The 57,671-nt window shown below is 61.3% G+C and carries 52 protein-coding genes (2 of these 52 cut by a window edge); 39 read left to right on the plus strand and 13 right to left on the minus strand.

Annotation, left to right across the window (positions count from 1 at the left end; translation table 11 throughout):
- The 5 genes in view from smc to def are tightly spaced (at most 25 nt apart) and all read left to right on the plus strand, a layout consistent with a single transcriptional unit that may run on beyond the window.
- On the plus strand, positions 1–1,512 hold the final stretch of the coding sequence (gene smc, locus CLU90_RS02810; protein WP_092715585.1) for a chromosome segregation protein SMC. It extends 2,016 nt beyond the left edge of the window; 1,512 of the gene's 3,528 nt are visible here — the last part of the coding sequence; the start codon falls outside the window, past its left edge; its stop codon occupies positions 1,510–1,512.
- Positions 1,509–2,672 (plus strand): cell division protein ZipA C-terminal FtsZ-binding domain-containing protein, encoded by a 1,164-nt coding sequence (locus tag CLU90_RS02815; protein WP_092715583.1) that lies wholly within the window; start codon positions 1,509–1,511, stop codon positions 2,670–2,672. Before smc ends, CLU90_RS02815 begins: the two co-directional genes overlap by 4 nt.
- 14 nt (positions 2,673–2,686) lie before the next feature.
- The gene (ligA, locus tag CLU90_RS02820) at positions 2,687–5,038 is read left to right on the plus strand and encodes an NAD-dependent DNA ligase LigA (RefSeq protein ID WP_092715581.1); all 2,352 of its coding nucleotides are present in this window, start codon (positions 2,687–2,689) and stop codon (positions 5,036–5,038) included.
- Between the two features lie 25 nt (positions 5,039–5,063).
- Positions 5,064–5,957, plus strand: coding sequence for a UTP--glucose-1-phosphate uridylyltransferase GalU (gene galU, locus CLU90_RS02825; protein WP_092715579.1), 894 nt, complete (start codon positions 5,064–5,066; stop codon positions 5,955–5,957).
- On the plus strand, positions 5,954–6,490 hold the full coding sequence (def, locus tag CLU90_RS02830) for a peptide deformylase (protein WP_034752265.1): 537 nt from the start codon (positions 5,954–5,956) through the stop codon (positions 6,488–6,490). The genes galU and def overlap by 4 nt, the downstream gene beginning before the upstream one ends.
- A gap of 107 nt (positions 6,491–6,597) precedes the next feature.
- Here the strand turns inward: def and CLU90_RS02835 are convergent, their stop codons facing one another.
- The 4 genes from CLU90_RS02835 to map all read right to left on the minus strand — a co-directional run bounded on the left by CLU90_RS02835 (position 6,598) and on the right by map (position 11,735).
- Positions 6,598–7,362: a flagellar brake protein gene (locus CLU90_RS02835; protein ID WP_092715577.1), complete on the minus strand. Its 765-nt coding sequence runs from the start codon at positions 7,360–7,362 to the stop codon at positions 6,598–6,600.
- A gap of 152 nt (positions 7,363–7,514) precedes the next feature.
- On the minus strand, positions 7,515–8,264 hold the full coding sequence (locus tag CLU90_RS02840; RefSeq protein WP_034752263.1) for a pseudouridine synthase: 750 nt from the start codon (positions 8,262–8,264) through the stop codon (positions 7,515–7,517).
- 43 nt (positions 8,265–8,307) lie between these two features.
- Positions 8,308–10,875: a [protein-PII] uridylyltransferase gene (locus CLU90_RS02845; protein WP_092715575.1), complete on the minus strand. Its 2,568-nt coding sequence runs from the start codon at positions 10,873–10,875 to the stop codon at positions 8,308–8,310.
- Between the two features lie 47 nt (positions 10,876–10,922).
- Positions 10,923–11,735 (minus strand): type I methionyl aminopeptidase, encoded by an 813-nt coding sequence (gene map, locus CLU90_RS02850; RefSeq protein ID WP_092715777.1) that lies wholly within the window; start codon positions 11,733–11,735, stop codon positions 10,923–10,925.
- A gap of 400 nt (positions 11,736–12,135) precedes the next feature.
- Here map and rpsB point away from each other — a divergent pair, with 400 nt between their 5' ends.
- The 17 genes from rpsB (at position 12,136) to CLU90_RS02935 (ending at position 29,152) form a co-directional block, all read left to right on the plus strand.
- On the plus strand, positions 12,136–12,888 hold the full coding sequence (rpsB, locus tag CLU90_RS02855; RefSeq protein ID WP_086145236.1) for a 30S ribosomal protein S2: 753 nt from the start codon (positions 12,136–12,138) through the stop codon (positions 12,886–12,888).
- A 158-nt stretch (positions 12,889–13,046) separates the two neighbouring features.
- Positions 13,047–13,958 carry a translation elongation factor Ts gene (gene tsf / locus CLU90_RS02860; RefSeq protein ID WP_092715573.1) on the plus strand — a complete coding sequence of 304 codons (912 nt, stop codon included), beginning with the start codon at positions 13,047–13,049 and terminating at the stop codon, positions 13,956–13,958.
- Positions 13,959–14,106: 148 nt separating this feature from the next.
- Entirely contained in the window at positions 14,107–14,823 is a 717-nt protein-coding gene (gene pyrH, locus CLU90_RS02865) for a UMP kinase (protein WP_092715775.1), read from the plus strand.
- Positions 14,824–14,999: 176 nt separating this feature from the next.
- Positions 15,000–15,560, plus strand: a complete 561-nt coding sequence (frr, locus tag CLU90_RS02870) for a ribosome recycling factor (protein WP_092715571.1) — start codon at positions 15,000–15,002, stop codon at positions 15,558–15,560.
- 99 nt (positions 15,561–15,659) lie between these two features.
- Positions 15,660–16,427 carry a polyprenyl diphosphate synthase gene (gene uppS / locus CLU90_RS02875; protein WP_092715569.1) on the plus strand — a complete coding sequence of 256 codons (768 nt, stop codon included), beginning with the start codon at positions 15,660–15,662 and terminating at the stop codon, positions 16,425–16,427.
- The gene (locus CLU90_RS02880) at positions 16,427–17,260 is read left to right on the plus strand and encodes a phosphatidate cytidylyltransferase (protein ID WP_092715567.1); all 834 of its coding nucleotides are present in this window, start codon (positions 16,427–16,429) and stop codon (positions 17,258–17,260) included. The genes uppS and CLU90_RS02880 overlap by 1 nt, the downstream gene beginning before the upstream one ends.
- 8 nt (positions 17,261–17,268) lie before the next feature.
- Positions 17,269–18,453, plus strand: a complete 1,185-nt coding sequence (gene ispC, locus CLU90_RS02885) for a 1-deoxy-D-xylulose-5-phosphate reductoisomerase (RefSeq protein ID WP_092715565.1) — start codon at positions 17,269–17,271, stop codon at positions 18,451–18,453.
- On the plus strand, positions 18,450–19,811 hold the full coding sequence (gene rseP, locus CLU90_RS02890; RefSeq protein ID WP_092715563.1) for an RIP metalloprotease RseP: 1,362 nt from the start codon (positions 18,450–18,452) through the stop codon (positions 19,809–19,811). Before ispC ends, rseP begins: the two co-directional genes overlap by 4 nt.
- Before the next feature lie 83 nt (positions 19,812–19,894).
- Positions 19,895–22,231, plus strand: a complete 2,337-nt coding sequence (bamA, locus tag CLU90_RS02895) for an outer membrane protein assembly factor BamA (RefSeq protein WP_092715561.1) — start codon at positions 19,895–19,897, stop codon at positions 22,229–22,231.
- A 52-nt stretch (positions 22,232–22,283) separates the two neighbouring features.
- Entirely contained in the window at positions 22,284–22,802 is a 519-nt protein-coding gene (locus CLU90_RS02900; protein WP_046684967.1) for an OmpH family outer membrane protein, read from the plus strand.
- A 164-nt stretch (positions 22,803–22,966) separates the two neighbouring features.
- Positions 22,967–24,022, plus strand: coding sequence for a UDP-3-O-(3-hydroxymyristoyl)glucosamine N-acyltransferase (lpxD, locus tag CLU90_RS02905; protein ID WP_092715559.1), 1,056 nt, complete (start codon positions 22,967–22,969; stop codon positions 24,020–24,022).
- Positions 24,019–24,513, plus strand: coding sequence for a 3-hydroxyacyl-ACP dehydratase FabZ (gene fabZ, locus CLU90_RS02910; protein ID WP_092715557.1), 495 nt, complete (start codon positions 24,019–24,021; stop codon positions 24,511–24,513). The genes lpxD and fabZ overlap by 4 nt, the downstream gene beginning before the upstream one ends.
- A 1-nt stretch (position 24,514) precedes the next feature.
- Complete coding sequence (gene lpxA / locus CLU90_RS02915) at positions 24,515–25,306, plus strand: acyl-ACP--UDP-N-acetylglucosamine O-acyltransferase (RefSeq protein WP_092715555.1); 792 nt, start codon at positions 24,515–24,517, stop codon at positions 25,304–25,306.
- Positions 25,290–26,465: a lipid-A-disaccharide synthase gene (gene lpxB / locus CLU90_RS02920; RefSeq protein ID WP_092715553.1), complete on the plus strand. Its 1,176-nt coding sequence runs from the start codon at positions 25,290–25,292 to the stop codon at positions 26,463–26,465. The genes lpxA and lpxB overlap by 17 nt, the downstream gene beginning before the upstream one ends.
- Before the next feature lie 37 nt (positions 26,466–26,502).
- Positions 26,503–27,141, plus strand: coding sequence for a ribonuclease HII (gene rnhB, locus CLU90_RS02925; RefSeq protein WP_070304017.1), 639 nt, complete (start codon positions 26,503–26,505; stop codon positions 27,139–27,141).
- Complete coding sequence (locus CLU90_RS02930) at positions 27,138–27,923, plus strand: TrmH family RNA methyltransferase (protein ID WP_092715551.1); 786 nt, start codon at positions 27,138–27,140, stop codon at positions 27,921–27,923. Before rnhB ends, CLU90_RS02930 begins: the two co-directional genes overlap by 4 nt.
- 11 nt (positions 27,924–27,934) lie before the next feature.
- The gene (locus tag CLU90_RS02935) at positions 27,935–29,152 is read left to right on the plus strand and encodes an aminotransferase class V-fold PLP-dependent enzyme (protein WP_092715548.1); all 1,218 of its coding nucleotides are present in this window, start codon (positions 27,935–27,937) and stop codon (positions 29,150–29,152) included.
- A 37-nt stretch (positions 29,153–29,189) separates the two neighbouring features.
- Here the strand turns inward: CLU90_RS02935 and ppsR are convergent, their stop codons facing one another.
- Positions 29,190–30,038 carry a posphoenolpyruvate synthetase regulatory kinase/phosphorylase PpsR gene (ppsR, locus tag CLU90_RS02940; protein WP_092715546.1) on the minus strand — a complete coding sequence of 283 codons (849 nt, stop codon included), beginning with the start codon at positions 30,036–30,038 and terminating at the stop codon, positions 29,190–29,192.
- A gap of 152 nt (positions 30,039–30,190) precedes the next feature.
- On the opposite strand from ppsR, the gene ppsA reads away from it, so the two are divergent.
- From ppsA to CLU90_RS02965, 5 genes are all read left to right on the plus strand, one after another.
- Positions 30,191–32,620, plus strand: coding sequence for a phosphoenolpyruvate synthase (gene ppsA, locus CLU90_RS02945; protein ID WP_092715773.1), 2,430 nt, complete (start codon positions 30,191–30,193; stop codon positions 32,618–32,620).
- 145 nt (positions 32,621–32,765) lie between these two features.
- Complete coding sequence (locus CLU90_RS02950; protein WP_046684974.1) at positions 32,766–33,263, plus strand: Dps family protein; 498 nt, start codon at positions 32,766–32,768, stop codon at positions 33,261–33,263.
- A gap of 176 nt (positions 33,264–33,439) precedes the next feature.
- Positions 33,440–33,856 carry an NfeD family protein gene (locus tag CLU90_RS02955; RefSeq protein WP_092715544.1) on the plus strand — a complete coding sequence of 139 codons (417 nt, stop codon included), beginning with the start codon at positions 33,440–33,442 and terminating at the stop codon, positions 33,854–33,856.
- Between the two features lie 15 nt (positions 33,857–33,871).
- Complete coding sequence (locus tag CLU90_RS02960; protein WP_092715542.1) at positions 33,872–34,816, plus strand: SPFH domain-containing protein; 945 nt, start codon at positions 33,872–33,874, stop codon at positions 34,814–34,816.
- A gap of 602 nt (positions 34,817–35,418) precedes the next feature.
- On the plus strand, positions 35,419–35,727 hold the full coding sequence (locus CLU90_RS02965) for an H-NS histone family protein (RefSeq protein WP_010397665.1): 309 nt from the start codon (positions 35,419–35,421) through the stop codon (positions 35,725–35,727).
- 307 nt (positions 35,728–36,034) lie between these two features.
- Here the strand turns inward: CLU90_RS02965 and smpB are convergent, their stop codons facing one another.
- Positions 36,035–36,484 carry an SsrA-binding protein SmpB gene (gene smpB, locus CLU90_RS02970; protein WP_034752217.1) on the minus strand — a complete coding sequence of 150 codons (450 nt, stop codon included), beginning with the start codon at positions 36,482–36,484 and terminating at the stop codon, positions 36,035–36,037.
- Between the two features lie 93 nt (positions 36,485–36,577).
- Between smpB and CLU90_RS02975 the strand changes: the two genes are divergently transcribed.
- The 4 genes from CLU90_RS02975 (at position 36,578) to guaA (ending at position 40,573) form a co-directional block, all read left to right on the plus strand.
- A complete protein-coding gene (locus CLU90_RS02975) occupies positions 36,578–37,009 on the plus strand; it encodes a type II toxin-antitoxin system RatA family toxin (protein WP_035818194.1) in 432 nt (143 codons plus the stop codon).
- Positions 37,002–37,307, plus strand: coding sequence for an RnfH family protein (locus CLU90_RS02980; RefSeq protein WP_092715540.1), 306 nt, complete (start codon positions 37,002–37,004; stop codon positions 37,305–37,307). The genes CLU90_RS02975 and CLU90_RS02980 overlap by 8 nt, the downstream gene beginning before the upstream one ends.
- A 124-nt stretch (positions 37,308–37,431) precedes the next feature.
- Positions 37,432–38,892: an IMP dehydrogenase gene (gene guaB / locus CLU90_RS02985; protein ID WP_092715538.1), complete on the plus strand. Its 1,461-nt coding sequence runs from the start codon at positions 37,432–37,434 to the stop codon at positions 38,890–38,892.
- 70 nt (positions 38,893–38,962) lie between these two features.
- Positions 38,963–40,573, plus strand: coding sequence for a glutamine-hydrolyzing GMP synthase (gene guaA / locus CLU90_RS02990; protein ID WP_092715535.1), 1,611 nt, complete (start codon positions 38,963–38,965; stop codon positions 40,571–40,573).
- 133 nt (positions 40,574–40,706) lie between these two features.
- Here guaA and CLU90_RS02995 read toward each other — a convergent pair whose 3' ends face one another.
- On the minus strand, positions 40,707–41,099 hold the full coding sequence (locus tag CLU90_RS02995) for a GtrA family protein (protein WP_100427133.1): 393 nt from the start codon (positions 41,097–41,099) through the stop codon (positions 40,707–40,709).
- Entirely contained in the window at positions 41,096–42,031 is a 936-nt protein-coding gene (locus CLU90_RS03000) for a glycosyltransferase family 2 protein (protein WP_092719318.1), read from the minus strand. Before CLU90_RS03000 ends, CLU90_RS02995 begins: the two co-directional genes overlap by 4 nt.
- Positions 42,032–42,211: 180 nt before the next feature.
- Between CLU90_RS03000 and CLU90_RS03005 the strand changes: the two genes are divergently transcribed.
- Complete coding sequence (locus tag CLU90_RS03005) at positions 42,212–44,017, plus strand: ArnT family glycosyltransferase (protein WP_157808717.1); 1,806 nt, start codon at positions 42,212–42,214, stop codon at positions 44,015–44,017.
- Between the two features lie 197 nt (positions 44,018–44,214).
- A complete protein-coding gene (locus CLU90_RS29625) occupies positions 44,215–44,598 on the plus strand; it encodes a hypothetical protein (protein WP_139178504.1) in 384 nt (127 codons plus the stop codon).
- Between the two features lie 287 nt (positions 44,599–44,885).
- Here CLU90_RS29625 and CLU90_RS03015 read toward each other — a convergent pair whose 3' ends face one another.
- On the minus strand, positions 44,886–45,419 hold the full coding sequence (locus tag CLU90_RS03015; RefSeq protein ID WP_092719328.1) for an ankyrin repeat domain-containing protein: 534 nt from the start codon (positions 45,417–45,419) through the stop codon (positions 44,886–44,888).
- Between the two features lie 218 nt (positions 45,420–45,637).
- On the opposite strand from CLU90_RS03015, the gene CLU90_RS03020 reads away from it, so the two are divergent.
- Complete coding sequence (locus CLU90_RS03020; protein ID WP_092719330.1) at positions 45,638–46,006, plus strand: cupin domain-containing protein; 369 nt, start codon at positions 45,638–45,640, stop codon at positions 46,004–46,006.
- 22 nt (positions 46,007–46,028) lie between these two features.
- On the opposite strand, the gene CLU90_RS03025 is transcribed toward CLU90_RS03020, so the two are convergent.
- Positions 46,029–47,228 (minus strand): YbfB/YjiJ family MFS transporter, encoded by a 1,200-nt coding sequence (locus CLU90_RS03025; RefSeq protein WP_100427135.1) that lies wholly within the window; start codon positions 47,226–47,228, stop codon positions 46,029–46,031.
- A 264-nt stretch (positions 47,229–47,492) separates the two neighbouring features.
- Between CLU90_RS03025 and CLU90_RS03030 the strand changes: the two genes are divergently transcribed.
- Genes CLU90_RS03030 through CLU90_RS03040 form a run of 3 tightly spaced genes read left to right on the plus strand, consistent with a single transcriptional unit; the run spans position 47,493 to position 49,203 of the window.
- Complete coding sequence (locus CLU90_RS03030; RefSeq protein WP_046684981.1) at positions 47,493–48,167, plus strand: CsgG/HfaB family protein; 675 nt, start codon at positions 47,493–47,495, stop codon at positions 48,165–48,167.
- Positions 48,168–48,184: 17 nt separating this feature from the next.
- Entirely contained in the window at positions 48,185–48,544 is a 360-nt protein-coding gene (locus CLU90_RS03035) for a DUF4810 domain-containing protein (protein WP_198511281.1), read from the plus strand.
- Positions 48,541–49,203, plus strand: coding sequence for a DUF799 domain-containing protein (locus CLU90_RS03040; protein ID WP_092719338.1), 663 nt, complete (start codon positions 48,541–48,543; stop codon positions 49,201–49,203). Before CLU90_RS03035 ends, CLU90_RS03040 begins: the two co-directional genes overlap by 4 nt.
- A gap of 24 nt (positions 49,204–49,227) precedes the next feature.
- Here the strand turns inward: CLU90_RS03040 and CLU90_RS03045 are convergent, their stop codons facing one another.
- Positions 49,228–50,328, minus strand: coding sequence for a tryptophan 7-halogenase (locus CLU90_RS03045; RefSeq protein WP_100427136.1), 1,101 nt, complete (start codon positions 50,326–50,328; stop codon positions 49,228–49,230).
- Entirely contained in the window at positions 50,325–52,190 is a 1,866-nt protein-coding gene (locus tag CLU90_RS03050) for a LodA/GoxA family CTQ-dependent oxidase (RefSeq protein WP_157808718.1), read from the minus strand. The genes CLU90_RS03045 and CLU90_RS03050 overlap by 4 nt, the downstream gene beginning before the upstream one ends.
- Positions 52,191–52,380: 190 nt before the next feature.
- On the opposite strand from CLU90_RS03050, the gene CLU90_RS03055 reads away from it, so the two are divergent.
- Positions 52,381–53,046 (plus strand): response regulator transcription factor, encoded by a 666-nt coding sequence (locus tag CLU90_RS03055; RefSeq protein ID WP_092719347.1) that lies wholly within the window; start codon positions 52,381–52,383, stop codon positions 53,044–53,046.
- On the plus strand, positions 53,040–54,350 hold the full coding sequence (locus tag CLU90_RS03060) for an ATP-binding protein (protein ID WP_100427138.1): 1,311 nt from the start codon (positions 53,040–53,042) through the stop codon (positions 54,348–54,350). Before CLU90_RS03055 ends, CLU90_RS03060 begins: the two co-directional genes overlap by 7 nt.
- A 71-nt stretch (positions 54,351–54,421) precedes the next feature.
- Here CLU90_RS03060 and CLU90_RS03065 read toward each other — a convergent pair whose 3' ends face one another.
- Positions 54,422–57,671, minus strand: partial view of a DUF3320 domain-containing protein gene (locus tag CLU90_RS03065; RefSeq protein ID WP_198511133.1) — the 3' end only. It continues 3,308 nt past the right edge of the window; the window shows 3,250 of its 6,558 coding nt (coding positions 3,309–6,558); the start codon falls outside the window, past its right edge; its stop codon occupies positions 54,422–54,424.

Here is a 57,671-nt window from a genome sequence, read left to right on the forward strand (position 1 = left end):
CAGTTGCGCGCACAGCAATTGCTGGCCGAAGAGGCACGCGCCCGTTCCGTGCGGGCCGACGCGGCCGTGGGCGCCTTGACGCGCAATCTGTCCGACTTGCGCCTGCGCATACAGCAGCTCACTTCATCCGTGCATACCTTGCAGCTGGACGTGGTGAAACTGTCGGAAGTGGAAGCGCGCTTCAATCAGCGCAGCACGCAGATCGGCGCGGACCTGGCGGAAATCGCCGCCCAGGAAGCGGAACAGCAGCAGATCAAGGCCGAGTCGGAAGAAAAATTCGAACAGCTGGACATGGAACTGGGCAATCTGCAGGAAGCGCACGAAGACGGCCATACGGATTTCCTGCAGAAAGAGCAGCGCCTGGCCGAAGCGCGCGAAGCCTTGCGCGACCTGGAGCGGGCCGCCAAGGATACGGAATACGCGGAAAAAGCCCATCGCGCGAAGATCGAGGAACTGCGCCGCAACATTGCCACGGCCAGTACGCAGGCCCAGCAAGTGACGGCCAGCCTGCAGGCGGGCGAACTGGAACTGGCCAACCTGGAAAGCGGCGCGGCCGCCGACGGCTTGCAGGATCTGCTCGAGCGCCGCACGACGCAGGAGCGGGCGCTGGCGGACGCGCGTCATGAACTCGATCAAATTACGCAGCAGCTGCGCCTGTCCGAAGATGCGCGCACGCAATCGGAACGCAGCTTGCAGCCGCAGCGCGACAAGATCATGGAAATGCAGCTCAAGGAACAGGCCGCGCGCCTGAACCAGGAACAATTCGCCCAGCAATTGCTGGAATCGGGCGCCGATGAGGCGGCCCTGACGGAAAAGCTGCATCCGGATATGCGCCCATCGTATCTGCAGGGCGAAGTGACGCGCCTGACCAACGCCATCACGGCACTGGGCGCCGTCAACCTGGCCGCGCTGGACGAGCTGGCGCAGGCGTCCGAGCGCAAGAATTTCCTCGACGCCCAGAATGCCGACTTGACGGAAGCGATCAATACCCTGGAAGACGCGATCCACAAGATCGACAAGGAAACGCGCGACTTGCTGCAAGACACGTTCGACAAGGTCAACCACCACTTTTCCGAGCTGTTCCCGATCCTGTTCGGCGGCGGCCAGGCGCGCCTGACCATGACGGGCGACGAGATTCTCGATTCCGGTGTACAAGTCATGGCGCAGCCTCCCGGCAAGAAAAATGCCACCATCCACCTGTTGTCCGGTGGAGAGAAGGCGCTGACCGCGACCGCATTGGTGTTTTCCATGTTCCGCCTGAATCCGGCGCCGTTCTGCCTGCTCGACGAAGTCGATGCGCCGCTGGACGATTCGAACACGGAGCGCTTCTGCCGCATGGTCAAGCGCATGTCCGACCAGACCCAATTCCTTTTCATTTCGCATAACAAGATTGCGATGGAAATGGCCCATCAATTGATCGGTGTGACGATGCAGGAGCAGGGCGTATCGCGCATCGTGGCGGTGGACATGGAGTCCGCCGCAAATTTTGCAACCGAGGCACAAGCAGCATGACAGACCTTCAAATTACCTTGTTCGGCGCCGGCGGCGTCTTTATCGTCGGCGTTTTCTCGTACAACAAATGGCAGGAATACAAGGCCAAGAAAAGCGTGGAACGGGCTTTTTCCACTGACCACGACGACGTGCTGATGCGCGAAGGCGATGCGCCCGCAGTGGAAGCCCAGGAACCCGTCCTGCGCCAGGAGCCGCGCTTTGACGCCGCGCCCGCCGCCAAGGCAGAACCGTCGTTCGGCGCGCCGCCAGTCGTCGCCGTCGCCGACGCGCCCGTGCATGCGGAACCGTCGCTGGCCGATGCGGATCCGGCTCCGGCCGTCCCTGCCGCACCCGTGCAGCAGGAAGTCAGCGCCGCCAGCGAGCAGGCGACCAGCCTGGTCGATCCGCTCATCGATTGCCTGCTGCCTTTGTCACTGGAAGCGCCCGTGCGCGGCGACAAGATCCTGCCCGTGCTGCAAACCCTGCGCCTGGTGGGCAACAAGCCCGTGCACTTCATCGGTTTACACGTGAATGGCGACTGGGAACCGATCACGCATGGCGGTGTCTACACCAAGATGCAGGGCGGCGTGCAGCTGGCCAGCCGCAGCACGGCCCTGAACGAGCTCGAATACTCGGAACTGGTCACGCGCCTGCGCGGCGTGGCGGACGAGATCGGCGCCGAGCCGGAAGTGCCGGACATGATGGAAGTGATGGCTGAAGCGCGCAATCTGCACCGTTTCGTTGCCGGTCACGATGCCCAGCTGGGCGTGAATCTGCACACGAATGGCGCGCCATGGGCCATTTCCACCTTGCTGTTCGCGCTGGAAAAACAGGGCTTTGACGTGCGTCCGGACGGCCGCTTCGTCATGCCCGATGGCGAAGGCGGTTATCTGTTCTCGCTGTCGACGAATGTCACCCTGGCCGAGGAAACGACGCCCCGTCTGACCCTGCTGCTGGACGTGCCCTGCGTGGCGCCCGCGCGCGACGGCTTCGGCGCCATGGTCGCTTGCGCCAAGGCACTGGTAGGTCGCCTCGACGCCACCATCGTCGATGATTACAACCAGGCCCTGTCCGATGCGGCGCTGGCCGAGATCGCCGGCCAGGTGCAAGAGTTTTACCAGGAAATGGACGCGGCCGACATTCCGGCTGGCTCCACCCGCGCCCTGCGTTTATTTAGCTGAAGAATCCCGCAACAATGACTGATCCGATCAACCAGGACGCCGCCCAGCGCGTCCTGGCACTCACGGCCGAACTCAATCGGCATCTGCACGCCTACCACGTGCTCGACAACCCCACCATTCCCGATGCCGAGTACGACAAGCTGTTCGTCGAATTGCAGGTGCTGGAAGCGGCCCATCCCGACTTGCGCACGCCCGATTCGCCCACCTTGCGCGTGGGCGCGGCGCCCTTGCCGCAATTTGAGCAAGTCACGCACACGGTGCCGATGTTGTCGCTGAATAATGGTTTCTCCGACGACGATATCGTCAATTTCGACCGCCGCGTGCGCGAAGGCCTGGGCGTCGATGGGCAGGACGTCGCATATGCGGCCGAAGTGAAATTCGACGGTCTGGCCATCAACCTGCGTTATGAGGACGGCCTGTTCGTGCAGGCGGCCACGCGCGGCGACGGCGCCACGGGCGAGGACGTGACGGCCAATATCCGCACCATTTCCGGCATCCCTTTGCGCTTGCATGGCAGCCACGTGCCGGCGCTGCTCGACGTGCGCGGCGAAGTGATGATGTTCAAGGCCGATTTTGCCCGCCTGAACGAACGCCAGCGCGAGGCGGGGCAGAAGGAATTCGCCAACCCGCGCAATGCGGCCGCCGGCAGCCTGCGCCAGCTCGATTCGCGCATCACGGCGCAGCGCAAGCTGCGTTTTTATGCCTACGGCATCGGTGCCCTCGATGGCGCGGCCATGCCGGTGTCGCATTCGGCCTTGCTGGACTGGTACGAAACCCTGGGCATCCCCGTGTCGAAGGAGCGCAAGGTGGTGCGGGGCGCGCAGGGTTTGCTTGCCTACTACGCCGATATCGGCGCGCGCCGCCCCGCCTTGCCTTACGAAATCGACGGCGTCGTCTACAAGGTCAATGCGACGGAAGACCAGCAGGAGCTGGGTTTTGTGTCGCGTGCGCCCCGTTTTGCTCTTGCACATAAATTTCCAGCCGAAGAGGCGCTGACGCAGGTGCTGGGCATCGATATCCAGGTGGGCCGCACGGGCGCCATGACGCCCGTGGCGCGCCTGGCGCCCGTGTCCGTGGGTGGCGTGACGGTGACCAACGCCACCTTGCACAATGAAGACGAAGTGCTGCGCAAGGATGTGCGCGTGGGCGATACCGTCGTCGTGCGCCGCGCCGGCGACGTGATTCCCGAAGTGCTGAGCGTGGTGCTGGACAGGCGCCCGGAACCGGTGCCGCCGCCGTTCAAGATGCTCGAAGCGTGTCCCGTGTGCGGCTCGCACGTGGTGCGTGAAGAGGGCGAGGCGATTGCCCGCTGCTCGGGCGGTCTGTTCTGCTCGGCGCAGCGCAAGGAAGCGTTCCGTCATTTTGCGGGCCGCCGCATGATGGATATCGAAGGCCTGGGGGAACGTTATATCGATACCCTGGTCGAACTCGAATACGTCCATGGCCTGGCTGACCTGTACAGCCTGACCCTCGATAAATTGCTGGAAATGAAGCTGCGCGCCGACGAACGTGACGGTTCGACGCCGGAAACAGTGCAACAAGGCAAGATTCCCACCAAGTGGGCGGAAAACCTGTTGGCAGGCATAGAAGCGAGCAAGCGTCCGCCGCTCGAACGTTTCCTGTTCGCGCTCGGTATTCGCCATGTGGGCGAATCGACGGCGAAGACCCTGGCCGAGTGGCTGGGCAGCCTGGCGTATGTGCGGCAAGCGCCGGCGGCCTTGCTGCGCGTGCTGCCCGACATCGGCGGCACGGTGGCGGAATCGATTGCCGATTTTTTTGCCGAAGAAAAGAACCAGCAGGCGCTGCAGGCCTTGCTGGACGCTGGCGTCACGCCGCAGGGCGAACACGCGCCCAGCGCCAAGCTGCGCACGCAGCTCGAGGAAACCAAATTGCTGGCCGCCATCGGCATCCCGAAGCTGACGGAGCCGCGCAGCAAGCAGCTGGTGGAGCGGGGCGTGACCCTGGCCAGCCTGGCGGCGCAAGGCGCCAGCTTCCATGCCGGTTTGCCGGCTGCCGTGGCCGAATCGCTGGCGCAGTGGCTGGCCGATGAAAGTCATGTCAAGCTGCTGGTTCAACTGGACGCCCTGCGAAATGAATTAATGTCACAATTGCCTGAAATGCCAGCCGCCGGCGGCAAGCTGGACGGCAAGACCTTTGTCCTGACGGGCACTTTGCCCAACATGAGCCGTGACGAGGCCGCGGAGCTGATCGAGGCGGCCGGCGGCAAGGTCAGCGGTTCCGTGTCGAAGAAGACAGGCTATGTCGTTGCGGGTTCGGACGCCGGCAGCAAGCTGGCCAAGGCGCAGGAACTGGGCGTGGCCATCCTCGACGAGGCGGGTTTGCTGGCCCTGTTGGCGCAGGACTAACCATTCAACATATTGCAGAAGGCCCATGAAAAAAATCAGAAAAGCAGTCTTTCCCGTCGCCGGCCTGGGCAGCCGTTTCTTGCCTGCGACCAAGGCGCAACCGAAGGAAATGTTGCCCATCGTCGACAAGCCATTGATCCAATACGCGGTGGAAGAGGCCGTGGCGGCGGGTATTACGGAAATGATCTTCATCACGGGCCGCAACAAGCGCGCTATCGAAGACCATTTCGATACGGCCTATGAGCTCGAGTCGGAACTGGAAGCGGCGGGTAAGCGCCAGTTGCTCGAGATGGTGCAAAACGTCATTCCCAAGCACATCAACTGCATTTACATACGCCAGTCGGCGCCGCTGGGCCTGGGGCATGCCGTGCTGTGCGCCCGTCCCGTGATCGGTGACGAGCCGTTCGCCGTCTTGCTGGCCGACGATTTCATGGATGTGGAAGAGGGCGTGCGCCCCGTGCTGGCGCAGATGACCGATGTCTTCCAGTATGAAAATTGCTCGCTGCTGGCGGTGCAGGACGTACCGCGCGCGGAAACCAAGCAGTACGGTATCGTATCGGCAAAGAATTATCAGCGCGACCTGGAACTGGTCTCGGCCATCGTGGAAAAGCCCGTGCCCGAAGAGGCGCCATCGACCCTGGCCGTGGTGGGCCGCTATGTGCTGACCAGCCGCATTTTCGAGCACCTGGAAAACATCGGTACGGGCGCCGGCGGCGAGATCCAGCTGACGGACGGCATCGCCGCCCTGATGCGCGAAGAGCGCGTGCTGGCCTACCGTTACAAGGGGCAGCGTTATGATTGCGGCTCCAAGCTTGGCTATCTGAAGGCAACGACGGCAATGGGCATGAAACATCCGGAAACGGGCGCGGCCTTCCGCGCTTATCTGCAAGAACTGCAATCGGCACTGGAAGCAAAATGACCGTACGTGAAATCCTCAAGATGGGTGATCCGCGCCTGCTGCGGATGGCCGAGCCCGTGCGCGAATTCGATACGCCCGAATTGCATGCCTTGATCGCCGACATGTTCGATACCATGCATGCGGCTAATGGCGCGGGCCTGGCGGCGCCGCAGATCGGCGTCAACCTGCAGCTGGTGATCTACGGCTTCAAGCAGAATCTGCGTTATCCCGATGCGCCGCAAGTGCCGGAAACCGTGTTGATCAATCCCGTGCTGACGCCTTTGTCGGAGCGCAAGGAAGAGGGTTTTGAGGGCTGTTTGTCCGTGCCCGGCTTGCGCGGCAGCGTACCGCGCTGGAGCGAGCTGCACTATGAAGGCGTCGACCAGTTCGGCCAGCCCATCAGCCGCGACTGCGATGGCTTCCATGCTCGCGTGGTGCAGCATGAAGTGGATCATTTACATGGCATTTTGTATCCGATGCGCATCGTTGACTTCACGCAGTTCGGTTATACCGAGGTCATGTTTCCGGATCTCGATCCCAACGACGACGATTAATCAGTTGACATCCGGGGTCAGACCCCCGGATGCGTTAGCGCAGAGCTTTGTGTTGCCGGCGTTGAGGGTCTGACCCCAGTATTGCGGTTTTTATATGCGCGGCAAACCTAGCGCACCTTGCGGTTGCTGCCCAGGTTATCGAGCAAGTTCTTCAATTCATCCTGCATGGCATCCGTCAGGCTCAGGAAGCGGCAGCCGATCTGCACCTGCTCGCCCAGCAGGAAGGACCGGAAGGTGCGCGACAGGCGGATTTCCAGGTCGGCGATCATGACCTTGTTCGGCCCCAGTTCCAGGCGCACGCGCGACAATTTGCGTCCCACGTACAGGCCTATCGTGTCGCGCGGATGGGCGCGCATGCCGATGCCGCCGGCCGAGAAATCATACAGCTGCAATTCATACGGACGCCCCTCGAGCACAAAGGCGGCCAGGTAGTACACGCCCAGCGGGGTCTCCAGGCGTGCCGATTCGCGCCGTTCCAGCACCAGGCAATGACTGGGGAAATTCGCCAGGTAGACGTTGGGACGGTCGGGATACGCTTGCCATTCGCCATTGATGGTAAATTGCAGCTTGGCGCTTTGCACCCAGGACACAAACGTGGCGCCGCCTTCGGGCAGGGTCGCGCCTTCATTGAGTTCCAGCACGAATTGCGGCAAGTCGTCGTCGACGGACAGGATGCGCGCCAGGATGACGTCTTCGCCGCCCGCCGGGTAGATGGAAATGGCGTCGCCGTTGTCAGCCAGGCTGCACAGGGTTTCGCCGATATCCCACGGATCGCTCATGTGGTGCGGCTTGGTGCCGGGCGCCATCGGCTCGGCCACGTCGGCCAGGCTGGGCGCGCCCTTGCGCAGGGGATTGGGGATGGGATCGTTCACGACAGCGTATCTCTTTTGTTCTGATGGGGAATAGTGTATAGGTTTAAAGCAATATTTACTAAGTAAATCACAATAATTGTTTTTATATCACTAGATTCCTGTTGCTTATGTGGCCAGGCATGCCTGACAGCATGCCTGCTTGACGCCGCCGCCTAGAATTGTTCGTCCGCGCTCAAGTAGCGCCATTGACCGGTCGGCAAGTCGCCCAGCTTGACCTTGCCGATGCGCACGCGTTTCAGTCCCAGCACTTTCAGGCCCACGGCTTCGCACATGCGGCGGATCTGGCGTTTCTTGCCTTCGCGCAGGGTAAAGCTCAGCTGATCTTCATTTTGCCAGCGCACCTTGGCCGGCAACAACGGCTTGCCGTCGAGCCACAGGCCGTGGTTGAGCTTTTTCAGCTCGCTGTCGGGCAGGGTGCCGCCCTTGGTGTAGCTCACGCGCACCAGGTATTCCTTGTCGATATCGGTATCGTGGCCGATCAGCTGCTTGGCCACGCGGCCGTCCTGCGTCAGGACCAGCAAGCCGACGGAATCGATATCGAGGCGGCCGGCCGCCACCAGGCTGCGCAGCTGGGTCGGGTGGAACTGTTCCGGGCTGCGGTCTTCCGCCCAGCGGTTTTCCGCCTTGATCAGTGCCACGGCGGGCGTGTAGCCATCTTCGGCCTGGCCGCTGACGTAGCCGACGGGCTTGTTGATCAGCACGGTAACGCGTTTCGATTGCTCGGCCGCGGCCTGGCGTTCCACGGTGACTCTCTGGCTCGGGTAGACCTTGCTGCCCAGCTCGGACACCACCTTGCCATCCACGCGGACCCAGCCGCGGGCGATCCATTCATCGGCTTCGCGGCGCGAGCACAGGCCCAGTTCGGACATGCGTTTGGACAAGCGTAATAATTCTTCGGTCATGTTGTTTCAGTTTCAGTAAGGGTAGGCGCTGCGCGGGAGGTCATCACACCTTCAGCGCATCGAGTAAATCGGTTTCCAGCAATATCTGGTTGCGGGCATTGTTGAGCGCGGGACCATCGACGAGGAAGACGTCTTCGACCCGCTCGCCCAGGGTCATGATCTTGGCCGTGTGCAAGTTGATGCGGTACTTGGTCAGCACGTTGGCGATCGCATACAGCAGGCCCGTGCGGTCGTTGGCGGCCACCGACAGCAAGTAATACTGGCCCTTTTCGTCGGGCCGCAAGTCGACGGTCGGCTGGAAGGGGAAAGTGCGCGACAGGCGCGACAGCCGCCCCTTGCCCGGCGGCGGCAGCGGCGTTTGCGATTGCAGCAGTTCGCCCAGCTCATGCTCGATCAGGCTGATGATGTCGCGGTAGCTCTTGGCGAAGTTCTGCTCGGTGACGAGGAAGGTATCGAGCGCATAGCCGTTTTTCGTCGTGTGGATCTTTGCGTCGAGGATGCTGAAATTCTTGCGGTCGAAATAGCTGCAGATGCGTGCGAACAGGTCGGGCTGGTCGGGAATGTACACGGCTACCTGCAAGCCTTCGCCGATGGGCGCCAGCCGGCATTTTACCACCGGCAACTTGCTGTCAAGCTTATCATACAGCGAGCGCGTCTGCCAGGCGATGTCGGACGCGTCATGGCGCAGGAAATACGCCACGTCCAGCTGTTGCCACAGTTTCAGGTGGGCATCGGGCGGCAAGCCGTACAGGCGCAGGGTGGCCAGCGCTTCCTGCTGGCGGTTTTTCAGCTCGCGGTCGGCCGTGTGCGGCTCGCCGCCCAGCACGCGCAGGGTGATCTTGTACAGGTCTTCCAGCAGCTTGCCCTTCCAGGCATTCCACACTTTCGGGCTGGTGCCGCGGATGTCGGCCACCGTCAGCAGGTACAAGCCCGTCAGGTGGCGCTCGTCCTTGACCACTTTCGCAAACGCGGCAATGACGTCGGGATCGGACAAATCCTGCTTTTGCGCCACTTGTGACATGGTCAGGTGATTTTCCACCAAGAAAGCCACGAGTTCCGTATCTTCTTGTGACAGGCCGTGGTCCTGGCAGAACTGGGTGGCGTCGGTCACACCGAGCTTCGAATGGTCGCCGCCGCGGCCCTTGGCGATGTCGTGGAACAGGGCCGCCACGTACAGCAGCCACGACTGCGAGAAGTCGGCCATCAGCTGGCTGCAGAACGGGTATTCGTGCGCATGTTCGCTCATGGTGAAGCGGCGCATATTGCGCACCACCATCAGAATGTGCTGGTCGACCGTGTACACGTGGAACAGGTCGTGCTGCATCTGGCCCACGATGCGGCGGAAATTTGGCAGGTAGCGCCCCAGGATGCTCATTTCGTTCATGCGCCGCAGCGCATGGATGATGCCGACCGGCGCCTGCATGATGCGCAGGAACAGGGCGCGGTTGACGGGATCCTGGCGGAAGGCGGCGTCGATCTTGAAGCGCGCGTGCCACAGGGCCCGCGTGGCGCGCGACGTCATGCCCTTCAGGGCCGGACGTTCCGTCATCAGCACGAACACTTCCAGCATGGCCGACGGGTATTGTTCGAAGGTATCGTCGGCGCTGATGTCGATCAGGCTGTTGACTTCATTGAAGCGTTCGTTGATGGGTACGGCCACGTCGTCTTGCGGAAACAGCCGTGCCTCGATGTTTTGCAGCAAAATGGTGTTGAGCTGGGTCACCGTCTTGGCGGCCCAGTAGTAGCGCTGCATGAGAAATTCGCTGGCGCGGCGCATGTGCGGCCCGCTGCCCGTCGCTTGCAGGCCCAGCGATTCGGCGATGGCCGTCTGCACGTCGAACACGAGGCGGTCTTCGCGCCGTCCCGCATGCAGGTGCAGGCGCACGCGAATATCCTTGAAGGCGCGCTCCTTTTCCATCAGCTGGCGCGCTTCCGTCAGGGTGATCAGGCCGCCCGTGGCCAGGGTGCGCCACGAGTTCGCCAAGCCGGCCGCCTTGGCCACCCACAGGATGACCTGCAAGTCGCGCAGGCCGCCCGGGCTTTCCTTGCAATTCGGTTCCAGGCTGAAGGCCGTGTCTTCGTACTTGGCGTGGCGCTGGCGCATTTCCGCCGTTTTTGCCTGGAAGAAAGCCTGCGGGTCCATGGCCGCGTCATAGCGCTGCTGCAGTTGCGCGAACAGGTCCGCATTGCCGCACACGAGGCGCGCTTCGAGCAAGCTCGTCTGCACGGTGATGTCGGCTTTCGATTCGACCAGGCACTCGTCGACGGTGCGGATGCTGTGGCCGATTTCCAGGCCCAGGTCCCACAGCAGTTGCACCAGTTCCTCGAGCTTTTCCTGCGTGGCGGCGTCCGGCGCCTGTTGCAGCAGGATCAGCAGGTCGACGTCGGAATACGGAAACAGTTCGCCCCGGCCATAGCCGCCCACGCCCACCAGCGCCGTACCGGGCGGCAAGCCCGCTTCCTGCCACGCGCGCGCCAGCACGCCATCGACGCTGTGGCGCAGGCTGCGCAGCAGTTTTTCAGGCTTGCCGTCGGCCTGGAAGGCCGCAATGACGACCTGGCGGTCGGCTTTCAGTTGCTGTTTCAGCTGTTCCCGAACTTGCTTTTTCATCTGGGCCCTGGGGTGGCGGTGGGTCGGGTGGGGTCAGGCAGTATGGATCAGGCTTTGCTGGTGATAAAGGCCGGCGGCGGCGGCATGCCGGGCGAGACGGTCAGCACTTCATAGCCTGTCTCCGTGACCAGCACCGTGTGTTCCCATTGCGCCGACAGGCTGCGGTCCTTGGTCTTGATGGTCCAGCCATCGTTCATTTCGCGGATTTCGCGGCGGCCCGAGTTGATCATCGGTTCGACGGTGAAAATCATGCCCGCTTCCAGGCGCTCGAGGGTGCCTGGTTTGCCGTAGTGCAATACCTGCGGTTCTTCATGGAAGACCTTGCCGATGCCGTGACCGCAGAATTCGCGCACCACGCTGTAGCCGGCCTTTTCAGCATGCTGCTGGATGGCATGGCCGATATCGCCCAGGTGGGCGCCCGGCTTGATCTGGTCTATGCCCAGCCACATGCATTCATAGGTGATTTCCGACAGGCGCTTGGCCAGGATGGTGGGCGTGCCGACGAGGAACATGCGGCTGTTGTCGCCGTGGTAGCCATCCTTGATGACGGTGATGTCGAGGTTGACGGAGTCGCCGCTTTTCAGCACCTTGTCGCCGGGAATGCCATGGCAGATGACGTCGTTGACGGACGTGCAGATGGCTTTCGGGTATGGCGTATAGCCGGGCGGGCAATAGTTGAGCGGGGCAGGGATGGTGCCTTGCACGTTGACCATGTATTCATGGCACAGGCGGTCCAGTTCGCCCGTCGTGACGCCGACCTTGACGAAGGGGGTGATGTAGTCGAGTACTTCGGCGCCGAGCTTGCCGGCAACGCGCATGCCTTCGATGTCGGCGGCGGTATTGATACGGATGGTGGACATGGTGTGATTCGCAATCTGCAAGAATTCAGGTGAAAAGCACAGACGATTCCTGCTAAATGGGAAAAAGTCTGCAAATATGTCGAAATTATAAACGAGGCGCCCTCAATCCGCCGCGTCCTTCCTATGGCAGGGCAGGGATTTGTCGGTGGAACGCGGACGAATGGGCGATGACGCCACAGCTTGCACCAGCATGGTGCGTCGGGCCTTTCCGTCAGGCACGCGATTTGCAGCGCGGACTTGATGCCGCAGGCATTTCAGTGTAGAATCCCGGGTTGCTTGAATTCTCTTTTAAGCAATGCAGTAAAACAGTGTCTTTAATTTATATAAACACGCGAATCCGGTCGACAAGGGTGCCTGTATGGTGACTGATCGGATTCCAGACCCAACCCTGGAGTTAATAATGTCCGTAACAATGCGCGAAATGCTGGAAGCCGGTGTCCACTTTGGTCACCAAACCCGTTTTTGGAATCCAAAAATGGCACCGTTCATCTTCGGCCATCGCAACAAGATCCACATCATCAACCTGGAAAAAACCATGGCGATGTACCAGGACGCAATGAAGCACGTGCGTCAACTGGCTGCAAACCGTGGCACCATCCTGATGGTTGGCACCAAGCGTCAAGCTCGCGAAATCATCGCTGCTGAAGCACAACGCGCTGGCGTGCCTTTCGTTGATCAACGTTGGTTGGGCGGCATGCTGACCAACTTCAAAACGATCAAAACCTCGATCAAGCGCCTGAAGGACATGGAAGCGATGGTCGAAGACGGTTCGATCGAGAAGCTGTCGAAAAAAGAAGCGCTGATGTTCTCCCGCGAAATGATCAAGCTGCAAAAATCGATCGGCGGCATCAAGGACATGGGCGGCGTTCCTGACGCAATCTTCGTCGTCGACGTCGGCTACCACAAAGGCGCGATCACCGAAGCGGCCAAACTGGGTATCCCGGTCATCGGCGTTGTCGATACCAACCACTCCCCAGAAGGCGTGAACTTCGTGATCCCAGGTAACGATGACTCCTCGAAAGCCATCATGTTGTACGCTCGCGGTGTTGCTGACGCAATCATCGAAGGCCGTGCAGCTGCCGGTAACGAAGTTGTTGAAATGGTTAAAGCAGCCGCTGGCGACGAATTCGTCGAAGTAAACGAACAGGCTTAATGGCCAGGCTATCGCAGGATAGCCGTTTGTAAGCACAGCAGTAAGGGAAAAGGGGTGGCAGCAGCTCCCCCTTTTTTTTAACAAAAAAACGATAGTGACCGCTGGCGAGGCATGCATGCCCGGCCGCGACTATCGACTCACCGAATCAGGAGAAACACATGGCAGCGATTACAGCAGCGATGGTAGGCGAATTGCGCGGCAAAACCGACGCACCAATGATGGAATGCAAAAAAGCACTGACCGAAGCCGATGGCGACATGGCGCGTGCGGAAGAGATCCTGCGCGTCAAACTGGGCGGCAAGGCATCGAAAGCATCGGCACGCATCACCGCTGAAGGCGTCGTGGCAACCTACATCGCCAACGGCGTAGGCGCCCTGGTCGAAGTGAACTCGGAAACCGACTTCGTTGCGAAAAACGACGATTTCCTGGCACTGGCCAACAACGCTGCCCGTCTGGTAGCGGAACACAACCCGGCTGACGTCGCTGCCCTGCTGGCCCTGCCACTCGATGGCAAGACCCTGGAAGACGTGCGCGCCGCCCTGATCGGCAAAATCGGCGAAAACATGACCATCCGCCGCTTCCAGCGTTTCGAAACCAGCGCCAAGCTGGCATCGTACCTGCACGGCTCGCGCATTGGCGTGATCGTCGAATTCGACGGCGCCGATGAGCAAGTGGGCAAAGACGTGGCCATGCACATCGCTGCAATGAAGCCAGTGTCGCTGTCGTCGAACGAAGTTCCAGCGGAACTGATCGAAAAAGAGCGTTCGGTTGCACAACTGAAAGCCGAAGAAGACGCAGCCAAAGCGGCCGCCGAAGGCAAGCCAGCGCAATCGCCGGAAATCCTGGCCAAGCGCCTGGAAGGTTCCGTACAGAAGTATCTGAAAGAAGTGTCCCTGCTGAACCAGGCTTTCGTGAAAAACGACAAGCTGTCGGTTGAGCAAATGCTGAAGGCGGCTAACACCACCGTCAAAGGTTTCGCCATGTACGTAGTGGGCGAGGGCATTGAGAAGAAGCAAGACGACTTCGCAGCAGAAGTCGCAGCACAGATGGCTGCCTCCCAGGGAGCGTAAGTAAAGCGGGCCGAGAGGCCCGTTTTTTTGGCCCGCCCGCACCCGTCGTGCCGGGCGGCGGCATGGGCAGCTTCCTCCCGCCTATCCGGCGCTGCAAGGCGTTGTGCCATGTCATACTCGAATAACCTCATTTATGGAGCCCCAGCTCATGTCAAAACCAGCCTACAAGCGCGTCCTCCTCAAGTTGTCCGGCGAAGCCCTGATGGGCGATGATCCCTACGGCATCAACCGCGCCACGATCGAGCGCATGGTGGCCGATGTGGCCGAGGTGGCAAAGTTGGGTGTGGAACTGGCAATCGTGATTGGCGGCGGCAATATCTTCCGCGGCGTCGCGCCCGGCGCGCAAGGCATGGACCGTGCCACCGCCGACTACATGGGCATGCTCGCCACCGTGATGAATGCACTGGCCCTGGCTGACGCCATGCGTCACGTCGGTATCACGGCGCGCGTCATGTCGGCCATCGGCATCGAACAAGTGGTCGAGCCGTACGTCCGCCCGAAAGCCCTGCAATACCTGGAAGAAGGTAAAGTGGTCGTCTTCGCCGCCGGTACCGGCAACCCGTTCTTCACCACCGACACGGCAGCGGCCCTGCGCGGTTCCGAGATCAGCGCCGAGATCGTCCTGAAGGCCACCAAGGTCGACGGCGTCTACACGGCCGATCCGAAGAAGGATCCGAACGCCACTCTGTTCAACACGATCACGTTCGACGACGCCATCGCCAAGCACCTGCAAGTGATGGATGCCACGGCATTCGCCCTGTGCCGCGACCAGAAACTGCCGATCAAGGTGTTTTCGATCACCAAGCCAGGCGCGCTGATGCGCGTCATCATGGGCGAAGATGAAGGCACGCTGGTCCACGTCTAAATTAGTATTGGTAGTCATTTCAAGATTTATTATCATTAACAGCGCCTGACAAAACCGTCGCGAGCGGAAGGGAGAGGTGGCCGAGAGGCGCAACCGTACCGAGGTACGGTGAGCATCGCAGGCCGCCTATGCCGACGCGCAGCAGGTTTTGACAGGCGCCACCACAGGAGAGCAGCATGTCCTTAGCTGACGTTAAAAAGAACGCCCAGGAACGTATGACGAAATCGCTGGAAACACTGCGGGCCGACCTGGCCAAAGTGCGTACCGGCCGCGCCCATACGGGTATCCTGGATCACGTGATGGTCGAATACTACGGTTCGCCGACGGCGCTGACCCAGGTCGCCAACGTGACCCTGATTGACGCGCGCACCATCGGTGTGCAGCCGTACGAAAAGAAGATGGCTTCGACCATCGAAAAAGCCATCCGCGACGCCGATCTGGGCTTGAACCCATCGGCACAGGGTGACCTGATCCGCGTTCCGACGCCGCCGCTGACGGAAGAGCGCCGCAAGGAAATGGTCAAGCTGGTCAAGAGCGAAGCGGAAGACGCGAAGATTGCCGTGCGTAACATTCGCCGCGATGCGAATGAGTCGCTGAAGAAACTGGTCAAGGAAAAAGCCTGCTCCGAGGACGACGAGCGCCGCTCGTCGGAAGAAGTGCAGAAGCTGACGGACAAGTTTATTGCCGACATCGACAAGATGGTTGTCGACAAAGAAAAAGAAGTGCTGACGGTCTAGTTTTCAGTGCTTTTGACGCTGCCCGGGAAAGCATGGCTTTTCCGGGCAGTGCTATTTGGCGCATAATAGTTATCTTTTATTTTTGGTATTCGTGTTTTCATGATCTATTCGAGTTCGACAACGGCAGTACCTGAGGTGGGCACGGTGCCGCGCCATGTGGCAATCATTATGGATGGCAATGGCCGCTGGGCAACCAAGCGCGTCCTGCCGCGCGTGGCTGGCCACGTCAAGGGCGCGGACGCCGTGCGCCGTGTCGTCGAGACCTGTCTCGATCGGGGCGTTGAATACCTGACCCTGTTTGCCTTCAGTTCGGAAAACTGGCGCCGCCCGGAAGAAGAAGTGTCGATGCTGATGCGCCTGTTCGTCACGATGCTGGAACGCGAAGTGGTCAAGATGCATGCGAACGATATCCGCCTGAAGGTCGTGGGCGACCTGTCGCGGTTCAACGAGCAGCTGCAGACGCTGATCGCCAACGCGGAGCGCAAGACGGCCAACAATACGCGCCTGACGGTGTCCATCTGCGCCAATTACGGTGGCCGCTGGGACATCATGCAAGCAGTCAACAAAATGACGGCCGAGGCTGCCGCCGATGGCCAGCCTGCCGCTCACGCCTACACGGAAGAGCAACTGGCGCCGCACCTGGCCATGGCCTACGCGCCCGAGCCCGACCTGTTCATCCGCACGGGCGGCGAGCAGCGCATTTCCAATTTCCTGCTGTGGCAACTGGCGTACACCGAGCTGTTTTTTACCGAGACTTTCTGGCCCGACTTCAATGACGAGTGCCTCGACGCGGCAATCGCGTCTTACCAGCAGCGCGAACGGCGCTTTGGCCGTACCAGCGCGCAATTAACTGAAAAGACAAACTGATGCTGAAAACACGGATAATCACCGCCCTGGTCCTTCTGGCGGTCTTGCTGCCGGTTCTGTATCTGAATTATTTCCCCGCCTTCGCCGTGATCGCCACGGCGTTCTTCGGCGCCGCTGTATGGGAAAGCTTCCGCATCTTCAAAAATCGCCAGGCGCTGCCGATCGCCGCCGTCTGGACTGCCGCCTTCGCCTATACGTTCTTTGTCGGTAACGGCATGGCGCAGCTCAATTTCTGGTTCGCCCTGTGCGTGGCCATCTGGCTGATCCGCTTCGTGCCCTCGCTGGCGACGGGTTTGCCGCCCACCGAAGGCCTGGGCAATACCTTGCTCAGCCTGGTGTACCCGGTGACCATCGTCGGCTGCTTCGTTGCCATCATCGCCCTGTTCCTGCATAGCCCTTTGTACCTGCTGTCCGTCATGGCTCTCGTGTGGATCGCCGATATCGGCGCCTATTTCTCGGGCAAGGCTTTCGGCAAGCGCAAGCTGGCGCCAAGTATTTCTCCAGGTAAATCTTGGGAAGGCGCCATCGGCGGCGGCATCGCCGTGCTGCTCATTTCCGCCATCACCATCGTGGCCGCGCCATCGCTGCCGGTCTTGCAAGACACCTTCGCCGTGCAGCTGCAATTGCGCCGCGGCTGGCTCGTGGCCTTGCTGGTGCTGTTGCTGGTCGTTGCCGCTAGCATCGTCGGCGACCTGTTCGAATCCCAATTGAAGCGCCGCGCCGGCATCAAGGACAGCAGCAGCCTGCTGCCTGGCCATGGCGGCGTACTTGACCGTATCGATGCCTTGATCCCGGTCCTGCCATTTGCCGCCCTCGTGGCCAGCTGGCTTTAAGGAAACTCATGCAATACATCACCATCCTTGGCGCGACCGGCTCGATCGGCGTGTCCACCCTGGACGTGCTCGCGCGTCATCCCGAGCAATACAGCGTGTATGCGCTGAGCGCGCACAGCCGCGTAGCCGAACTGGCTGCCCAGTGCCTGCAGTTCCGTCCCCGGCGCGCCGTCGTCGGCACGGCGGACGCCGCCCTTGAACTGACGCGCTTGCTGCGCGGGCAGGGCGTCGATACGCAAGTCGAGTACGGCGTGGAGGCCCTGTGCGCCATCGCCAGCGCGCCGCAAGTGACGGGCGTGATGGCGGCCATCGTCGGTGCGGCCGGCCTGGCGCCTACCCTGGCGGCGGCGCGTGCTGGCAAGAAAGTATTGCTGGCCAATAAAGAAGCGCTGGTCATGTCCGGCCAGCTGTTCATCGATGCCGTGCATGACAACGGCGCCGTGCTGCTGCCGATCGACAGCGAACACAACGCCATTTTCCAATGCATGCCGCACGCCCATGGCCGCGTGCCTGGCGCCGCGGGCGTGGCGAAAATCGTGCTGACGGCATCCGGCGGCCCCTTCCTCACGCGCGACGTCGAGACGCTCGACGCGGTTACGCCGGACCAGGCGTGCAAGCATCCGACCTGGGCCATGGGCCGCAAGATTTCCGTCGATTCGGCCACCATGATGAACAAGGGCCTGGAAGTGATCGAGGCGCACTGGCTGTTCGGTGCGCCAGCCGACCAGATCGAAGTGCTGATCCATCCGCAAAGCGTGATCCATTCGATGGTGTCGTACATCGACGGTTCCGTGCTGGCCCAGCTGGGCAATCCGGACATGCGCACGCCCATCGCCCATGCGCTGGCGTATCCGCAGCGCATCGCTTCCGGCGTGGCGCAGCTGGACCTGGCGCAAGTGGCGACCCTGCAGTTCGAGCGTCCCGATTTCCGCCGTTTCCCTTGCCTGGCGCTGGCGTTTGACGCCTTGCGCGCGGGCGGCACGGCGCCGGCCCTGCTGAACGCGGCCAATGAAGTGGCCGTGCAGGCATTTCTTGACGAACGGATCGGCTTCCGCCAGATCGACCGGGTCATCGCCCACGTGATCGAGACGGTGCCGCATGGCGCCGCATCGAGCATCGAAGCCGTGCTGGAGCAGGACCGCCTGGCCAGGGCGGCCGCGCAAGCGTATATCGCCCAAAGGCTGGCTGCATGACGCTCATCACCACTTTATTGGCCTTTATCGTCGCGCTCGGTTCACTGATTACCTTGCACGAACTGGGCCACTATCTGGTGGCGCGCTGGTGCGGCGTGAAAGTGCTGCGTTTCTCGATCGGCATGGGAAAAGTGGTGTATTCGCGCAAATTCGGCAAGGATCAGACGGAATGGGCGATTTCCGCGCTGCCGCTGGGCGGCTATGTGAGCATGCTCGACAGCCGCGCACAAGACCTCAGCGGCTTGCCGGAAAGCGAATTGCGCCGCGAATTCACGCGCCAGAGCGTGTGGCGCCGCATCGCCATCGTGGCCGCCGGCCCGCTGGCCAATTTTCTCGTCGCCATCGTGCTGTACGCGGGCTTGTTCATGCATGGCATCGAAGAGCCGTCGAGTAAACTCGGCCCCGTTGCCGAGCAGACGCCAGCCTACATGGCGGGCTTGCGCAGCGGCGACACGGTTGAAGCCGTCAATGGCAAGGCCGTGTCCAGCTGGTCCGAGCTGCGCTGGGAATTGATCCAGGCGACTCTCGACAAGCAGCCGGCGCGCATCGAAGTGCGCCGGCCCGACCGTGGCCAGCAGGAAGCGACCTTGCCGACGGCCAGCCTGACGGAAGCGGACCTGGAAGGCGACGTGCTGGGCAAGCTGGGCCTGACCCTGGCCCGTTCCGCGCCCACGCTGATGGAAATCATGCCCGATGGCGCCGCCGCGCGCGCCGGCCTGCAGAAGAACGACCAGATCCTCGCCATCGACGAACAGCCCGTGCACGACGTGGCGGCCGTCATCGCCACCCTGAGCCAGGCGCCGGGCAAGACCTTGCAATTGCAGCTCCTGCGCCAGGGCCAGGGCCTGACCCTGTCCATAACGCCGGACGCCGTGCCGGGCGCCGGGGCGGAGGGAGCTGTAACAGTTGGTAAGATACAGGCAAAGCTGGGACAGGTGCCGGATATGATCACCGTGGCATCGGGACCGTTCTCTGCCGTGGGCAAGGCGTCTGCCAAGGTCTGGGATACCAGTGTCATGAGCCTGAAAATGCTGGGCAAAATGATCACCGGCCAGGTGTCGCTGAAGAATGTGACGGGACCGATTACCATTGCCGATTACGCGGGCCAGACGGCGCGCATCGGCCTGGTAAGCTACCTGAGCTTCATTGCCTTCATCAGTATCAGTCTGGGCGTGATGAATTTGCTACCCATTCCTGTTCTGGATGGCGGGCATTTGCTGTATTATTCGCTGGAAGTTTTGACCGGACGCCCCTTGCCGGAGCGCGTAGGCGAGATTGCCCAGCGCCTGGGGATCGGTTTGTTGCTGACCTTGATGGTGCTTGCCGTCTTTAATGACGTGTTGCGATTGCTGAATTAGGGCGGTGGTTGATGCCATTGCGTGAGTCGCACAAGCAATCTTTTGTGTATGTTGTCCATTGATTTACCCATTGAATAACCCCAATGAAATTACATTCTGCTCGTTTTGCCTTGCCTTCCTTTCGCCGCAGCCTGATCGGCGCCGCCGTCATGGCCTTCTGTTCCGGCCATGCCCTGGCCGTCCAGCCATTTACTGTCAAGGATATCCGGGTCGAAGGGATCCAGCGTACTGAAGCGGGCACCGTGTTTGCCTACCTGCCTGTGCGCGTCGGCGAAACGTTCTCGGACGAGAAGAGCGTTGCCGCCATCAAGGCCCTGTATGCGACGGGCATGTTCAAGGATGTGCGCCTGGAAGCCGATGGCGACGTGCTGGTGGTGCTGGTCGAGGAACGTCCGGCCATCGCGAGCGTGGAATTTACCGGTACCAAGGAATTTGAAAAAGACGTGCTGGTCAAGGCACTCAAGGAAATCGGCGTCGGCGAAGCCAAGATTTTCGACAAGGCCTCCGTCGACCGCGCGGAACAGGAACTCAAGCGCCAGTACCTGTCGCATGGCCTGTACGGCGTGAAGATCACCACCACCGTCACGCCGATCGAGCGCAACCGCGTCAACGTGGTGTTCGCCGTCGACGAGGGCGACGTGGCCCGCATCAAGCAGATCAACATCGTCGGCAACAAGGCGTTCAGCGACAAGGAACTGCGCGAACAGCTGGCCCTGAACACGGGCGGCTGGTTCAGCTGGTACACCAAGGCCGACCAGTATTCGAAGACCAAGCTGACGGGCGACATCGAGGCGCTCAAGTCCTATTACCTGGACCGCGGCTATATCGAGATGCAGGTCGACTCGACGCAAGTGTCGATCACGCCCGATAAAAAAGATATCTACCTGACGATCAACATCACCGAAGGCGAGAAGTACAAGATCGCCGGCACCAAGTTCGAAGGCGAGATGTTCGGCCGCGAAGAAGAACTCAAAGCGCTGAACCTGATGCGCGAAGGCGACATCTACTCGGGCGCGCGCCTGACGGCGACCAACAAGCGCATTCAGGACCGCCTGGCCACGTTCGGCTATGCGTTCGCCAACGTCAACGCGAATCCCGAGATCAACCGCGAAAAGCATGAAGTGGGCTTCACCTTCTTCATCGATCCGGGCAAGCGCGTGTACGTGCGCCACATGAATATCGCCGGCAATACCACCACGCGCGATGAAGTCATCCGCCGCGAATTCCGCCAGTTCGAATCGTCCTGGTACGACAGCAACAAGATCAAGCTGTCGCGCGACCGTGTCGACCGCCTCGGCTACTTCAAGGACGTGACCATCGACACGCCGGAAGCGCAGGGCACGACCGACCAGGTGGACGTCAACGTGACGGTGGTGGAAAAGCCAACCGGTAACTTCCTGATCGGCGGCGCGTTCTCGCAATCGGAGAAGTTCACCCTGTCGGCATCGATTTCGCAAGCCAACTTCGCCGGTAGCGGCAATACGGTCGGCATCGAACTCAATACCAGCCATTACAGCCGCACGATCGCGTTTTCGCAGACCAATCCGTATTTCACGGACGATGGCATTTCGCGCAGCTTTGAAGTCTACCTGCGTACGACGGAACCGCCGGCGCTGAACATCGGCAGCTACAAGATCAAGCAGACCGGTGGCCGCGTCAGTTTCGGCGTGCCGTTCTCGGAAGTCGACACCGTCTTCTTCGGTATCGGCGCCGAGCGTTCGCGCATCGAAACCGACATCACCAGCCCGATCCGCTTCAAACAGTACGTGATCGACAATGGCGGCCCGTCCGATGGTATCGGTTCGGCCACGACGAATTCCATCCCGCTGACGGCGGCATGGCAGCGCGACAGCCGCGACAGCGCCCTGACGCCATCGATCGGCCGCTACCAGCGCGTCAACCTGGAGGCTGACCTGATCGGCGACCAGAAATACTTCCGTGCCATTTATGAGCACCAGTATTTCCGTCCGCTGTTCAGCAAGGTCACCCTGGCGCTGAAGGGCGAGATCGATTACGGTCACGGCATCGGCAAGCACGTGTATCCGGTCTTCAAGAACTTCTACGGCGGCGGTATCGGTTCGGTGCGCGGCTACCTGAGTTCCTCGCTGGGCGCGGTCGAACCGAGCACCAACGATGCCCTGGGCGGCGCTTCGCGCCTGATCGGTAACGCGGAACTGCAGATGCCATTCCCCGGTTCGGGCAATGACCGCAGCTTGCGCTGGTTCGGTTTCCTCGACGGCGGCCAGGTCTACCAGGAAGGCGAAAAAATGCGGATCTCGCAATTGCGCTATTCTGCTGGCTTGGGCATCAGCTGGATTTCACCGGTGGGCCCGCTCAAGCTGAGCTACGCCAAGCCGCTGAACGCCAAGCCGACGGACCGCCTGGAGCGCTTCCAGTTCCAGATGGGTACCGGTTTCTGACCGGACCCTCTGAACCGGGGCGACAGCTTTCACTTTTTGACCATGGAGTATCATGAACACCGCATCCGCTACCCTGCCCAAGACCCTTGCCGTGATCGCATTGTGCTGGAGTTCGCTGTTGCCGGTGCAGGCGCAGGCTCAGGAGTCGAAGATCGCCTGGATCAGCAGCGAACGTATTTATAACGAATCGAGGCTGGCCAAGCTGGCCAGCGCCAAGCTGGCCGAAGAGTTCCGCTCGCGGGAAAAAGCCGTGCAGGAACTGGCTGCCCGCTTCAAGGTGGCCAACGAAGCGCTGGAAAAGGACATGCCGACCCTGAGCGAGGCGGAGCGCGCCAAGCGCCAGCGCGAGTTTTTCGAGCTGGACAAGGAACTGCAACGCCGCCAGCGCGAATTCCGTGAAGACCTGAGCCAGCGCACGAACGAAGAGCGCAGCGCCATCGCGGAAAAAGCCAACACCATCATCCAGCAGATGGCGCATATCGAGGGATATGACATCGTGCTGCAGGAAGCCCTGTGGGCCAGCCCGCGCATCGACATTACCGACAAGGTCTTGAAGGCGCTGGACAAGTAACAGCAACGGTTTTAAGCCTGACAGTGCCGTAGCGAGCGGATGTGAGTTGTGGTTGAGAAGCGGATCTGTGCGAATGTACGGGGCCGCCCGAGGCAGTGAGCATCGGATACCGCAAATCGCGCCGCGCAGTAGGCATAGTCAGGCGTTTTTATAAGGGTATATCGATGGGCACTCGACTAGGTGAATTGGTCGAACGCTTCGGCGGACAGTTGGCGGGCGATCCGAACCTGGAAGTTTCAGGGATCGCGCCGCTGGCCGACGCCGGCGCTTCGCACATCAGCTTTCTCAGCAATAGCAAATTCCGCGCACAGGCGGCCCAGAGCGGCGCCGCCGCGCTGATACTCACGCCGGCCGACGACGCGTTGATCGGCGGCGACTACGCAGGCGCGCGCATCGTCACCCCGAATCCCTATGTGTATTTCGCGCGCGCGGCGCAGTATTTCGCCGCCCTGGCCGAGATCAAGGCGCCCGTGGGTATCCACGCCAGCGCCATCGTCGATGATGGCGCGCAGGTCGACGCCACTGCCTCGGTCGGGCCGCGCGCCGTGATCGAAGCGGGCGCCGTGATTGGTGCCGGCTGCGTCATCGGGCCTGGTTGCGTGATTGGCCGCGATGCCGTCATCGGCGCCGGCACCCAACTGTTCGCCAACGTGACCTTCCACGCGCGCTGCGTGATCGGCCAGCGCGGCATCATCCATTCGGGCGCCGTGATCGGCACCGACGGATTCGGCTTCGCCAACGAAGGCGGCGTATATATCAAGATTCCGCAGACGGGCAGGGTGGTGATCGGTGACGATGTCGACATCGGCGCCAACACCACCATCGACCGCGGCGCGCTGGCCGACACCATCATCGAAGATGGCGTCAAGCTCGATAACCAGATCCAGATCGGCCACAACTGCCACATCGGCGCGCACACGGCCATGGCCGGCTGCGTCGGCGTGGCCGGCAGCGCCATCATCGGCAAGTACTGCACCTTTGGCGGCGCCGCCATGGTGCTGGGCCATCTGACCATCGCCGACCGCGTCCATGTGGGCTCGGGCAGCATGGTCTCGCGTTCGATCGCGGAGCCGGGCCAGTACACGGGTTTTTATCCGCTGGCCAAGAACGCCGACTGGGAAAAGAGCGCCGCCATCGTGCGCAACCTGTCAAGCATGCGCGAGAAGATCCGCGCGCTTGAAAAAACAATTAAAACACTGACCACGCAAGACGAAAAATGACTACTGAAAAAAAGACCCTCGACATCCTCGCCATCAAATCGCTGCTGCCGCATCGCTACCCGCTGCTGCTGGTCGACCGCGTGCTGGACTGGGAAGCCGATAAAACCATCACCGCCATCAAGAACGTGACGGTCAACGAAGAGTTCTTCCAGGGCCATTTCCCGCACAAGCCGGTCATGCCCGGCGTGCTGATGATCGAAGCGCTGGCGCAGACGGCGGCCTTGTTGTCGTTCCTGTCGATGGGCGTGAAACCGGATGAAAATTCGGTCGTGTACTTTGTCGGCATCGACAATGCACGCTTCAAGCGTCCAGTCGAGCCGGGCGACCAGCTGAAGATGGACGTGGAAATCCTGCGCGTATCGCGTGGCATCTGGAAATACAAGGCCGTCGGTACGGTCGACGGCAAGCTGGCGGTGGAAGCGGAACTGATGTGCACCATCCGCAGCGCCCAGGATGCGAGCCAATCTGCGAGCCATCCAGCGGGGCAGTAACATGGCGGCCATCCACTCCACGGCAGTCATCGATCCGAAGGCCGAGCTCGACAGCTCGGTCGAGGTGGGTCCGTACACCATCATCGGTCCGCACGTGCGCATCGGCGCCGGCACCAAGGTTGGCCCGCACGTGGTCATCGACGGCCACACGACGATCGGCAGCGACAACCACCTGTTCCAGTTTTCTTCCATCGGCGCACAGCCGCAGGATAAAAAATGGGCGGGCGAGGCGACGCGCCTGGAAATCGGCGACCGCAACACGATCCGCGAATTTTGCACCTTCAACACGGGCACCGTGCAGGGCGGCGGCGTCACGCGCCTGGGCAATGACAACTGGATCTCGGCGTACGTGCACCTGGCGCACGACTGCCTGGTGGGCAACAACACCATCTTTTCGAACAATGCCCAGATGGCGGGCCACGTGGAGATCGGCGACTGGGTCATCATGAGCGGCTTCGCCAACGTGCACCAGTTCTGCAAGATCGGCGCACACGCCTTTGTCGGCATGAGCACCAGCCTGACGCAGGACGTGCCGCCTTTCGTGCTCCTGAACGGCAATCCGGCGCAGGCGCATGGCGTCAATATCGAAGGCTTGAAACGCCGCGGCTTTACGCGCGAGCAGATCAACGGCATCCGTACCGCGTATAAACTCATCTACCGCTCGGGACTGACCCTAGAAGAATCCAAGGCAGCCCTGTTTGAAGAAGAAGCGGCATCGTCGCCCGAGGTGGCGCAACACATTCGCGCCATGCGTGAATTCCTTGGCGTGGCCTCGCGTGGCATCGTCCGCTGACCATTCCAGCGACCTGTCGGTCGCCATCGTCGCCGGCGAGGTGTCGGGCGACTTGCTGGCCAGCCGGCTGCTGTCCGGCCTCGTGCCGCAGCTGCCCGGCGCGCGCTTCCATGGCATCGGCGGCGAGCACATGGCAAAACACGGGTTTGTGTCCGACTGGCCGCTCGAGAAGCTGACCGTGCGCGGCCTGTTCGAGATCATTCCCCGCTACCGCGAGATCAAGGGCATCCAGAACGCGCTGCGCGACCGGCTGCTGGCCGAGCGTCCCGCCGTCTTCATCGGCGCCGACTATCCGGGTTTTAACCTGGGACTGGAACAGCAGCTCAAGGAAGGCGGCATCCCCACCGTGCACTACATCGGGCCGCAGATATGGGCCTGGCGCGGCGGGCGCATCAAGAAAATCATCAAGGCCGTCTCGCACATGCTGGTGATCTTCCCGTTCGAGGAAGAAATCTACCGCAAGGCGGGCGTGCCCGTCACCTATGTCGGCCATCCGCTGGCCGAAATGATCCCCCTGCAGCCCGACGAAGCGGCCGCGCGCCGCACCCTGGGCTTGCCCGAGGATGCCAATGTGGTGACCCTGATGCCGGGCAGCCGCATGGGCGAACTCAAATACAATACGGCGGCCTTTGTCGGCGCCTGCAAGCTGCTGCTGGCGCGCGACCGCTCGCTGCGTTTCGTCGCGCCCATGGCCGGCGAAAAACAGCGCCAGTACTTCCTGCAATTGATCGCGGAAGCGGGCCTGAAGGACGTCGAGATACTGCTCACGGACGGCGGCTCGCACACGGCCATCTGCGCCGCCGATGCGGTGCTGGTGGCGTCAGGCACGGCGTCGCTGGAAGTGGCGCTGTACAAGAAGCCGATGGTCATCGCCTACAAGATGATGCGCGCATCGTGGGAAATCATGCGCCACATGGGCTACCAGCCGTGGATCGGCCTGCCCAATATCCTGGCGCGCGACTACCTGGTGCCCGAACTGCTGCAGAACGCGGCCAGCCCGGAAGCGCTGGCCGAAGCGATGTGGCAGCAGCTGAGCGACGTGCCGGGCCGTTTGCGCCTGGTGCAGCGCTTCACGGACATGCATCACAGCCTGCTGCGCGACAGCGCGCAGGAAAGCGCGAATGCCGTCATGCAGGTCATCGCCGCCAACCGCAAGTAAGCACCGTTTCAATCGCAGTTCCTACCAAAGATTCAACGTGAAAAATATCTATCCCGGCCTGTTTGACGACTTGCCATTCTCGCTCGATGAAATCATCTGCGGCGTCGACGAGGCAGGCCGCGGTCCGCTGGCCGGCCCCGTGTTCGCCGCCGCCGTGATCCTCGACCCGAACCAGCCGATCGACGGCTTGCGCGATTCGAAAAAACTCAGCGAAGCGAAACGCGATTTGCTGGCGCCGCAGATCAAGGCCAAGGCCCTGGCCTGGGCCATCGCCGAAGCGTCGGAAGAAGAGATCGACCGCCTGAACATCCTGCAGGCGTCGATGCTGGCCATGCGCCGCGCCGTCGAGGCTTTGGCGACCGTGCCGACCCTGGCCCTGATCGACGGCAACCGCTGTCCTGTGATGCCGATACGCGGCATGGCCATCGTCGGTGGCGACGACAAGGTCGATTCGATTTCCGCCGCCTCGATCCTGGCCAAGACGGCGCGCGACGCGGCCCTCGTGCACCTGCATGCGGCCTATCCCGAATACTGCTTCGACCAGCACAAGGGCTATGGCACCAAGCTGCACCTCGAGCGATTGCACCTGCACGGCGCCTCGCCCGTGCACCGGCGCTCGTTCGCGCCCGTGCGCAACGTGATCGCCCTGTTTGGCGGACAGGAGGTGGCGGCATGAAGACGATCACTTCGCGCGACAATGCGCAATACAAGGATTTGCTGAAACTGGCGGGCAGTTCGCAGGCGCGCCGCAAGTCGGGCCGCACCTTGCTCGACGGCGTGCATCTGTGCCAGTCGTACCTGCAGCTGCGGGGCATGCCGGAACAGTGCATCGTCAGCGAAAGCGCCTTGCAGAACCCGGAAGTGGCGGACATCGTCGGCCAGCTGGAAAGCCAGCGCGCGCACGTACTGGGCTTGCCCGACGCGCTGTACCACGCGGTGAGCCAGGTCGAACACGGCGTGGGCGTAATGTTCCTCATCGAGACGCCGGAACGGGCCGTCACGCAGCCGCTGAGCGTGTCGGCCGTGCTGCTCGATAACCTGCAAGACCCGGGCAACGTGGGGTCGATTTTGCGCAGCGCGGCCGCCGCCGGCATCACGCAGGTCTACTGCAGCGCCGGCACGGCCTTCTGCTGGTCGCCGAAGGTGCTGCGCGCGGCGATGGGCGCGCACTTCGTGCTCGATATCTTTGAAAACGTCGACCTGGCGGCGTTGGTCTCGGAGGCCAAGGTGGCGACCCTGGCCACCAGCGGCTACGCCACGAAGCGGTTGTACGACGTCGACCTGCGCCAGCCCGTCGCCTGGCTGTTCGGCCATGAAGGGCAGGGCGTGGCCGACGATTTATTGTCGATGGCCACGCACCAGGTGGTCATTCCCCACCTGGGCCAGATCGAATCGCTGAACGTGGCCGCCTGCGCCGCCGTCTGCTTCTTCGAGCAGCTGCGCCAGGGCCAGTCCTGAACGGGGTAACCATGTCTTTTCCTCCGCTTGCCGATGGTGCCGTACGTGACGAGGCCTGGTGGCGCCAGGTCGCCGCGTTTTATCCCGCGCCGCCTGACGCCATCGTCAATCTCGAACATGGCTATTTCGGCGCCATGGCCAGCCCGGTGCACGCGGCGTTCGAACAGGCCGTGCGCTACACCAACGAGCAATTAAGTCCCTTCGTGCGCGGCGAATTCACGCGCACGCACGTGGACATTCTGCGCCAGCGCGTCGCCGCGCTGATCGGTGCGCAGCCGCACGAAATCCTGTTGACCCGCAGCGGCACCGAGTCCATGCAGGTGCTGATCACGCAGTACCACGGCCTGGCGCCCGGCGATACGGTGCTGTGGAGTAATCTCGACTTTCCTGCCATGCGCACGGCCATGCGCTGGCTGGCGCAGCGCCGCGGCGTCACCAGCACGCAAGTTCAATTGAGCTTGCCCATCGGCGACGACGAGATCATCGCCAGCTACGCGCAAGCCATGCGCCAGGCAGTCAAGCCCAAGTTGCTGCTGCTGTCGCAGGTGACGCCGGCCAACGGCCAGCAACTGCCGCTCAATGAGATCATGGCGCTGGCGCGCGAACACGGCATCGACGTGCTGCTCGACAGCGCCCATGCGCTGGGACAGGTCGACGTGGACGTGCAGGCCATGGGCATCGATTTCGCCGGTTTCAACCTGCATAAATGGCTGGGGGCGCCGGCGGGACTCGGTGTCGTGTATATCCGCGCGTCGCAGCTGCACAAGATCGAGCCGCACTATGGCGACGATGACTATCCGCTGGACGATATCCGCAGCCGCCTGCACATGGGCATGCCGCCGATCGGCGCCATCCTGGCCGCACCGGCCGCGCTGGACTTCCATGCGCGCCTGGGCGGCACGCCGGCCAAGAATGAACGCCTGGCCTGGCTGCGCGACTATTGGGTCAGCCGCGCCGCGCAACTGCCCGGCGTGCGCATGTTGTCTCCGCTCGATGCCAGGCGCGGCACGGCGCTGGTCGCCTTTGCCGTCGATGGCATGAGCGCGCGCGAACTGCAGCAAGCCTTGCTGCAGCGCTTTGGCGTATTTACCGTGCAGCGCAATATCGGCGATACCGATGTCGTGCGCGCCACGGTGGCCGCCACGACCACCACCGGTGAACTCGATCAGCTGGTGGCCGCGCTGACGGTGCTCTCCAGCGAAGTGAACTCCAGCCTGGCGAACACCTGACTAGACCACGCGCAGCAGGTCTGGCCAGGCGCTTTTCTCAATACTCGCGGCGGTTCGGTTTGATTTCCTGGAGGATGGTCGTGGAGATCTCCTCGATCGACTTGGTGGTCGACGACAGCCAGCGGATACCTTCGCGTTTCATCATCTTTTCCGCCTCGTTGACCTCGTAACGGCAATTTTCGATGGCCGCATACTTGCTTCCGGCGCGTCTTTCGTTGCGTATTTCCGACAAACGTTCGGGCGTAATGCTCAATCCGAAAATTTTATTCTTAAATTCCAGCAGGGCCGATGGCAGCTTGTCACGCTCGAAATCGTCGGGAATCAGCGGATAATTGGCCGCCTTGATCCCGTATTGCATGGCCAGATACAGACTGGTCGGGGTCTTGCCAGAGCGTGAAACACCCACCAGAATGACATCGGCCGAAGAGAGGTTCTTGTGCGACTGGCCATCGTCGTGCGCCAGCGAATAGTTGATCGCCTCGATGCGGTTCTTGTATTCCTCGCTGTCGACGATGTTGTGCGAGCGCCCGATGGTATGGGTGGACATCACGCCCAGTTCCTGCTCCAGCGGGGCGACAAAGGTCTGTATCAGGTCCATGTGCATGCCGCTGGACTTGCGGATCACGGCCGACAGGTCGTTCTTCACCAGGGTGGAGAAAATGATCGGACGCTGGCCGTCGCTGGCGAAGGCTTCGTTGATCTTGCGCGCCGCCTCATGGGCCTTGTCCATGGTGTCGATGAAGGGCAGGCGGATCTGGCGGAAGCGCAGATCGAATTGCGTGAGCACCGAGTGGCCGAACGTCTCGGCGGTGATGCCGGTGCCGTCGGAAACGAAGAAGACGGTGCGGGCCGCGGAGGGCAGAGGAGGGCGTGGATCTTGTGTCATGGGTTTTCGGATCAAGATTGTGCGTCGTCAATTTGCGCCGCACAAGGTAAAATGGCTGTAACGGTATGATTGTGCTGCACGACGCCAAGAATAACAAGAAGACTGTCTGTGCGCCGCGCGTAAAGATTTCTATCATCAGTAAGGGTGTCATTATGACCAACGCAGTATCGCAACAGCAGGACAAGGACGCGGTGTATGTTGCCTCGTTTGAGCATTTGCGCATGACGGATGTCGAATCCGTCGGCGGCAAGAACGCCTCCCTGGGCGAAATGATCAGCCAGCTGGCGGAAGCCGGCGTGCGCGTGCCCGGTGGCTTTGCCACCACGGCGCAGGCATTCCGCGATTTCCTGTCGTATAGCGCCAACGGCGGCTTGCCGCTGGCCGAACGCATCGCCCAGCGCCTCGAAGGGCTGAACATCGATGACGTGCGCTCGCTGGCGCAAGCCGGTGCCGAGATCCGTCAATGGATCGTGGAAACGCCATTCCAGCCACGCCTGGCCGCCGAAATCGACCAGTTCTACGCCAAGCTGGTGGCCGATTCCGACACGGAAATGTCGTTTGCCGTGCGTTCCTCCGCCACGGCGGAAGACTTGCCCGACGCGTCTTTTGCTGGTCAGCAAGAAACCTTCCTGAACGTGGTCGGCATCGACAACGTGCTCGAGGCCATGAAACAGGTGTTCGCCTCGCTGTATAACGACCGCGCCATCTCGTATCGCGTACATAAAGGCTTTACGCACGCTGAAGTGGCCTTGTCGGCCGGCGTGCAGCGCATGGTGCGTTCCGACCTGGGCGCGGCCGGCGTGATGTTCACCATCGACACGGAATCGGGCTTCAAGGACGTCGTCTTCGTCACGTCCAGCTATGGCCTCGGCGAAACCGTGGTGCAGGGCGCCGTCAATCCCGACGAATTCTATGTGCACAAGCCGATGCTGGAAAAAGGCAAGTCGCCCGTGATCCGCCGCAATATCGGCTCGAAGCTGCTGAAGATGGAATTTACGAACGAAGCGAAAGCTGGCCGTTCCGTGAAAACCGTCGACGTGCCCGTCGAAATGCGCAACCGCTATTCGCTGAACGACAGCGAAGTGGTGGAACTGGCCAAATACGCCGTCATCATCGAGAACCACTACGGCCGTCCGATGGACATCGAGTGGGGCAAGGATGGCCGCGACGGCAAGCTGTACATCCTGCAAGCGCGTCCCGAGACCGTCAAGTCGCAGCAAAAGGCGACCGACGTGCAGGAACGCTTCAAGCTGAAAAGCACGGGCACCGTGCTGACGTCCGGCCGCGCCATCGGCCAGAAGATCGGCGCCGGCCCCGTGCGCGTGATCCACGACCCGGCCGACATGGAGCGCGTGCAGCCAGGCGACGTGCTTGTTGCCGACATGACGGACCCGAACTGGGAACCGGTCATGAAGCGCGCTTCGGCCATTGTCACCAACCGCGGCGGACGTACTTGTCACGCAGCAATTATTGCCCGTGAACTCGGTGTGCCGGCCGTCGTCGGCTGCGGCGACGCGACCGACGTGCTGAAAGATGGCACGTTCGTCACCGTGGTCTGCTCCGAAGGCGACGAAGGCAAGATCTACGACGGCTTGCTGGAAACGGAAGTGTCGGAAGTGTCGCGCGGCGAATTGCCGAAGCTCGACACCAAGATCATGCTCAACGTGGGCAATCCGCAGCTGGCGTTCGACTTCCAGTCCGTGCCGAATGCGGGCGTGGGCCTGGCGCGCCTGGAATTCATCATCAATAACAATATTGGTGTGCATCCGCGCGCGATCCTGGAATACCCGAACATCGATGCCGACCTGAAAAAGGCCGTGGAATCGGTGGCGCGCGGCCACGCTTCGCCGAAGGCGTTCTACATCGACAAGCTGGCCGAGGGCATCGCCACCATCGCCGCCGCGTTCTGGCCGAAAAAAGTCATCGTGCGCCTGTCCGACTTCAAGTCGAACGAGTACAAGAAGCTGATCGGCGGTTCGCGCTACGAGCCGGACGAGGAAAACCCGATGCTGGGCTTCCGCGGCGCGGCGCGCTACCTGTCGGCCGACTTCTCCGAAGCGTTCAACATGGAATGCGAAGCGATGAAGCGCGTGCGCAATGACATGGGCCTGACGAACGTGGAAATCATGGTGCCATTCGTACGTACCCTGGGCCAGGCCGAGAAAGTCATCGACTTGCTGGCAAAAAATGGCCTGAAGCGCGGCGAGAATGACCTGCGCGTCATCATGATGTGCGAAGTGCCGTCGAACGCCATCCTGGCCGACCAGTTCCTCGACCATTTCGACGGCTTCTCGATCGGTTCGAACGACCTGACCCAGCTGACCCTGGGCCTGGACCGCGATTCCGGCATGGAATTGCTGGCGGCCGACTTCGACGAGCGCGATCCTGCCGTGAAAGCCCTGCTGGCCCTGGCCATCAAGGCTTGCCTGGCACGCGGCAAGTACATCGGCATTTGCGGTCAGGGGCCTTCGGACCATCCTGACTTCGCCGTCTGGCTGATGGAGCAGGGCATCGAATCGATGTCGCTCAATCCCGACTCGGTAATCGACACGTGGCAAAAGCTCGCTGCGCTGAAAGCGTAAGCGTCCTTCCGCCCCTTTAAAACCCGCTGCCGCTGACCCGGCAGCGGGTTTTTTTATGCCTGTCACGCGGCGCACGCCAGTATCCGATGGGCTTGCGCCAGATCAGCTAAAATGATTCCACCAATACATTGAAACAGGAGTTCACATGGCAAGCAAGAAACCGAGCAAAGTGGCAAAGATCGACATCGGCATTTCCGAAGCGGACCGCGCGAAGATTGCGGAAGGCCTGTCCGGCCTGCTGGCCGACAGCTACACCTTGTACCTGATGACCCATAATTTTCACTGGAACGTCAAGGGACCGATGTTCAACACCCTGCACCTGATGTTCATGACGCAATACACGGAGCAGTGGGCCGCGCTGGACCTGATTGCCGAGCGCATCCGCGCCCTCGGCTACCCGGCGCCGGGCACCTACAAGGAATTCGTCAAGCTGGCCTCGATCAAGGAAATCGACGGCGTGCCGCCGGCGCTGGAAATGGTCAGCCACCTGGTGTCGGCGCAGGAAGCGACCGCGCGTACGGCGCGCCGCCTGTTCCCGCTGCTGGAAAAAGCCAATGACCAGCCGACGGCCGACCTGATTACGCAGCGCCTGGATTTGCATGAGAAGACGGCGTGGATGCTGCGCAGCCTGCTGGAAGAGTAAATGCCTTTCCGGCGGCGCTAATTCGCCCTTGGCTATTGACGCCACCCGGAATTGCGTTAGACTGCTTGTATATAGGTGTTGGCAAGAATAATATCAGGCAGTACAGCGCATTAAACCCCGTCGCTTATATAGGCTGCGGGGTTTTTTATTTTCGGATTCAATAGGACGGAGGCATCATGGCTGAATGGGTAGGCTGGTTTGTGGCGGCTGGCGTGGTATTGATCCTGGAATTGTTCACGGGCACGTTTTATCTGCTGATGATCGCCATCGGCGTCAGTGCCGGGGGATTGGTGGCGCTGGCGGGTGGAAATGGCAGCTGGCAGGCCGTGACGGCGGCCATTGTCGGCGTGGCGGCCACCCTGTTATTGCGGCGCAGCCGTTTTGGCAAGGCGGCGCGGCGCGATGCGGCGCAGGATCCGAATGTGAATCTCGATATCGGCCAAAGCGTGGCCGTGGCGCATTGGGTTGATGGCGTGGCGCGCGTCATGTATCGCGGCGCCTTGTGGGATGTGGAATTGATACCCGGCAGCGACGCGCAGGCCGGTCATTACACCATACGTGCCGTGCGCGGCAGCCGTTTGATTGTTGGATAACCTGGAGAGTAGATTATGGAAGTAAACATTGGAAGCGTGTCGCTGATCTTGTTATTGCTGGCATTGGTATTTGTCTTCAAGACCGTCAATGTGGTGCCGCAACAGCATGCCTGGGTGGTCGAGCGTCTGGGAAAATTCCATGCCGTATTGGGGCCTGGACTGAATATCGTCGTGCCGTTTGTCGACCGCATCGCCTACAAGCATGTGTTAAAGGAAATTCCGCTCGACGTGCCGCCGCAGGTGTGCATTACGCGTGATAACACGCAATTACAGGTCGATGGCATTCTGTATTTCCAGATTACCGACGCCATGCGTGCTTCCTATGGCTCGTCGAATTATATTGCCGCCATTACGCAACTGGCGCAAACGACCTTGCGCTCGGTAATCGGCAAAATGGAACTCGACAAGACATTTGAAGAACGCGACCATATCAACACGGCCATCGTGAATGCCATCGATGAATCGGCGGCGAATTGGGGCGTCAAGGTATTGCGTTATGAAATCAAGGATTTGACGCCGCCCAAGGAAATCCTGCATGCGATGCAGGCGCAGATTACGGCCGAGCGTGAAAAGCGTGCGCTGATTGCCGCTTCGGAAGGGCGCAAGCAGGAGCAGATCAATATCGCCAGCGGCGAGCGCGAAGCGGCCATCGCCCGTTCCGAAGGCGAGAAGCAGGCCTCGATCAACCGGGCAGAAGGGCAGGCCACAGCCATCGTCGCGCTGGCGCAGGCCAGTGCCGAGGCGTTGCGCCAGGTGGGCGCGGCCATCCGCGAGCCCGGCGGTGAAGATGCCGTCAACCTGAAAGTGGCCGAGCAGTATGTGGGCGCCTTTGCGCAATTGGCGAAAACGAATAACTCGATTATCGTGCCGGCCAATCTGGGCGATATGAGCGGTTTGATCGCCACGGCGATGCAGGTGGTGAAAACCCAGAAGCCGAAAAGCGGCGTGGCGATTCCCTGATTGTCTGGTGAATAGCAAACTCGTAGCAAGTTAGTCGTCAAAACTGCCCGCCGTATCGCGGGCAGTTTTCATTTGCGCTATTGGAATATATGCTGGCAGCGGGGTTCGTGTATCGGCGCTTGAAGCAATAGCGTTGAAAATCTTTTCTCTATGCTATGCTGTGCGCACTTTCGGGATTATATGCTGTCGTGCGACGTTTATCTTTTTGATTGAAGTAGAATCTGCTGCACCGATGTCCGCGATGGATGTCGGGACGAGTTTGGTGCCGGTGCGCAATGGTCGATAGTATCGGCTCCGAGTATATTTTGAATTGCAATTTAGAATTACTATAATTTGCAATGAAGTACTGCGGAATAAAGGCGGCCGATGATGTCGTATTGAATCGCCGCCGCACAAAGCAGAGCTGCTTGCACGGATGGGTCCATGTGCGATGTCCGCCCCTTGATTGAAGAACTGCATCGCTTGAAAGCCGGGGAAGTAGGATTTTTGGTAAAAGAATTGTAAAAAACAATCAAATCTTCAAAAAAATTACCTCAGTCGCGTTACAATTGGATAGAATTTAACTGTTCAGTTATATTTTTCAACTCACACAAGGAAATATCATGGATCTGTCCAGCTTATCCCTGTCCGAACTGCGCACCTTGCAGGACGACATCAAGAAGCAAATGAAGAAACGCGAACAGGACGATCTGTCCAAAGCGCGCGAACAAATCCTGGCGATCGCCCAGAGCGTCGGTGTTTCCGTCAAAGATCTGGTTGGTACGGGTATCCGCGCTAAAACCGGTACCGTTGCCGTACGCTATCGCAATCCGGACGATGCGACGCAGCAATGGACTGGCCGTGGCCGTCAACCGAAATGGGTCAAAGAGTGGACCGATTCGGGCAAGTCGCGTGATCTGCTGAAGGTGTAATGTAATACGCCATTCATTCGGATGCTTGTCCTGTGCGGTAGGGCAGGTGTGATACAAGGCAGTATGCAAGCATCCGGAACTTTCCTGATTTATCGTCTTTGGCCAGGCAGGCAAAGCTGATTCCCATCGATTATCTCCGCGGTATTTTCGCTAATACCAGTCTTATTCCGTCGTATCTCTTCCTTTTCCTGTTTTATTCCCGCCGCGCCCAGTTATTTCTCGCGTGCCACGCGCAATCGGCAAAATAAAACCCGGCATATGGCCGGGCTTGTTGTTGCGATCGCAGCGCGCTGCATGCGCTGCCGGATCAGCGGCGGTGCGACTTCATTGCCGCCTGCACTTCGCGCGCGCCATCGCGGTCGCGTTCCGCCGCCCGCTTGTCGTGCTGCTTCTTGCCCTTGGCCAGGCCGATTTCGCATTTCACGCGGCCGCCCTTGTAGTGCAGGTTGAGCGGCACCAGGGTGTAGCCGGAGCGTTCCACCTTGCCGATCAGTTTATCCATTTCCGTACGGTGCAGCAGCAGCTTGCGCGTGCGTACGGCTTCCGGATGGATGTGGGTGGAAGCGGTCGGCAGGGCGCTGATATGCGCGCCGAACAGGAAGAGTTCATCGCCGCGGACGACGACGTAGGCTTCCTTGATTTGTACGCGGGCGTCGCGGATGGCTTTGACTTCCCAGCCTTCCAGCACGATGCCCGCTTCGTAGCGATCCTCGATAAAGTAGTCGTGGAAGGCTTTTCTGTTGTCTGCTATGGTCATGAGATGGTAAATGTGCGCGGGTCGGTTAAACTACTGTCTCGCGCAAGCGCGATAAAATCAAATGTATCCAACATCATAGCAAATGGTTCTTCAATGGCAGTAGTACATAAATCAGTTTTTCTCGGCTATAGCGCCGAACAAATGTTCGCGCTGGTGGCGGCGGTGGAGGATTATCCCAAATTCCTGCCCTGGTGCGGCGCGGTCGAGATTCGCGAGCGGGGCGAGAACACGGTCGTTGCCAGCGTGGGCATACATTACCACGGCGTGCGCCAAAGCTTCACCACGTCCAACGAGAACGTGCCGCCGACTTCCATCAAGATGAAGCTGGTGGACGGTCCTTTCAAGACCCTCGATGGCGTGTGGACCTTCAAGGCCCTGCGCGAAGATGCCTGCAAGATCGAACTGGATCTGCACTACGAGTTTTCCAGCCGCGTGTTGGAACAGATCATCGGCCCCGTCTTCGGCATGATCGCCAACAGCATGGTCGATTCCTTCTGCAAGCGCGCGGAGACCGTGTATGGCTGAGGTCAGCACGCATGGTATCACCGTGCAAGTCTGCCACGCCTTGCCCGATAGCAGCTTCCTGCGCGCCCTGACGGTGCCTGTGGGCACCACCATCGAGCAGGCGGTGGCGCAGAGCGGCTTGCTGCAGACCATCCCCGGCATCGACCTGGCCGTCAATATGGTCGGCATCTATGGCAAGAAGAAGCCATTGGATACCATCCTGCGCGAGCATGACCGGGTGGAAGTGTACCGGCCCTTGCAGGCGGACCCGAAAGAGGCGCGCCGGCGCCGCGCCGGGAGCAAGCCTGCCAAGGGCTGAGCGGACAGGGCGGTCGCTGCCTGGTGAGCGCCATTTTTTGCTATTTCCAAATATCTTTTCTATGCTGCAAGGACGGAGGGCGTTTTTTTCTGTATAATCTGCTTTTGCGCCAATAGGAAATGCTATGCGTCTACTTCAAAAAGCACTCACATTCGATGACGTGCTGCTCGTCCCAGCCTACTCCAACGTTCTGCCCGCCGATACGTCCCTCAAAACTCGCCTGACCCGCAATATCACCTTGAATATCCCCTTGCTGTCCGCAGCCATGGATACGGTGACGGAAGCCCGTCTGGCGATCGCGATGGCACAGGAAGGCGGCATCGGCATCATCCACAAGAATTTGAATCCGAAGGACCAGGCACGTGAAGTGGCCCGCGTAAAGCGTTTCGAAGCAGGTGTGCTGCGTGATCCGATCACGATCCCGCCGGAAATGAAAATCCGCGACGTGATCGCCCTGACGGAACAATACGGCATCAGCGGTTTCCCTGTCGTCAAGGGCAAGGAAGTCGTCGGCATCATCACCAACCGCGATTTGCGCTTTGAGCAGGAACTCGACGCGGAAGCTTCCGCCAAGATGACCCCGCGCGAAAAGCTGGTGGTCGTCAAGGAAGACGCCGATACGGCCGAAGCCAAGCGCCTGATGAACAAGCACCGCCTCGAGCGCGTGCTGGTCGTCAACGACGCGTTCGAACTGCGCGGCCTGATCACCGTCAAGGATATCCAGAAGTCGACATCGCACCCGTTCGCGTCGAAAGACAGCCAGGGCAAACTGCTGGTCGGCGCTGCCGTCGGCGTGGGCGCCAAGGATGAAGAGCGCATCGACCTGCTGGTCGCTGCCGGCGTCGACGTGCTGGTGGTCGACACGGCCCACGGTCACTCGCAAGGCATCCTGGACCGCGTGAAGTGGATCAAGACCAAGTACCCGCAAGTCGAAGTGATCGGTGGCAACATCGCTACCGCCGCCGCCGCCAAGGCGCTGGTCGAATACGGCGCCGATGCGGTCAAGGTCGGCATCGGTCCTGGCTCGATCTGCACCACGCGTATCGTCGCCGGTGTGGGCGTGCCGCAAATCACGGCCATCTCGAATGTTGCCGAAGCACTGGAAGGCACGGGCGTGCCATGTATCGCCGACGGCGGTATCCGCTTCTCGGGCGATATCTCGAAAGCGCTGGCCGCTGGCGCCTCGACCGTCATGATGGGTTCCATGTTTGCCGGTACGGAAGAAGCACCGGGCGAAGTGATCCTGTACCAGGGCCGCAGCTACAAATCGTACCGCGGCATGGGTTCGCTGGGCGCCATGTCCGATGGTTCGGCTGACCGTTATTTCCAGGACGCCACCATGAAGGCCGACAAGTTCGTGCCGGAAGGTATCGAAGGCCGCGTGGCCTACAAGGGCAGCGTGCTGGCGATCATCTTCCAGCTGGTGGGCGGCGTGCGTCAATCGATGGGTTACTGCGGTTGCGCCACCATCGACGAACTGCGCGAAAAAGCGGAATTCGTGGAAATCACTTCGGCCGGCATGCGCGAGTCGCATGTCCATGATGTGCAGATCACGAAAGAAGCGCCAAATTATCGCTCCGAGTAAGCGGTAACGAAAGTCCAGACCGGCGCCCAGTGCGCCGGTTTTGCAATTGACCTTGAATAAAGCTCCGACCATGCATTCTAAAATCCTCATTCTCGATTTCGGTTCCCAAGTCACCCAGTTGATCGCCCGCCGCGTGCGCGATTCCGGCGTGTTTTCCGAAGTCTACCCGTATGACGTCAGCGACGAATTCGTGCGCAACTATGGCGCCGCCGGCGTGATCCTGTCGGGCAGCCACAATTCCACCCTGGACGGCGACTCGCCGCGCGCGCCGCAAGCCGTGTTCGAGCTGGGCGTGCCCGTGCTGGGCATCTGCTACGGCATGCAAACCATGGCGGCCCAGCTGGGCGGCAAAGTGGAAAACGGCCTGGTGCGCGAATTCGGCTACGCCGAAGTGCGCGCCCGCAACCACACCAAGTTGCTCAACGGTATCGCCGACTTCGTCACCGACGAAGGCCACGGCATGCTGAAAGTGTGGATGAGTCATGGCGACAAGGTGCTGGAAATGCCGCCAGGCTTCAAGTTGATGGGCAACACCCCGAGCTGCCCGATCGCCGCCATGGCCGACGAAGAACGCCAGTTCTACGGCGTGCAATTCCACCCGGAAGTGACGCACACGGTGCAGGGCAAGGCCATGCTCGGCCGTTTCGTGCATGAAATCTGCGGCTGCAAATCGGACTGGAACATGCCCGACTACATCAGCGAAGCGGTGGAAAAGATCCGCGCGCAAGTCGGTACCGACGACGTCATCCTGGGCCTGTCCGGCGGCGTCGACTCGTCCGTCGCGGCAGCGCTGATTCACCGCGCCATCGGTGACCAGCTGACCTGCGTTTTCGTCGACCACGGCCTGCTGCGCCTGGACGAAGGCAAGATGGTGATGGACATGTTCGCCAAGAACTTGGGCGTGAAAGTCATCCGCGTCGATGCGGAAGAGCAGTTCATGGGCCACCTGGCCGGCGTGACCGATCCCGAGCAAAAGCGCAAGATCATCGGCCGCGAATTCGTCGAAGTGTTCCAGGTCGAATCGGGCAAGCTGGTCAACGCCAAATGGCTGGCGCAAGGCACGATTTACCCGGACGTCATCGAATCGGCGGGCAAGGGCAAGAAAGGCCAGACCATCAAGAGCCACCATAACGTGGGCGGCTTGCCGGACACCATGAAGCTGAAATTGCTCGAACCCTTGCGCGAACTGTTCAAGGACGAAGTGCGCAAACTGGGCGTCGCCCTGGGCTTGCCGCATGACATGGTCTACCGCCACCCGTTCCCGGGCCCGGGCTTGGGCGTGCGCATCCTCGGCGAAGTCAAGAAAGACTACGCCGACCTGCTGCGCCGCGCCGATGCCATCTTCATCGAAGAACTGCGCAACACGCCGTATGAGCCGGTCGTAGTGCCTGGCTTCGACCAGGATAGCGTTCCGACCAACTGGTACGAAGCGACGAGCCAGGCTTTCGCCGTGTTCCTGCCCGTCAAATCGGTGGGCGTGATGGGCGATGGCCGCACCTACGAATACGTGGTGGCCCTGCGCGCCGTGCAGACGCAAGACTTCATGACAGCCCACTGGGCACACCTGCCGCACAGCCTGCTGGGCAAGGTCTCGAACCGCATCATCAACGAAGTGCGCGGCATCAACCGCGTCGTCTACGATATCTCGGGCAAGCCGCCGGCGACCATCGAGTGGGAATAATTTTCAACCCGGCAGCGTAAGGTAACGCCGGGTCAATGAAACAGCCAAGCCACTGACTTTTAAGGGTTTTTGTCCGCCATGTCCTGCGGCAAAGTGGCATCGGGTAGTTTCGGGCAGTCTCGTCCCGTCTGTATCAGTTGCCGGACGATTTTGGCCGGTACAGCAAACGAGACAGCGTGAAATTAACTCCCAGGGCGGCCACGGAACCCGTCGCCACCGCGGTCCATGGCTGCGCCCGTGCGTACGCCATGGTGAGGATGAACAGGGCATATACCGCGTAGTTGACCAGGGCGCCCAGCGCCATCAGGCCAATGTAACGCAGCCATTCGGCGCGGCTGGCCCGGTTGGCGGTGCGGAAGGTGTAGTGCCGGTTGCAAAACCAGGTGAAACTGGCTGCCGCCAGGAACGAGAAAATGCGCGCCTTGTACGGGTTCGTGGCTACCGTCCGCAGCAATACTTGCAGCACGCCCGCATCGATGAGGAAGCCCAACGCACCGACCAGGCAAAAGCGGACAAATTGGCTCATCTCGGGCGTTGTGGCGGGGCGATTTGCAGGTAGATCAGACGTTTGATTTCCTGGCGGCCACGAGTGACGGTGTCGAGTATGAGTCCACAGGCAGCCGACAGCGCTGCCGTGATGCCCATGCCCGTTACCAGCACGGCGGTCGGGAAGCGCGGCACCAGGCCCGTTTCCGCGTAGGTGATGAACAAGGGTATGGCCAGCAAGGCCGCCAATACTGCCAACAGCGCGGCGATGGCGCCAAAGAATGCGAGTGGACGCTCCAGCCGGAACAGCTTGACTATCATCAGCAGGATGCGCACGCCGTCGCGATAGGTGTTTAATTTGCTATGCGAGCCAACGGGACGCGATTTGTACGCAGATGCAATTTCATCTACCGACATGCGCAGTTCAAGCGCGTGCACCGTCAGTTCGGTCTCGATTTCAAAACCGTTGGCGAGGGCGGGGAAGGACTTCACGTAGCGTCGTGAAAACACGCGGTAGCCGGACAGGATGTCGCTGAAGGAACGACCAAACAGGCGCGCCACGCACTCGGTCAGCAGCCAGTTGCCGAGCCGGTGTCCGGCCCGGTACGCCGCGACTTCTTCGGTGATGCGACGCGCCACCACCATGTCGAGTTGATTGGCGAACAGGCTGTGCAGCATTGCCGGTGCGCTCGCGGCCGCGTAGGTGTCGTCGCCGTCGACCAGCACGTAGGCATCTGCTTCGATGTCGGCAAACATGCGCCGCACCACGTTGCCCTTGCCTTGCAGCGGCACGTTATACACCACCGCGCCATTTTCCCTGGCAATTTCACTGGTGCGGTCGCTGGAGTTATTGTCGAACACATACACGGTGGCGCCAGGGAGGGCCTCCACGAAATCACGGACTACGGCGCCGATGGCGACTTCTTCGTTGTAACAGGGAATGAGGACTGCAATTTGCTGCTGTTGGATCATTAAGTTGTTCCTGTGGGGGGATAGTCATGGGGCGAAAGCGTACCGAGGAAGGCCTGCCAGTGTGAAGGGGGCATCATGCACCGCGCTTGACGCGATGATACGCATCATCAATAATTATAGTTGATAATTTTAGTGTACTGGTGAGCATACGATGCCCCATCTTGTTGTGGCAAATTCATGATGGACAAATTCGGCTATGCCGCCCTGCATTACCTGACGCTGCTGGCCTTCCTGTTCTCAAGCTGGGGTTATGGCCATTTCCTGCTGCGGCGTTTCACGCGACCGCCATTGCCGTCGATACCGGCATCCGAATCAACCGTTTCCGATGGCCCCTTCCTGCACGCGTACAGCGCCATGGTCGGCATCGGCATGTCGATTTGCTTCCTGCAATGGCTGGCAATTGCAGGTCAATTCCGTCACGCGCCAGTGCTCGGCATCGTAGTGGCTGGCGCGCTGATGGGGGCCGTGCAGCTACGCGCGCTAGGCCCATTGGCCTGGCCGTCGTGGGGCAAGCGCTGGCGCGCCGCCAGCTGGCCCTTGCGTGGCGCCGGACTGATCATCGCATTGCTGCTGTTACCCACGCTGATCGCCCCCCTGTGCCCGCCACTGGCGTGGGACGAAGTGATGTATCACTTGCCGCATGCCCAGCAGTGGGTACTCCACGGCAAACTCACGGTCAACGCGTGGCTGCGCTATCCATGGTTTCCCTACAATATCGATGTGCTGTTTGCCGGCGGCATGCTGATGCAGGACGATGTGATGCCACACATGCTCAACGCGCTGATGGGCTGGCTGGCCACTTTCCTGGTGTATCAGACCGGCAAGCGTCATGGCGGTGCCGGACTGGCTTGCCTGGCAACCATCATTTTCCTGGTGTTGACGCGCTGGGACTATGACAGCGCGATGATCGACCTCGGCGTGACAGCCTTCATGTTTGCCGGCTGCCTGGGTTTTGTGCGCTGGATGGAACAGCCGCGGCAACTTGGCTGGCTGGCCAGCGCGGCATTTCTGTTCGGCGTTGCAGTGGGCGCCAAATACCAGTCGCTGACGGTGCTGCTGCCGCTGGCCGTGGCCTTGTTGCTGCGAACCCGCAAACCCGGTGCCTGGCTTGTGGTCAGCTTCAGCCTGCTGCTACCCTGCATTTACTGGTACGTTCGCAATTATCTGATGACGGGCGATCCGTTTGCGCCTGTCGGCGGCAAACTGTTCGGCTTCACGGACTGGAATCCGGGGGATTATGCCGGACAATTCATCGACCTCAAAATGCATGCGGACTGGCCGCACTTCGTGCTCTGGCCAGCCTTGCTAGCACCCTTGGTTCCCGGCCTGCGACAATTGCCTGTGGCGCGCGCGGCAATGATGCTGAGCGCGTATGCGATGGTGGTCTGGTATCTGACATCGCACTATGCGCGTTATCTGATGCCGTATTTTCCCATCCTTGCATTGCTTGCGGCGGCTGTGTGGCGCTGGCTGTTCATGGCCGGACTTGAAAAGATCGGCGGGTTGGCAAGATCGCCGGCGCCTGTGCGCATCGCTAATATTCAGCGTCGCGCGGCTGCGACCCTGGCGGTGTTGACGCTGCTGGCGTTGCTGCCGAATGTCGCCAACAAATGGGCGGGCAACTGGGCCCTGATCGCACCGACCATGGCGGCGCGCGAAGCGATCCTGGAACGCAAGATCACCGGCTACCCTGTGCTGGCGTATTTGCGCCAGCATCCGATGCGGCAAACCTACCAGTTTGGCCTGGAAGATGCGCTGTACTACGCGCCGTTGCAGACGTCGGGCGACCATTTCGGACCGGGCCGTTACCGCGATTTCGCCACGCTGACGCCGGCGGCCTTGGCGGCAGCCTTGCGCGAACGCGGCAACGATAGCATGCTGGTGCATGCCACGCGCTGGCCGGGTATTACCACTCAGGCGGGCTTCGACCAGTCGTTTGCGCTGGTGTATCAGGACGGGCCGGTGGCGCTGTACCGAATTTTATAGGTCTGCAATGCTTTATCTTGGCGCCTGATTTTTCAAGTTTTTTTCCTTGCGGGGCAAGCGACAGGCAAGGCAGGGCAGGGGACTAACAGGCGGGCGCAGGGCCAGGCAATGTGGCATTCCAGCTGACCGCGTGGGCCCCGGCCTAGGTGCCGGAAGCGACGGGGACTATGCCTGCGGTGTGGCCCAGTAATTGCGGCATGAGTACGCTCGTACACGTGGATATGGCCATCATCGTGGTAATGGTGGCGCCGTACATCGTTTTCACGGCATGGCTGACGGCACGTTCGCATAGCCGCACGGCCAGGGAATTCATGGTCGACGGGCGCAGCCGGCCACCGTGGTCGGTATCCGGAGGTTGTCCGAATTCATTGGAGATGCCACGCTCTGCGATGAAGACTTGGGCGCGCTGCACGCCTGCTTCTTGCATGGACAATATCGCGCCAGGCCTATCCTGGCCAAGCCAGGTCAAGACCATTTTGCTGATCGCGGCGCTGTCGCCGGAAGGTGATGTCGGTCAGCAGGAGTCGTATTCACACCATGGTGTCAAGGAAGGTCAATTTTCACCAGGGATGAGGAGATGAAGATGCATGAATTGCTGAGCTCGAATCGGCGATTGATGGTCAGCCAGAATCAACCCGCGTGGACGAGCTGCGATTTCACGGTCACGGTTGCAACTGGAATATTTCCCATGCAATTGGAATATGAGGACAATATGTTCAGGGAAAGCGTTGCGCGTATGAGCAGTTTATAGGGGGACATTGCATGCTGCTCCTTGCGCCGCAGTGTAGCGGCATGCACCGCCACGCTGCAAGTCCGATCACGGCCATGCAACGGCAATAATGCCGGGTTGCCAGCCTGGGCACGAAGCCTAAGCCATCTGCCCCAGGCTGACCAGCCGAGCCAGGGTCTCCTGCGCATTCATGCTCGTGGCCAGCTTGACGGCGTTCATGCCGCGGCTGTCCACGGCATCGATGCGGGCGCCGTGTTGCAGCAGCAGGTCGAGGATGGCGAGGCGGTTGAACATGGCGGCCATCATCAAGGGGGTCTTGCCATCCGGGCTGGCGCCTTCCACATGCGCGCCGTGCTGGAGCAGCAGTTCGGCGATGTCCTGGTAACCCTTGTAGGCTACGCCGGCCAGCGGCGTCTGGCCCTGGTCGTTGGGGACGTTGGCGTCGGCGCCCGCTTCGAGCAGCAGGCGCGATGTTTCTACGTGGCCATGGTAGCTGGCCAGCATGATCAGGCTGTCGCCCTTTTCGTTGCGGAAATTGACCGGCACGCCCTGGGCAAGCATGGCGCCCAGCTGCTGCGTGTCGCCTTCGCGCACGAGGGCAAACAGGCCCTGGATGAATTCCAGGGTTTCGGCATCCATCGCTGGCGGGAGTTTTCGTGCGTCGGTGTTCATCGTGTTCTTTCTGCGAAGGTTAAATGGATATTGCGGTATTGGCCGGGAAGTGTCAATTGTACGAGTCCCGCTCCTCGTGAGAGACAAATGCGGCGGGTGCTCTGCTTGTAAATTTCCTTTATTAAACTATATTGGAAAATGATGTGATTTTTATATCATGTCAGTTATTCCGATTCGGAAATTGAATACTTCCAGAAAATCAAAAGGGGGGACGAGTCATGAGTGCGATCTTAGAAAAGAAATCCATCGACAAGCCGGATGAAGTGCGCCCATTCAAGGATGGCGCCGGCCGGATGGCTGTCTTTACGCTAGGCGAACAGACGATGGGGCGCGGTGAATTTGAGCCTGGCTGGCGCTGGAGCCTGCATGTCAAACCGATTGTGGGAACCGATTCGTGCCAGGCAGCGCATACCGGCATGGTTCTCGAGGGGCGGATGGTGGTACGGATGAATGATGGCGCTGAAATGGAATATGGACCGGGTGACGTCTTCTATATGCCGCCGGGGCACGATGCCTGGGTGGTTGGCAACCAGCGTTGTGTCCTGTTCGATGTCACTGGCGTCGCAAGGTATGCCAAACCGCAATAAGGGCGGCAACTGAAGACGCCGTTCACACGCCCGCCGCCAGCGCCTTCTGCCGCGAAGCCAATGCGGCGCCGATGAACAGGGCGATGGCCGACGCGATCAAGCCCCGCTCCAGTCCGGCGGGGCCGTCGGCGATCCAGCCGACCGCGATGGGGCCGGCGATCTGGCCCAGCGCGAATACCGTCGTGTAGGCGCTGATGCCGGCCGTCCAGGATTGTTGCGGCAGGTTATGCCGCACGAGGGCCGTGGTCGACGCCACCACCGACAGGAACACGGCGCCGAACACGAGTCCTGAAAGGAACACGACGGGCGCAAAGCTCGTCAGCGCGGGCAGGACGGTGACCGTGCCCAGCACGCCGTTCAGGATCGCCAGCGATTCGCCGCCCTTGTAGCGGTCCAGCATGTGCGCCCAGATGCGCGACGACGCCACCACCGCCAACCCCAACAAGGTGTAGAACACGGTGATCAGGGTGGCGCTCATCCCTTGCTGCTTGAGCAGAGCGATGACGAAGGTCATGTAGCCGATGTAGCCGACGCCAAACATGAAGTAGCCGGCCAGGCTGGGGGCAAAGTCGCGCCAGGCGAAGCGCCGCGGCGTGTCGAGAGCGCGCGGCGCTTCGCCGATTGCCTTGGCCGGCAGTGCCATGATGGCGGTGGCGAGCAGGCAGGCGAGTCCCAGTGCCAGCCACGGCCATTGCCAGGCGTGCGCGGCGCCATGGTCTTGCGCGGCGGCCAATGCGGCCGGCACCAGCAGGGCCGACAGCGCGATGCCGAAGCCCGTGCCGCCGTAGTACAGGCCGATGTAGAAGCCGGCGCGCTGGCTGTGCATGGAACCGAGCCGCGCCGCCAGCACGCCGCCGGCGATGAAAATGAAGGCGCTGGCGACGCCCGCGCATACGCGCTGCAGGAACAGGGTGGCCGTGTCGCTGACGAGGCCCGACATCAGCATGAAGATGCTGGCCAGCACGGAACCGATGATGAGCAAGCGCCACACGCCCAGGCGGCGCATCAGCGCCGGCGTGGCCAGGGCGCCTAGAAAATAGCCGAGCGCATTGAATGTGTTCATGGCCCCGGCCAGCAGGTAGGACCAGCCCAGGTCGGCACGCATGGGCGGCAGCAGCAAGCCATAGGAAAAGCGCGACAGGCCCAGGGCGACGGCGGCGCCCAGCGACAGGGCCAGCGCCGTGGCCAGCGGATGGGACGGGGAATGATCGTGTATCGGCATGGCCTGAGACCCATCCAGGTAGGGGATAGCGTGCGGTGGAAGTGGCGCGGACGACACGCTTTTTTACTGCTAAGTTAATGAATCGGAACGGGGAAGTCAAGCAGGGTCGCGTCTGTATGTGGCGGACAACAATGCAATCTTCGCCATCGTTACTTTTGGAGAGAATTGTGAGACTTGCAATCTCATATAATTGCAATCAGGAAATTAACTTGCCAAAATTCAATTTTGCGGCTTATTCCTGATCCTCCATATCTAAAGGGCACTATGAACAAGAATAAACCTGGCGCGTTGTTGATCGCAGCGCTGATTGGCGCGGCGTTGGCTGGCTGCGCTTCCGAATCGTCCCAAGCCCTGGCTGTTCCCACAGTCGCCAGCGCGGCCCGTCCTTACGTCGGTCCCCGCACCCTGATCGCTGTCGGCAAGTTCGACAACCGCTCCAACTTCATGCGCGGCATCTTTTCCGATGGCGTCGACCGCCTGGGCAGCCAGTCGAAAACGATTTTGATTGCGCACCTGCAGACGTCCAACCGTTTCAACGTCCTCGACCGCGACAACATGGCCGAGCTCAAGCAGGAAGCCGACTTCAAGAAGCAAGGCCAGAACATCAAGGGCGCGGACTTTGTCGTCACGGGCGACGTGACCGAATTCGGCCGCAAGGAAGTGGGCGACAAGCAATTGTTCGGCATCATGGGCCGCGGCAAGACGCAAGTGGCGTATGCCAAGGTCACCTTGAACGTCGTCAATATCGCCACGTCCGAAGTCGTGTTCTCGGCCGGCGGCGCCGGCGAATACAGCCTGTCGAACCGTGAAGTGCTGGGTTTTGGCGGCACCGCCAGCTATGACGCCACCCTCAACGGCAAAGTCCTGGACCTGGCCATGCGCGAAGCGGTCGAGCGCCTGGTGGCTGGCGTCGAAGCGGGCGCATTGCGCAAACAATAAGGTATCCCATGAAAACAATGATGAACAAGGGCGCGGCCCTGCTGGCCATGCTCGCCTGTGCCGCCCTGACCGGTTGCGCCACGCAATCGAAGACCCTGTACCAGTGGGAAGGCTACCAGCCGCAAGTGTATGAGTACCTGAAGGGTGAAAGCCCCGAGCAGCAGATGGCCGCCATGGAAAAAGACCTGCAAATGATCGCCGCGAAAGGCAATCATGCGCCGCCGGGCTTCCATGCCCACCTGGGCATGCTGTACTCGATCGCGGGCAAGCCGGAGCAGGTTGCCGCGCAATTCGAAGACGAGAAGAAACTCTTCCCGGAATCGACGCCGTACATGGACTTCCTGTTGGGTAAATTGAAGAAAGGCGAGAAATTATGATGTCGCGCATGTTGAAAATGGCCCTGTGCCTGGGTCCCGCCATCTTCATGGTCGGTTGCGCCACCAAGCAGGCGGCATACGATTACACCGCCTTCAAGGCAGCCAAGCCCCGCTCGATCGTGGTCTTGCCGCCGTTGAACAATTCGCCGGAAGTCAATGCCGGCAACAGCGTCTACGCGCAAGTAACGTATCCGCTGGCCGAAGCGGGTTACTACGTGCTGCCGGTGGCCGTGGTCGGTGAAACCTTCAAGCAGAACGGCTTGACGAACGCCGCCGATATCCACGGCGTCGATGCCAAGAAGCTCAACGAGATCTTTGGCGCCGATGCGGGCCTGTACGTGACGATCTCCAAGTACGGCACGACGTACGCCGTGATCGACAGCGTGACGGTGGTGTCGGTCGATGCCAAGCTGGTCGACCTGAAGACGGGTACCTTGCTGTGGCAGGGCGCGGCCAGCGCATCGAGCAATGAAGGCAACAATAATAGCGGCGGCGGCCTGATCGGCGCCCTGGTGACGGCGGCCGTCAAGCAGATCATCAATACCAGCACCGATGCCAGCCATCCGCTGGCTGGCACGGCGAATGCGCGGCTGCTGTCGGCTGGCGTGCCGAACGGCCTGCTGTATGGTCCCCGTTCGGAACGCTACCTGGCGCAGTAACTGTAATACCAGGCCCTGCACTGTTCAGGGCCTGTCGCCTGGCCGGCGCCGGCTCCAGAACGGCGCCGACGGCCAGCGCGTTTCCTGGCCGTAGCAGTAGGCCAGGTGGCGCTCGTATGCGGCGCCGATGGCCGCCAATTCCCCATTGTAGTGTTGACAGGCTTGCAGCTCTCCCTGCAGCGTGCGGTCGGCAGCCTCGGCCGCGGCCAGGCCCGTGTACAGGGCGTTGAAGATGCCTTGCGACGACAGTGGATCGAAGCTCAGGGCCGCGTCGCCGACGGCGAACCAGCCTGGGCCCGCACCGGCGTCCAGGCTGGCCGTATGGGCGGGCGTGGCCATGGCTTGTGTATCGGCCGCATAGCCTTGCCGCTCCAGCAATTCCCCCGTGGCGGGGAGCAGGCGCGCCGCCGCTTCCAGCCAGCCGGCGTCGCGCAAGGCGTCGTTGGCGAGCAAGTCCCCATCCGTATGCAGAGCCAGCACGCGGCGCTGGCCGGGCAGGGGCGCGCTGTACCACCAGCCGTCTTCGCAAGCTTCGATGTGGGCCAAGCCCCGCGCGGAGGGCGTGCGGTCAAGCCCGTATTGCCATACCGAGACCAGCCGGTCGCCGCGCTGGCGCCGTGCCCCGATTCCGCGGGCCAGCCGGGCGCTGCGTCCCGTGGCGTCGATGACGATGCGCGCGGCCGCGTCGCAGGGGCCATGCTGCGTCCGCAGCCGTACTTTCCAGCCGCCATCTTCCTGCGCGATGCCCGCGACTGTGGCCGAGGTCAGCAGGGCGGCGCCGCGCCGGCGCGCTTCGTCGCGCAGCCACCGGTCGAAGGTGCCGCGCGCCAAGTGCCAGCCGTGGCCATCGGGATCGCTGAGGAAGTGGTGTTGCGTCCAGGCACCGTTCCACCACGCACGGTTGCCGTGGTAGGGCGCATGGCCCTGGCGCAGGAAGGCGTCGAGCAAGCCCATGTCCCGCAGCAGGCGCGCGGCGGCCGGCGGCAGCGACTCGCCGATGCGCGCCAGCGGCGCGTCCAGCCGGTCGACCAGCAAGACCCGGTGCCGCCCCGCCAGGTTCAGCGCGGCCGTGGCGCCGGCCGGACCGGCGCCGACGATGAGCACGTCGGCCTGCAGCACGGTCACAGGCGGTGCCGCTGCAGATGGCGCGCTTTTTCCGTGCCCTCCAGGTCGACGTCGACGAACTCGTCCGGTATGGCCGCCGCCGCGCGCAGCTGGTGCTTGCCGGCTACCGGCGGCGGCAGGTTTTCCACCTGCAGGAAGGCGGGGAAGCCGGCCACGTCCGTGGGGCCGGGGCGCACCTCGACCACGCCCACCTGCGCCAGGTCGGCGATCATGTTGTTGATCTGCTCTTCATAGCTGATGTTGCCCAGCGGGCGTATCCACGCGGCGCGCCGGGCAAAGGCGGCCAGGCGGTCATCGATGGGCACTTCGCGGTTCATCACCGCGTCGTAGGCCAGCTTGCTCATCACCTGGTTGGGCACGCGCGCGGGCCAGAACGTGGGCACGTAGGGATCGTAGTCGGACTGGTAGCCGGAGCGGCAGCTGGCCGTGTCCGTCTGCCATGGCACGGCCATCCAGCGCGTCACGCCGCCGGCGATCTGCGCCGAGCAGGGGCTGCCGATATTGTCCGGCGTCAGGACGGCGCCGTAGTCGGGCTCCACCCAGCCCGGCGGCCGGTGCGCCAGGCGGAAAGGCGCGCTGTACATGCTGGCCTGGCGCATGGGCCAGGTCATTTCGCAGCCGGGGTGGAAGGCATCGGCCAGGCAGAATTCCATGGCCGCGCGCAGCAGGGTGTCCGGTTGCTGGGCCACGTCCACGTCGGCCAGGCTTTGCGGCGGCACCTTGCCGGGCGCATAGTCGTCCGTGAACTTGCCGTCCGCCCATTGCTTGAGGAAGCGCAATTGCAGATTGCTCAGCGTGCAGTTCTGGCGCGGCGTGTCTGCCGGCGGGATGGCCATCGCGTCGCCATACAGCCACGGCCATGGCGATGGCGCCCAGGCGTCGCGCTCGAACTGGCGGAACTGGTTATAGATGACGTTGCGCCACTCCCTGCGGCTTGCCGACGGGCTGGCCAGGCGGGCCATCCACTCGTCGCGGCTGAACGGCGTGCTGCCGTCCCAGCCGAAGGCGGCAGCGAAGCCCGCATTGACCCATTGCAGATTGGACAGGCGCTCGAATATGGGGCGGATATCGTCCTGGAACGAGGGAATGGCAGGTGCTGCAAGTTTCCCTTCCGAAACAAACAAGTCGCGCATCAAGTCCCACATGGTGCGCACCGATTTTTGCTGCGGCGCGTAGTCGGGTGGTGCGACGACCACCCAGGCCATGTCGACGGGCAGGGCCTTGCCCTGGTAGTGCACGGTGGCGCAGACGGGGCCGTCGGCCGTGTCGTCGTACCAGCCTTCGTTGTTGGCAAAGGTGATGGCGCGCGCGCCATTCCAGGATGCCGACTTGCCATGGCCGCCCAGCACGATCAGCCGTCCCATGGTATCCGTGCGCAATTCGCCCAGGTAGACGGGCGTGCCCAGGAAGCTGCCGCTGTCGAAGGTCACGGCCGGCTGTTCCTTGCCGTTGATCTTGCGCTCGCCCGGCGTGATCGACAATTGCGCGCGGTCGGTGACGGCCATGTTGCGCAGGAACGAGGGCTGGGTGACGTGCGCCTCGGGAATATCGAGCGCGATCTGGAACTGGTACCACGCCGCCTTGGTGTTGGCCAGGGTGACGGACCATTCGATGTCGGCATTGCTGGCGTTCAATTCGGCCACTGCCACGCCGGCCGCATTCAGTCCATAGAGGCGAAAGATCGCCGCCTGGCGCTTGATGGCCCCGGACGCATCGCGGTAGTAGCCGGCAGGCCGCGCCGCCGGTTCCGGCACCTCCGGTCCCAGAAAGTATTCGTGGGGGCTGTTGCCCACGCGGGCAATGCCGATGGGCGGATAGATCGCCGCCTTGACGATGACGGTATCTTGGGAGGAACTGGACATGGCGCGCCTTTCCAGATGCATGAAGGGAAGGAAAATATACCGCATAAAAAATGCGCCAAATGCGCACATAGTCACCGCATCGTGAATTCGTGCGCGTCGCGACGGACACATGCTGTCGCTGCGGTGCGCCCGGCGAGCTTCTTCCAGCCACGTTAAGATAGCGGTATTTTCAAGATAAACAGGGGCCCGGGTGCGCGTGTTGCTGGTGGAAGACGATCCGATGATCGGAGAAAGCCTGGTCGAGGGCTTGCGCGGCGAGTGCTATGCCGTGGACTGGGTGCGCGACGGCCACGATGCGGAGCTGGCGCTGGCCGGGTTCGCCTACGATTTGATGCTGCTGGACCTGGGCTTGCCCGGCAAGCAGGGCATGGACGTGCTGCGCGCCATGCGCGCGCGGGGTGCCGAACTGCCCGTGCTGATCATCACGGCGCGCGACGGCACGCCGGCCCGCGTGGAAGGGCTCGACAGCGGCGCCGACGATTACCTGGTCAAGCCCTTCGACCTCGACGAGCTGCTGGCGCGCATCCGCGCGCTGCTGCGCCGCCGGGTCAGCCGTACGCGTTCCGTCATCGAGCATGGCGCGCTGATACTCGATTTGGCCAGCCACGACGTCACGTTCGAAGGCGAGCAGATCAAGCTGCCGCCGCGCGAGTTTTCCGTGCTGCGCGCCTTGCTCGACCATCCGGGCAAGGTGGTGTCGAAGCGCCAGCTGAGCGAAAAGCTGTACGGCTGGGATAGCGAAGTGGAAAGCAATACCGTCGACGTCTACGTGTACCAGTTGCGCAAGAAGCTGGGCGCGGACTGCATCCAGACCGTGCGCGGCGTGGGCTACAAGATGCGGCTGGCGTCATGCTGACCATCCGCCGCCAATTGCTGCTCGGCTTGCTGGCCGCCACCTTGCTGTGCGTGCTCGGTGCCGGCATTTCGCTGTTCCGCTCGCTGCTGGAAGAAACCAATGAACTGGCCGACTTGCAGCTGCGCCAGCTGGCCGTGGCCTTGCCCGACGAGTTCGAGCCGCAGACGGGCCTGGCCGCCGCACAGGAGCCGGAAGAAGCGTTCGTGCTGCAGGCGTGGGACGAGGACGGGGAACCATTGCCCGTCCTGCAGGGCCAGCCGGCATTGCCGCGCTATGCGCTGGCCGGCTTTGCCGATGTCACGTTGCACGGCGAGGACTGGCGCCTGTACGGCGAGACGCGGCGCGGCCGCTACGTGCAGGTGGCGCAGGCGCAGGCCGTGCGCGACCAGCTGGCCTGGCAAATGACCATGCGGGCCGGCGCGCCGCTGCTGGTGTTCGCGCTGATCCTGGCGCTGCTGATCGTCGCCGTCGTGGGGCGCACGCTGGCGCCGCTGCACCGGCTGGCCGAATCCGTGGCCGGCCGTTCGCCCGATGCGCTCACGCCCTTGGCGGCCGACGACATGCCGCCCGAATTGCGGCCAGTGGCCTTGGCGTTGAACAGCCTGATGGGGCAGTTCGAGACGGCGCTGACGGCGCAGCGCACCTTTGTCGCCGATGCCGCGCATGAATTGCGCTCGCCGCTGACGGCGCTGAAATTGCAGCTGCAGGTGGCCGAGCGGGCCGGCAGCGAGGAAGAGCGCCGCGTGGCGCTGGCGCGCCTGCACGAACGGCTGGACCGCAGCACGCATCTCGTGCGCCAACTGCTGAGCCTGGCGCGCCATGAAACGGCGCTCACGGCCAGCCAGTTGCACACGGTGGACCTGGGCCAGTTGCTGGAAGCGGCCGTGGCCGACCACAGCGCGCTGGCCGACAGCCGCGACATCGACCTGGGCGTGGTGGAAACATTGCCGGCGAAGGTGCTGGTGCAGGCCGATCCCGACGGCTTGCAAGTGTTGCTGAATAATCTGATCGACAATGCCTTGCGCTACACGCAGCAGGGAGGCAGGGTCGACTTGCAGGCGGCGGTGGAAGAGGGCAGGCCGCTGCTGCGCGTCTCCGACAACGGCCCCGGCGTGCCGCGCCAGCACCATGCGCGCCTGTTCGACCGCTTCTTCCGCCCCGACGGCAACGACGCCTGGGGCTGCGGCCTGGGCCTGTCCATCGTGCGCCACATCGCCGAGCACCACCAGGCCGACATCGCGCTGGCCGATGGGGAGGCGGGGCGGGGATTGCAGGTGACGGTGCGTTTTCCGCAGGCAGCGTGAATAGTGAAGAAAAATCGGATGCCGATCAGCATGACATCACTACGCAATATGCTAAAAATGATGTGCTTGCTCTAACTCATAGCATTGTCAAGCGCGGTCTCCAGTCTCTTGCGGCTGCTGGCCCGAACATGATGCATGCCAAGCCGTTTTGCCATTGCCATCACAGCGTCGTCGCCAGCCCGGCCTTCTCTGGCGACCAGTTGGGCGAGGGATATGAGTTCAGCCATGCAAATTTCGTCGACGTTGCGCCCACCCTTTCCGTCGTGGTTGAATAGGATAGCTCGCTCAGGCTCTCGGTCACGCGCCCAGAAGAACATGCCGACATCTTCCTCCGTAAATTTCAGGCACGAAAGCGCTATCGAGGAGACGCGCTCCTGAATGCGTGCGCCGGTACGCTGCCAACCGTGCGCCCGCGCGATGCGACGCGCCAGTACGGTATCGCGTGATGGTCCATCGAGATCAACGATTTGCTCAATCATGTGTCGAAGCTGGTCATCGTAGGAAGCATCAAAGAAAGTGTCGGCATTCATGCTGTCTACCGTTGCAGGCTCAATCACTTCATTTCGCGTGGTGTTCGTCGAGTCAATATCCGGACTGGCGACAACACGTGAGGCATATTGAATATCAAGAACAGGGCTTGTCAGTTCTATCATTTCTGTGGACGCCGTTGTTTCTGTTTGCGCTTTGGTCAGGATTTCCTTTGCCTCCGCCTCAGCCGCTTCGCGCTCCGCCAACTTGCTACGCTGTTGCCGGCTGAGCTCAAGCAAGCGTTCCAATGCCGCATGCGTCTTTTCAAGTGTACCGGTTCGGTCTATCCACCAGTCGGTAGACCAGATGCGCACGATTTCCCAGCCTAAACCACGCAATACCTGCTCACGTAACATGTCACGGTCACGCGCCGTTGCCGAGCGGTGGTAAGTAGCGCCATCGCACTCGACACCGCAAAGATATATGCCGGGCGCATCTGGATGCACTACGCCCAAGTCAATACGAAATGACGATGCGCCGATTTGAGTATGCACCAGCCAGCCGCGAGAGGCCAGTGCTGCGGCCACCGCTTCTTCAAATGGACTGTCGAAGCCACCCATGCTACCTTTGCTCACCTCTGCCAGCGCACGCTGGCCACGTTCGGCAAATTCCAGAAATTGCTTGAGGTCTCGCACCCCAGCGGCTTGCGTGCGAGACAGGTCGAATTGCTCTGGCTTCAGACTTGAAAATACTCGCAACTCTTGGCGCGCGCGCGTGATTGCGACATTCAGTCGGCGCTCGCCGCCATCGCGGTTCATCGGACCGAAGTTCATCGATATCGCACCTGCCAAGTCTGGACCATAGGTAAGCGAGAAGTAGATGATATCGCGCTCATCACCTTGCACCGATTCCAGATTTTTAATAAACAGCGGTTCGAGTTCAGTCTCCGAAAAATATGGTTCCAGAGATGGGTCCTTGCGGCGCTCTTCGTCAAGCAAATCTTCAATCAGGTTCATCTGTTCCGTATTAAAGGTGACGACGCCGATCGTCAGTTTCGATTCCCTGAAGTTCGGCGCACGCAGTTTTGCAACGATATCGGCCACTAACTCCTTCGCTTCGCGCTTGTTGATGCGCGCACCACCTTTCTCATACACGCCTGCCACGTGATGGAAGCTGACGGCACGGTCGTCGGCGACCGGCGATGGGAATGTCACCAGGCCTCCGCCATAGTAACGATGGTTTGAAAACGCGATTAGTGACTCGTGGCGGCTACGATAATGCCAAGCCAGATTCATTGTCGGCAGGTTCGCGCCCATGCATTCATCAAGGATGCTTTCGAGGTCGTCTTCGACATCCCCGTCGTCGTTCGACGATTCTGTGCGGTCAAAAAATGAGGTCGGCGGCAACTGCTTAGGATCGCCCACCATTACCACCTGCTTGCCTCTGGCCATGGCACCTATCGCATCCCATACCGGAATCTGTGATGCTTCGTCGAACACGACCAAGTCAAATGCACTGGCATCGGCAGCCAGGTACTGGGCAATCGATAAAGGACTCATTAACAGACATGGCGCCAACTTGCCCAGCACAGAGGGAATCTTTTGTATCAGCTCGCGCAACGGCATGTGCTGCTTCTTCTTGTTGATTTCATGGCGCAGATCGCCCCATTCCGAATGGCGCGTTACTTCCTCGGAGCGCGGCATGCCCGCGCAAAGCGAGGCACGCACCCACGCGCGTGTGACATCTGTAAACTGCCTGTCAAGTGCGCGGAAGTCCCCGACCCGCTTTTCATGTTCGACAGAAACGAAGTTCCGGATGACGGCCTCGTTGTCGACAGCTTGATTGAGCCACCAGCGGCTATAGTTGGTTTCAAAGGCGCGCAGCGCTTCTGTTGGCTGCACTGTGCCGTCCTCCATTGCGTTGACAAGCGGCATCAGCGATAACGACAGCGCTTCTGCGCGTACCTTGCGCCAGGCGCACCATGCCTTCAGGCGTGGTTCTGCTGCAACGATTTGCTTGCAGCAGGTGATCAGCTCGTTCAATGGCAGCTCGTTGAACTGCATGGCTACGCCTTCGCTGAATGTACCTATGGCGGCAAGACTGGCGAGCACGGGCTGCAAGGTCTCAAGCGAGGCCCGATACTGTGCGCCGCTGCTGGCCAGTACACCGGACGGTGTTAGTAATGTGTTGCCTTCTACAACCAATTGTTCAAATGCTTGACGCAGCACGTCAGCGTCTTCGACTGTCTCTGCCAAGTTGGCAATTGCCGATGTAAGTACTGCATGAAAGGTCGCCACGCAGTCGATGTCGTCGGCGCGTGTCTGCAGGCCTGCCCAAGTACCGCCGGTCGAGGCGCGCAAATAATCAAAGGCGCGCAGCTTTTCTTCAAGGATAGCGCGCTGACGCACATGCTGGTAGTCAGCAGCCAGCCCCGCGCCACAGCTTGATGTCGCGATCTCATCATGCTCGCCTTGCAGCGCGCCGGCGTCCTGCACAGCGCGCAAGGCAATCGCAAAGCGCATGGCCGCTGCCAGCAAATGAGGGCGTGTCGCCTGGCCATCCCACAGGCCGCCTGTCTCTGCGGACAGCGACTGCATATCGGCGATTTCGCTATTGAGCGTGCGTAGTTGCCGCAAACGTTCCAACTCCAGTGCAAGCAACTTGCCACAACGTCCGCTCTCGATGATTTCAAATCCCTGATCATTCCAGACTTCTTGCCGGCGTGCTTGTCCCAGCACATGCTGCAAGCGTAGCGCTGTCTGAACAAATTCAGGACGCGTCTTCAAACCCGCCCAAATACCGTCACTTACCGTACCTATTTCCACCTTGTCGATTGCGGACCGCAATTCGCGA

The sequence above is a fragment of the Janthinobacterium sp. 67 genome, assembly GCF_002797895.1.
Lineage (GTDB): Bacteria > Pseudomonadota > Gammaproteobacteria > Burkholderiales > Burkholderiaceae_D > Janthinobacterium.

Bases quoted from the DNA above. Each gene is read 5' to 3' on its own strand.
- lpxD (WP_092715559.1), top strand. From the start codon at position 22,967: ATGGGCACTCGACTAGGTGAATTGGTCGAACGCTTCGGCGGACAGTTG.
- rpsB (WP_086145236.1), top strand. From the start codon at position 12,136: ATGTCCGTAACAATGCGCGAAATGCTGGAAGCCGGTGTCCACTTTGGT.
- CLU90_RS02960 (WP_092715542.1), top strand. From the start codon at position 33,872: ATGGAAGTAAACATTGGAAGCGTGTCGCTGATCTTGTTATTGCTGGCA.
- CLU90_RS02935 (WP_092715548.1), top strand. From the start codon at position 27,935: ATGTCTTTTCCTCCGCTTGCCGATGGTGCCGTACGTGACGAGGCCTGG.
- frr (WP_092715571.1), top strand. From the start codon at position 15,000: ATGTCCTTAGCTGACGTTAAAAAGAACGCCCAGGAACGTATGACGAAA.
- ppsA (WP_092715773.1), top strand. From the start codon at position 30,191: ATGACCAACGCAGTATCGCAACAGCAGGACAAGGACGCGGTGTATGTT.
- CLU90_RS02975 (WP_035818194.1), top strand. From the start codon at position 36,578: ATGGCAGTAGTACATAAATCAGTTTTTCTCGGCTATAGCGCCGAACAA.
- ispC (WP_092715565.1), top strand. From the start codon at position 17,269: ATGCAATACATCACCATCCTTGGCGCGACCGGCTCGATCGGCGTGTCC.
- CLU90_RS02840 (WP_034752263.1), bottom strand. From the start codon at position 8,264: ATGACCGAAGAATTATTACGCTTGTCCAAACGCATGTCCGAACTGGGC.
- smpB (WP_034752217.1), bottom strand. From the start codon at position 36,484: ATGACCATAGCAGACAACAGAAAAGCCTTCCACGACTACTTTATCGAG.
- CLU90_RS02995 (WP_100427133.1), bottom strand. From the start codon at position 41,099: ATGAGCCAATTTGTCCGCTTTTGCCTGGTCGGTGCGTTGGGCTTCCTC.
- CLU90_RS03015 (WP_092719328.1), bottom strand. From the start codon at position 45,419: ATGAACACCGACGCACGAAAACTCCCGCCAGCGATGGATGCCGAAACC.
- CLU90_RS02930 (WP_092715551.1), top strand. From the start codon at position 27,138: ATGAAGACGATCACTTCGCGCGACAATGCGCAATACAAGGATTTGCTG.
- CLU90_RS02955 (WP_092715544.1), top strand. From the start codon at position 33,440: ATGGCTGAATGGGTAGGCTGGTTTGTGGCGGCTGGCGTGGTATTGATC.
- CLU90_RS03040 (WP_092719338.1), top strand. From the start codon at position 48,541: ATGATGTCGCGCATGTTGAAAATGGCCCTGTGCCTGGGTCCCGCCATC.
- CLU90_RS02880 (WP_092715567.1), top strand. From the start codon at position 16,427: ATGCTGAAAACACGGATAATCACCGCCCTGGTCCTTCTGGCGGTCTTG.
- def (WP_034752265.1), top strand. From the start codon at position 5,954: ATGACCGTACGTGAAATCCTCAAGATGGGTGATCCGCGCCTGCTGCGG.
- uppS (WP_092715569.1), top strand. From the start codon at position 15,660: ATGATCTATTCGAGTTCGACAACGGCAGTACCTGAGGTGGGCACGGTG.
- CLU90_RS03050 (WP_157808718.1), bottom strand. From the start codon at position 52,190: ATGTCCAGTTCCTCCCAAGATACCGTCATCGTCAAGGCGGCGATCTAT.
- CLU90_RS03060 (WP_100427138.1), top strand. From the start codon at position 53,040: ATGCTGACCATCCGCCGCCAATTGCTGCTCGGCTTGCTGGCCGCCACC.
- CLU90_RS02965 (WP_010397665.1), top strand. From the start codon at position 35,419: ATGGATCTGTCCAGCTTATCCCTGTCCGAACTGCGCACCTTGCAGGAC.
- CLU90_RS03000 (WP_092719318.1), bottom strand. From the start codon at position 42,031: ATGATCCAACAGCAGCAAATTGCAGTCCTCATTCCCTGTTACAACGAA.
- CLU90_RS03035 (WP_198511281.1), top strand. From the start codon at position 48,185: ATGATGAACAAGGGCGCGGCCCTGCTGGCCATGCTCGCCTGTGCCGCC.
- guaA (WP_092715535.1), top strand. From the start codon at position 38,963: ATGCATTCTAAAATCCTCATTCTCGATTTCGGTTCCCAAGTCACCCAG.
- ligA (WP_092715581.1), top strand. From the start codon at position 2,687: ATGACTGATCCGATCAACCAGGACGCCGCCCAGCGCGTCCTGGCACTC.
- CLU90_RS02815 (WP_092715583.1), top strand. From the start codon at position 1,509: ATGACAGACCTTCAAATTACCTTGTTCGGCGCCGGCGGCGTCTTTATC.
- CLU90_RS03025 (WP_100427135.1), bottom strand. From the start codon at position 47,228: ATGCCGATACACGATCATTCCCCGTCCCATCCGCTGGCCACGGCGCTG.
- CLU90_RS03005 (WP_157808717.1), top strand. From the start codon at position 42,212: ATGGACAAATTCGGCTATGCCGCCCTGCATTACCTGACGCTGCTGGCC.
- CLU90_RS02950 (WP_046684974.1), top strand. From the start codon at position 32,766: ATGGCAAGCAAGAAACCGAGCAAAGTGGCAAAGATCGACATCGGCATT.
- CLU90_RS03020 (WP_092719330.1), top strand. From the start codon at position 45,638: ATGAGTGCGATCTTAGAAAAGAAATCCATCGACAAGCCGGATGAAGTG.
- CLU90_RS03030 (WP_046684981.1), top strand. From the start codon at position 47,493: ATGAACAAGAATAAACCTGGCGCGTTGTTGATCGCAGCGCTGATTGGC.
- map (WP_092715777.1), bottom strand. From the start codon at position 11,735: ATGTCCACCATCCGTATCAATACCGCCGCCGACATCGAAGGCATGCGC.
- pyrH (WP_092715775.1), top strand. From the start codon at position 14,107: ATGTCAAAACCAGCCTACAAGCGCGTCCTCCTCAAGTTGTCCGGCGAA.
- tsf (WP_092715573.1), top strand. From the start codon at position 13,047: ATGGCAGCGATTACAGCAGCGATGGTAGGCGAATTGCGCGGCAAAACC.
- bamA (WP_092715561.1), top strand. From the start codon at position 19,895: ATGAAATTACATTCTGCTCGTTTTGCCTTGCCTTCCTTTCGCCGCAGC.
- CLU90_RS29625 (WP_139178504.1), top strand. From the start codon at position 44,215: ATGAGTACGCTCGTACACGTGGATATGGCCATCATCGTGGTAATGGTG.
- CLU90_RS02980 (WP_092715540.1), top strand. From the start codon at position 37,002: ATGGCTGAGGTCAGCACGCATGGTATCACCGTGCAAGTCTGCCACGCC.
- lpxA (WP_092715555.1), top strand. From the start codon at position 24,515: ATGGCGGCCATCCACTCCACGGCAGTCATCGATCCGAAGGCCGAGCTC.
- guaB (WP_092715538.1), top strand. From the start codon at position 37,432: ATGCGTCTACTTCAAAAAGCACTCACATTCGATGACGTGCTGCTCGTC.
- fabZ (WP_092715557.1), top strand. From the start codon at position 24,019: ATGACTACTGAAAAAAAGACCCTCGACATCCTCGCCATCAAATCGCTG.
- rseP (WP_092715563.1), top strand. From the start codon at position 18,450: ATGACGCTCATCACCACTTTATTGGCCTTTATCGTCGCGCTCGGTTCA.
- ppsR (WP_092715546.1), bottom strand. From the start codon at position 30,038: ATGACACAAGATCCACGCCCTCCTCTGCCCTCCGCGGCCCGCACCGTC.
- CLU90_RS02900 (WP_046684967.1), top strand. From the start codon at position 22,284: ATGAACACCGCATCCGCTACCCTGCCCAAGACCCTTGCCGTGATCGCA.
- CLU90_RS02845 (WP_092715575.1), bottom strand. From the start codon at position 10,875: ATGAAAAAGCAAGTTCGGGAACAGCTGAAACAGCAACTGAAAGCCGAC.
- galU (WP_092715579.1), top strand. From the start codon at position 5,064: ATGAAAAAAATCAGAAAAGCAGTCTTTCCCGTCGCCGGCCTGGGCAGC.